This window comes from Nocardioides sp. NPDC006303, assembly GCF_040613175.1.
Lineage (GTDB): Bacteria > Actinomycetota > Actinomycetes > Propionibacteriales > Nocardioidaceae > Nocardioides.
Map to the genome: position 1 here is coordinate 55,752 of NZ_JBEXRR010000013.1, position 56,167 is coordinate 111,918.

Annotated in this window: 56 protein-coding genes (2 of these 56 only partly in view); 17 read left to right on the plus strand and 39 right to left on the minus strand. The window is 69.4% G+C overall.

Annotated elements, in window-relative coordinates; genetic code table 11:
* A protein-coding gene (locus ABZY89_RS12485) for an HIT family protein (protein WP_355227529.1) crosses the window boundary here: on the plus strand, positions 1-227 show its 3' portion. It extends 175 nt beyond the left edge of the window; only the last 227 of its 402 coding nucleotides appear in the window; its start codon lies beyond the left edge, outside the window; its stop codon occupies positions 225-227.
* A 5-nt stretch (positions 228-232) separates the two neighbouring features.
* The gene (locus ABZY89_RS12490) at positions 233-739 is read left to right on the plus strand and encodes a GNAT family N-acetyltransferase (RefSeq protein ID WP_355227531.1); all 507 of its coding nucleotides are present in this window, start codon (positions 233-235) and stop codon (positions 737-739) included.
* Here ABZY89_RS12490 and ABZY89_RS12495 read toward each other — a convergent pair.
* Positions 730-1,953, minus strand: coding sequence for a cytochrome P450 (locus ABZY89_RS12495; RefSeq protein ID WP_355227533.1), 1,224 nt, complete (start codon positions 1,951-1,953; stop codon positions 730-732). The two genes, ABZY89_RS12490 and ABZY89_RS12495, sit on opposite strands and share 10 nt — an antisense overlap.
* Positions 1,954-2,153: 200 nt before the next feature.
* Here ABZY89_RS12495 and ABZY89_RS12500 point away from each other — a divergent pair, with 200 nt between their 5' ends.
* From ABZY89_RS12500 to ABZY89_RS12515, 4 genes are read left to right on the plus strand one after another with little or no spacing between them, the layout of a single operon-like run.
* Positions 2,154-3,317, plus strand: coding sequence for a steroid 3-ketoacyl-CoA thiolase (locus ABZY89_RS12500; protein ID WP_355227534.1), 1,164 nt, complete (start codon positions 2,154-2,156; stop codon positions 3,315-3,317).
* 2 nt (positions 3,318-3,319) lie between these two features.
* The gene (locus ABZY89_RS12505) at positions 3,320-4,942 is read left to right on the plus strand and encodes a GMC family oxidoreductase N-terminal domain-containing protein (RefSeq protein WP_355227536.1); all 1,623 of its coding nucleotides are present in this window, start codon (positions 3,320-3,322) and stop codon (positions 4,940-4,942) included.
* A 34-nt stretch (positions 4,943-4,976) separates the two neighbouring features.
* Positions 4,977-6,560 carry a succinic semialdehyde dehydrogenase gene (locus tag ABZY89_RS12510; RefSeq protein WP_355227538.1) on the plus strand — a complete coding sequence of 528 codons (1,584 nt, stop codon included), beginning with the start codon at positions 4,977-4,979 and terminating at the stop codon, positions 6,558-6,560.
* Positions 6,557-7,813, plus strand: coding sequence for a hypothetical protein (locus tag ABZY89_RS12515; RefSeq protein ID WP_355227539.1), 1,257 nt, complete (start codon positions 6,557-6,559; stop codon positions 7,811-7,813). Before ABZY89_RS12510 ends, ABZY89_RS12515 begins: the two co-directional genes overlap by 4 nt.
* A 9-nt stretch (positions 7,814-7,822) precedes the next feature.
* Here the strand turns inward: ABZY89_RS12515 and ABZY89_RS12520 are convergent, their stop codons facing one another.
* The 12 genes from ABZY89_RS12520 to ABZY89_RS12575 form a co-directional block, all read right to left on the minus strand.
* On the minus strand, positions 7,823-8,248 hold the full coding sequence (locus ABZY89_RS12520) for a nitroreductase/quinone reductase family protein (protein ID WP_160023301.1): 426 nt from the start codon (positions 8,246-8,248) through the stop codon (positions 7,823-7,825).
* 64 nt (positions 8,249-8,312) lie between these two features.
* On the minus strand, positions 8,313-9,926 hold the full coding sequence (locus ABZY89_RS12525) for an FAD-dependent oxidoreductase (protein ID WP_355227541.1): 1,614 nt from the start codon (positions 9,924-9,926) through the stop codon (positions 8,313-8,315).
* Positions 9,923-10,336, minus strand: a complete 414-nt coding sequence (locus tag ABZY89_RS12530; RefSeq protein ID WP_355227543.1) for a carboxymuconolactone decarboxylase family protein — start codon at positions 10,334-10,336, stop codon at positions 9,923-9,925. The genes ABZY89_RS12525 and ABZY89_RS12530 overlap by 4 nt, the downstream gene beginning before the upstream one ends.
* A gap of 15 nt (positions 10,337-10,351) precedes the next feature.
* Positions 10,352-11,224: an NAD(P)-dependent oxidoreductase gene (locus ABZY89_RS12535; RefSeq protein WP_355227545.1), complete on the minus strand. Its 873-nt coding sequence runs from the start codon at positions 11,222-11,224 to the stop codon at positions 10,352-10,354.
* Positions 11,221-11,967, minus strand: a complete 747-nt coding sequence (locus ABZY89_RS12540; RefSeq protein ID WP_355227547.1) for an SDR family oxidoreductase — start codon at positions 11,965-11,967, stop codon at positions 11,221-11,223. The genes ABZY89_RS12535 and ABZY89_RS12540 overlap by 4 nt, the downstream gene beginning before the upstream one ends.
* A gap of 14 nt (positions 11,968-11,981) precedes the next feature.
* Positions 11,982-13,466 carry an aldehyde dehydrogenase gene (locus tag ABZY89_RS12545; RefSeq protein WP_355227549.1) on the minus strand — a complete coding sequence of 495 codons (1,485 nt, stop codon included), beginning with the start codon at positions 13,464-13,466 and terminating at the stop codon, positions 11,982-11,984.
* Complete coding sequence (locus tag ABZY89_RS12550) at positions 13,463-14,062, minus strand: hypothetical protein (RefSeq protein WP_355227551.1); 600 nt, start codon at positions 14,060-14,062, stop codon at positions 13,463-13,465. Before ABZY89_RS12550 ends, ABZY89_RS12545 begins: the two co-directional genes overlap by 4 nt.
* Positions 14,063-14,287 (minus strand): ferredoxin, encoded by a 225-nt coding sequence (locus ABZY89_RS12555; protein ID WP_355227553.1) that lies wholly within the window; start codon positions 14,285-14,287, stop codon positions 14,063-14,065.
* A complete protein-coding gene (locus ABZY89_RS12560) occupies positions 14,284-15,639 on the minus strand; it encodes a cytochrome P450 (RefSeq protein WP_355227555.1) in 1,356 nt (451 codons plus the stop codon). The genes ABZY89_RS12555 and ABZY89_RS12560 overlap by 4 nt, the downstream gene beginning before the upstream one ends.
* Entirely contained in the window at positions 15,636-16,415 is a 780-nt protein-coding gene (locus ABZY89_RS12565; protein ID WP_355227557.1) for an SDR family oxidoreductase, read from the minus strand. The genes ABZY89_RS12560 and ABZY89_RS12565 overlap by 4 nt, the downstream gene beginning before the upstream one ends.
* Entirely contained in the window at positions 16,415-17,647 is a 1,233-nt protein-coding gene (locus ABZY89_RS12570; protein WP_355227559.1) for a cytochrome P450, read from the minus strand. The genes ABZY89_RS12565 and ABZY89_RS12570 overlap by 1 nt, the downstream gene beginning before the upstream one ends.
* A gap of 1 nt (position 17,648) precedes the next feature.
* On the minus strand, positions 17,649-18,197 hold the full coding sequence (locus ABZY89_RS12575; RefSeq protein WP_355227561.1) for a helix-turn-helix domain-containing protein: 549 nt from the start codon (positions 18,195-18,197) through the stop codon (positions 17,649-17,651).
* A 71-nt stretch (positions 18,198-18,268) separates the two neighbouring features.
* On the opposite strand from ABZY89_RS12575, the gene ABZY89_RS12580 reads away from it, so the two are divergent.
* From ABZY89_RS12580 to ABZY89_RS12595, 4 genes are read left to right on the plus strand one after another with little or no spacing between them, the layout of a single operon-like run.
* A complete protein-coding gene (locus ABZY89_RS12580; protein ID WP_355227563.1) occupies positions 18,269-18,862 on the plus strand; it encodes a hypothetical protein in 594 nt (197 codons plus the stop codon).
* A complete protein-coding gene (locus ABZY89_RS12585) occupies positions 18,855-19,598 on the plus strand; it encodes a metallophosphoesterase (protein WP_355227565.1) in 744 nt (247 codons plus the stop codon). The genes ABZY89_RS12580 and ABZY89_RS12585 overlap by 8 nt, the downstream gene beginning before the upstream one ends.
* On the plus strand, positions 19,595-19,858 hold the full coding sequence (locus ABZY89_RS12590; RefSeq protein ID WP_355227566.1) for a BON domain-containing protein: 264 nt from the start codon (positions 19,595-19,597) through the stop codon (positions 19,856-19,858). Before ABZY89_RS12585 ends, ABZY89_RS12590 begins: the two co-directional genes overlap by 4 nt.
* A 6-nt stretch (positions 19,859-19,864) precedes the next feature.
* Entirely contained in the window at positions 19,865-20,068 is a 204-nt protein-coding gene (locus ABZY89_RS12595; protein WP_355227567.1) for a hypothetical protein, read from the plus strand.
* Between the two features lie 6 nt (positions 20,069-20,074).
* Here ABZY89_RS12595 and ABZY89_RS12600 read toward each other — a convergent pair whose 3' ends face one another.
* Positions 20,075-20,863 carry an enoyl-CoA hydratase-related protein gene (locus ABZY89_RS12600; RefSeq protein WP_355227569.1) on the minus strand — a complete coding sequence of 263 codons (789 nt, stop codon included), beginning with the start codon at positions 20,861-20,863 and terminating at the stop codon, positions 20,075-20,077.
* Positions 20,864-20,870: 7 nt separating this feature from the next.
* Positions 20,871-22,478 (minus strand): FAD-dependent oxidoreductase, encoded by a 1,608-nt coding sequence (locus ABZY89_RS12605; RefSeq protein ID WP_355227571.1) that lies wholly within the window; start codon positions 22,476-22,478, stop codon positions 20,871-20,873.
* Between the two features lie 62 nt (positions 22,479-22,540).
* Here ABZY89_RS12605 and ABZY89_RS12610 point away from each other — a divergent pair, with 62 nt between their 5' ends.
* A complete protein-coding gene (locus ABZY89_RS12610) occupies positions 22,541-23,380 on the plus strand; it encodes an LLM class F420-dependent oxidoreductase (RefSeq protein WP_355227572.1) in 840 nt (279 codons plus the stop codon).
* Here the strand turns inward: ABZY89_RS12610 and ABZY89_RS12615 are convergent, their stop codons facing one another.
* Positions 23,381-24,250 (minus strand): alpha/beta hydrolase, encoded by an 870-nt coding sequence (locus ABZY89_RS12615; protein ID WP_355227574.1) that lies wholly within the window; start codon positions 24,248-24,250, stop codon positions 23,381-23,383.
* 87 nt (positions 24,251-24,337) lie between these two features.
* Here ABZY89_RS12615 and ABZY89_RS12620 point away from each other — a divergent pair, with 87 nt between their 5' ends.
* Together ABZY89_RS12620 and ABZY89_RS12625 are read left to right on the plus strand one after the other, a co-directional pair.
* A complete protein-coding gene (locus ABZY89_RS12620) occupies positions 24,338-24,790 on the plus strand; it encodes a nuclear transport factor 2 family protein (RefSeq protein ID WP_355227576.1) in 453 nt (150 codons plus the stop codon).
* Positions 24,791-24,813: 23 nt separating this feature from the next.
* On the plus strand, positions 24,814-25,224 hold the full coding sequence (locus ABZY89_RS12625) for an RpiB/LacA/LacB family sugar-phosphate isomerase (protein WP_355227578.1): 411 nt from the start codon (positions 24,814-24,816) through the stop codon (positions 25,222-25,224).
* A 30-nt stretch (positions 25,225-25,254) separates the two neighbouring features.
* On the opposite strand, the gene ABZY89_RS12630 is transcribed toward ABZY89_RS12625, so the two are convergent.
* From ABZY89_RS12630 to hsaA, 7 genes are read right to left on the minus strand one after another with little or no spacing between them, the layout of a single operon-like run.
* Positions 25,255-25,947, minus strand: a complete 693-nt coding sequence (locus tag ABZY89_RS12630) for a cation transporter (protein WP_355227580.1) — start codon at positions 25,945-25,947, stop codon at positions 25,255-25,257.
* Positions 25,944-26,867 (minus strand): cation diffusion facilitator family transporter, encoded by a 924-nt coding sequence (locus ABZY89_RS12635; protein ID WP_355227582.1) that lies wholly within the window; start codon positions 26,865-26,867, stop codon positions 25,944-25,946. The genes ABZY89_RS12630 and ABZY89_RS12635 overlap by 4 nt, the downstream gene beginning before the upstream one ends.
* Positions 26,867-27,202 carry a metalloregulator ArsR/SmtB family transcription factor gene (locus tag ABZY89_RS12640; RefSeq protein ID WP_141804731.1) on the minus strand — a complete coding sequence of 112 codons (336 nt, stop codon included), beginning with the start codon at positions 27,200-27,202 and terminating at the stop codon, positions 26,867-26,869. Before ABZY89_RS12640 ends, ABZY89_RS12635 begins: the two co-directional genes overlap by 1 nt.
* A 57-nt stretch (positions 27,203-27,259) precedes the next feature.
* Entirely contained in the window at positions 27,260-27,841 is a 582-nt protein-coding gene (locus ABZY89_RS12645; RefSeq protein WP_350720171.1) for a flavin reductase family protein, read from the minus strand.
* Positions 27,842-27,871: 30 nt separating this feature from the next.
* Positions 27,872-28,771 (minus strand): iron-dependent extradiol dioxygenase HsaC, encoded by a 900-nt coding sequence (hsaC, locus tag ABZY89_RS12650; protein WP_355227584.1) that lies wholly within the window; start codon positions 28,769-28,771, stop codon positions 27,872-27,874.
* Entirely contained in the window at positions 28,768-29,670 is a 903-nt protein-coding gene (gene hsaD / locus ABZY89_RS12655; protein ID WP_355227585.1) for a 4,5:9,10-diseco-3-hydroxy-5,9,17-trioxoandrosta-1(10),2-diene-4-oate hydrolase, read from the minus strand. Before hsaD ends, hsaC begins: the two co-directional genes overlap by 4 nt.
* A gap of 1 nt (position 29,671) precedes the next feature.
* A complete protein-coding gene (gene hsaA, locus ABZY89_RS12660) occupies positions 29,672-30,865 on the minus strand; it encodes a 3-hydroxy-9,10-secoandrosta-1,3,5(10)-triene-9,17-dione monooxygenase oxygenase subunit (RefSeq protein ID WP_355227587.1) in 1,194 nt (397 codons plus the stop codon).
* 176 nt (positions 30,866-31,041) lie between these two features.
* Here hsaA and kstD point away from each other — a divergent pair, with 176 nt between their 5' ends.
* The 3 genes from kstD to ABZY89_RS12675 all read left to right on the plus strand — a co-directional run bounded on the left by kstD (position 31,042) and on the right by ABZY89_RS12675 (position 35,202).
* Positions 31,042-32,757 (plus strand): 3-oxosteroid 1-dehydrogenase, encoded by a 1,716-nt coding sequence (gene kstD / locus ABZY89_RS12665; protein WP_355227588.1) that lies wholly within the window; start codon positions 31,042-31,044, stop codon positions 32,755-32,757.
* Positions 32,757-33,641, plus strand: a complete 885-nt coding sequence (locus ABZY89_RS12670; protein ID WP_355227590.1) for a MaoC/PaaZ C-terminal domain-containing protein — start codon at positions 32,757-32,759, stop codon at positions 33,639-33,641. Before kstD ends, ABZY89_RS12670 begins: the two co-directional genes overlap by 1 nt.
* A 94-nt stretch (positions 33,642-33,735) precedes the next feature.
* Positions 33,736-35,202, plus strand: a complete 1,467-nt coding sequence (locus tag ABZY89_RS12675) for an FAD-binding protein (RefSeq protein WP_355227592.1) — start codon at positions 33,736-33,738, stop codon at positions 35,200-35,202.
* A gap of 487 nt (positions 35,203-35,689) precedes the next feature.
* Here the strand turns inward: ABZY89_RS12675 and pulA are convergent, their stop codons facing one another.
* The 8 genes from pulA to ABZY89_RS12715 all read right to left on the minus strand — a co-directional run bounded on the left by pulA (position 35,690) and on the right by ABZY89_RS12715 (position 49,598).
* Positions 35,690-40,981: a pullulanase-type alpha-1,6-glucosidase gene (gene pulA / locus ABZY89_RS12680; protein WP_355227594.1), complete on the minus strand. Its 5,292-nt coding sequence runs from the start codon at positions 40,979-40,981 to the stop codon at positions 35,690-35,692.
* 129 nt (positions 40,982-41,110) lie between these two features.
* On the minus strand, positions 41,111-42,514 hold the full coding sequence (locus ABZY89_RS12685) for an alpha-amylase family protein (protein WP_355227595.1): 1,404 nt from the start codon (positions 42,512-42,514) through the stop codon (positions 41,111-41,113).
* 140 nt (positions 42,515-42,654) lie between these two features.
* Positions 42,655-43,821, minus strand: coding sequence for a lipid-transfer protein (locus ABZY89_RS12690; protein ID WP_355227597.1), 1,167 nt, complete (start codon positions 43,819-43,821; stop codon positions 42,655-42,657).
* Positions 43,818-44,195, minus strand: a complete 378-nt coding sequence (locus tag ABZY89_RS12695; RefSeq protein ID WP_355227598.1) for a MaoC family dehydratase — start codon at positions 44,193-44,195, stop codon at positions 43,818-43,820. Before ABZY89_RS12695 ends, ABZY89_RS12690 begins: the two co-directional genes overlap by 4 nt.
* Positions 44,195-44,599 (minus strand): OB-fold domain-containing protein, encoded by a 405-nt coding sequence (locus ABZY89_RS12700; RefSeq protein WP_355227599.1) that lies wholly within the window; start codon positions 44,597-44,599, stop codon positions 44,195-44,197. Before ABZY89_RS12700 ends, ABZY89_RS12695 begins: the two co-directional genes overlap by 1 nt.
* Positions 44,596-45,123: a MaoC family dehydratase N-terminal domain-containing protein gene (locus ABZY89_RS12705; protein ID WP_355227600.1), complete on the minus strand. Its 528-nt coding sequence runs from the start codon at positions 45,121-45,123 to the stop codon at positions 44,596-44,598. Before ABZY89_RS12705 ends, ABZY89_RS12700 begins: the two co-directional genes overlap by 4 nt.
* A complete protein-coding gene (locus ABZY89_RS12710) occupies positions 45,120-47,300 on the minus strand; it encodes an acyl-CoA dehydrogenase (RefSeq protein WP_355227602.1) in 2,181 nt (726 codons plus the stop codon). Before ABZY89_RS12710 ends, ABZY89_RS12705 begins: the two co-directional genes overlap by 4 nt.
* A 171-nt stretch (positions 47,301-47,471) precedes the next feature.
* Positions 47,472-49,598, minus strand: a complete 2,127-nt coding sequence (locus ABZY89_RS12715) for an acyl-CoA dehydrogenase (protein ID WP_355227604.1) — start codon at positions 49,596-49,598, stop codon at positions 47,472-47,474.
* Positions 49,599-49,769: 171 nt separating this feature from the next.
* Between ABZY89_RS12715 and ABZY89_RS12720 the strand changes: the two genes are divergently transcribed.
* Entirely contained in the window at positions 49,770-50,405 is a 636-nt protein-coding gene (locus ABZY89_RS12720; RefSeq protein WP_355227606.1) for a TetR family transcriptional regulator, read from the plus strand.
* A 1-nt stretch (position 50,406) separates the two neighbouring features.
* Here the strand turns inward: ABZY89_RS12720 and ABZY89_RS12725 are convergent, their stop codons facing one another.
* The 8 genes from ABZY89_RS12725 to ABZY89_RS12760 form a co-directional block, all read right to left on the minus strand.
* On the minus strand, positions 50,407-51,150 hold the full coding sequence (locus tag ABZY89_RS12725; protein ID WP_355227608.1) for a hypothetical protein: 744 nt from the start codon (positions 51,148-51,150) through the stop codon (positions 50,407-50,409).
* Positions 51,151-51,223: 73 nt separating this feature from the next.
* Positions 51,224-52,327 (minus strand): hypothetical protein, encoded by a 1,104-nt coding sequence (locus ABZY89_RS12730; RefSeq protein ID WP_355227610.1) that lies wholly within the window; start codon positions 52,325-52,327, stop codon positions 51,224-51,226.
* A gap of 145 nt (positions 52,328-52,472) precedes the next feature.
* Positions 52,473-53,231: a glucose 1-dehydrogenase gene (locus ABZY89_RS12735; protein ID WP_355227612.1), complete on the minus strand. Its 759-nt coding sequence runs from the start codon at positions 53,229-53,231 to the stop codon at positions 52,473-52,475.
* Positions 53,231-54,109, minus strand: coding sequence for an SDR family oxidoreductase (locus ABZY89_RS12740; RefSeq protein WP_355227614.1), 879 nt, complete (start codon positions 54,107-54,109; stop codon positions 53,231-53,233). Before ABZY89_RS12740 ends, ABZY89_RS12735 begins: the two co-directional genes overlap by 1 nt.
* A 6-nt stretch (positions 54,110-54,115) precedes the next feature.
* Entirely contained in the window at positions 54,116-54,310 is a 195-nt protein-coding gene (locus tag ABZY89_RS12745; RefSeq protein WP_141804749.1) for a ferredoxin, read from the minus strand.
* Between the two features lie 32 nt (positions 54,311-54,342).
* Positions 54,343-54,819 carry a pyridoxamine 5'-phosphate oxidase family protein gene (locus ABZY89_RS12750; protein ID WP_355227615.1) on the minus strand — a complete coding sequence of 159 codons (477 nt, stop codon included), beginning with the start codon at positions 54,817-54,819 and terminating at the stop codon, positions 54,343-54,345.
* A gap of 112 nt (positions 54,820-54,931) precedes the next feature.
* The gene (locus tag ABZY89_RS12755; protein WP_355227617.1) at positions 54,932-55,795 is read right to left on the minus strand and encodes a hypothetical protein; all 864 of its coding nucleotides are present in this window, start codon (positions 55,793-55,795) and stop codon (positions 54,932-54,934) included.
* Positions 55,795-56,167, minus strand: the 3' portion of a protein-coding gene (locus tag ABZY89_RS12760; RefSeq protein WP_355227618.1) for a hypothetical protein. The gene runs 215 nt beyond the window's last position; the window shows 373 of its 588 coding nt (coding positions 216-588); its start codon lies beyond the right edge, outside the window; it ends in the stop codon at positions 55,795-55,797. The genes ABZY89_RS12755 and ABZY89_RS12760 overlap by 1 nt, the downstream gene beginning before the upstream one ends.

Genomic DNA, 56,167 nt, shown 5'->3' on the forward strand with positions numbered 1-56,167 from the left:
GCGAGAAGACCTATGTCATGCAGTTCTCCGAGACTGCCGGATACCACCACCTGCACGTTCACCTGGTCCCGCGGATGCCGGATCAGCCCGAGGACAGGAAGGGGCCGAAGGTCTTCGGCTACCTCGACGTCCCCGAGGACGAGCAGATCCCGGCGGCCGAGAGGGACCGCATCGGGCTCGCGATCCGCTCGACCCTCGCCAAGCAGCTCGCCGGTGAGCTCGGGTGAGGGAGATGGGCTACGCAGGACTGAGCAAGCTGCTCGTCGTCCCGGACGGGTTCGAGGCGCCGCGGGTGCTCACCCACGGCGACCTGACGGCGCGGCCGCTGTCGCGCGAGTGTCTGGCCGATGACGTACGCGCCATCAACGCCGACCGCGAACTCATCAACGCGACCCGGGGTGGCGGGTGGCCGGACGGGCTGACGTCGGAGGAGGACGACTACATCGACCTGGTCTGGCACGAGGGCGAGTGGAAGGAGAACAAGTCGTTCTCCTACGTCCTGGAGACGCCCACGCTGGGCTACGTCGGGTGTGCCTATCTCTATCCGCTGGGCGTCCGGCAGGCGCTGAGCGAGGAGCTGGCCGCGTACGACGTCGACGTCAGCTGGTGGGTGACCACCGAGGCGTACGAGCAGGGGCTCTACGAGGTGGTCCACGAAGCACTGAAGAAGTGGGTGCCGGCGCATTATCCGTTCCGCCGGCCCCACTTCTCCAATGTCAGGGTTCCTGGTCAGGCGTAGGTGACCGGAAGCTCCTTGATGCCATTGATCCACGCGTGACGCAGGCGGCGCGGTGCGCCGTTGGGCTTCAGGTCGGGCATCCGGTCGGCGATCACGTCGAACATGATCCGCACCTCCATCCGAGCCAGGTTGGCGCCGATGCAGTAGTGGGCGCCGTGACCACCGAAGGCGAGGTGGGGGTTGTGCTCGCGGGTGATGTCGAACGTGTCGGGGTCGTCGAAGACGTCCTCGTCGTGGTTGCCGGAGGCGTAGAAGATGCCGACGCGCTGGCCCTTCTTGACGAGCTGGCCACCGACTTCGACGTCGTTGAGCGCCGTACGCTGGAAGACGGTGACCGGGGTGGCCCAGCGGATCACCTCGTCGACCATCGTGTCGGGGCGCTCCTTCTTCCACAGCTCCCACTGGTCGGGGTTGTCGAAGAAGGCCTGCATGCCGTGGGAGATCGCGTTGCGGGTGGTCTCGTTGCCGGCGACCGCGAGCAGGATGACGAAGAAGCCGAACTCGTCATCGCCCAGCGCCCCGCCCTCCAGCTCGGCGTTGACGAGCTTGGAGATGATGTCGTCCTTGGGGTCCGCCTTGCGCTCGGCGGCCAGCGTCATCGCGTACGTCAGGATCTCGATGGAGGCGGCCTCGGGGTCGGCGTTGTACTCCGGGTCGTCGTAGGCGAGCATCTGGTTGGACCAGTCGAAGAGCTTGCGCCGGTCCTCCTGCGGGACTCCGAGGAGCTCGGCGATCGCCTGGAGCGGGAGCTCGGCGGCGACCTCGGCGACGAAGTCGCCCTCGCCCTTGGCCAGGGCGTCGTCGACGATGTTGTTGGCCCGCTCGACCAGACGGTCCTTGAGCGCGTTGATCGCCCGCGGGGTGAAGCCGCGGCTGATGATCTGGCGCAGCTTGGTGTGGTCGGGCGCATCGTGGTGGATCAGCATCGCGCGCTGCAGCTCGACCTGCTCGCGGGTCATGTCGGGCGCGAACCGGATGATCACGCCGTTCTCGTTGGTGCCGAAGTTCTCGTTGTCCTTGGAGACGGCGAGGATGTCCTCGTGCTTGCTCACCGCCCAGAACCCGGTGTCGAGGAAGCCCGCGCGTGCCTCCGGCGTCTGCTCGACCCACCACACCGGGGCGTTCTTGCGAAGCTCGAGAAACTCCTGGAGCGGGACCCGCTCCTCGTTGAGCACGGGATCAGTCGGATCGAAATCCACGGGGAGAGCGGTCACGGGTGTGCTCCTTCGAGGTCTTTTCTGTAACACGTTCTAGTTTATGTTCACACAGTGCCCAGCATCACACAAGGGTTGCGCCAAACGAGAACACGTTCTACTTTGGAACAATCGAGTGTAACCGGTGTCACGTCACCAGGCGTGACGGTGCGCGCCCGCGCACCAGCGACTTGTCGAAACCCCCCGAAGAGCGAGGTTCCATGGGCACGCCCGTCATCGTCGAAGCCGTCCGTACCCCCGTCGGCAAGCGCAAGGGCTGGCTCGCGGGTCTGCACCCGGGCGTCCTGCTCGGCGCCGCCCAGGTCGAGGTGCTCAAGCGCGCCGGAATCGACCCTGACCTGGTGGATCAGGTCATCGGCGGCTGCGTCTCGCAGGTGGGCGAGCAGTCCAACAACATGGTCCGCCGCGCCTGGCTCCATGCCGGGCTGCCGATCCACACCGGCTCCACGGTCATCGACGCGCAGTGCTCCTCTGCCCAGCAGGCCACCCACCTGATCAACGCGATGATCGCCTCCGACCAGATCAAGGTCGGCATCGCCTGCGGCATCGAGTCGATGTCACGCATCCCGCTGGGTGCCAACGTGCCCAAGGGCGCCGGCGATCCGCGTCCCGCAGACTGGGACATCGATCTGCCCAACCAGTTCGAGGGCGCCGACCGGATCGTGAAGAACCGCGGGTTCTCCCGCAACGAGGTCGACGAGTTCGGGCTGTGGTCACAGGTCAAGGCGCGCCAGGCGCGCGACGCCGGCCACTTCAAGAGCCAGATCTTCGCCGTCGAAGCCCCCATGCTCGACGACGAGGGCAAGCCCACCGACTCGGTACGCACCGTCACCGAGGACCAGGGCATCCGCGACACCTCGCTCGAGAAGCTGGCCGGGCTCAGCCCGGTGCTCGAGGGCGGCACCCACACCGCCGGCACCTCCTCGCAGATCTCCGACGGCGCCTCGGCGCTGCTGCTCATGGACTCCGCGGTCGCCGCCTCGCTCGGGCTGAAGGCTCGGGCGCGGATCGTCACCTCCAACCTGGTCGGATCCGACCCCTACTACCACCTCGACGGCCCCGTCCAGGCGACCGAGAAGGCGCTGAAGGACACCGGGATGACGATCGGCGACATCGACATCGCCGAGGTCAACGAGGCCTTCGCCGGCGTCGTCATGTCCTGGGCCAAGGTGCACCAGGTCCCCGAGGAGAAGATCAACGTCAACGGCGGCGCGATCGCGCTCGGCCACCCGGTCGGCTCCACCGGCACCCGCCTGCTCACCGCGGCGCTGCACGAGCTCGAGCGCCGCGACGCCAGCACCGCGCTGGTCTCGATGTGCGCCGGTGGCGCTCAGGCCACCGCGACGATCATCGAGAGGATCTGATCGTGCCCAAGTCCAAGATCACCGAGGCCGAGTACGTCGTCGTCGGCGCCGGCTCGGCCGGCTGTGCCGTCGCCGGCCGCCTGGCCGCGGCCGGCAAGTCGGTCATCCTGCTCGAGGCGGGGAAGAACGACAGGCGCAACTACCTGGTGACCAAGCCGGGCATGATCGGGCCTCTCCACGCCGAGCCGCGGCTGAAGAAGCTCGTCGACTGGGGCTACCACACGGTCCCCCAGCAGCACGCCCGCAACCGCGAGCTCCCCCAGCCGCGCGGCAAGGTGCTCGGCGGCTCCTCCTCCATCAACGGCCTGCTGTGGGTCCGCGGCAACCGGGCCAACTACGACGCCTGGGCTTCCGAGGGCAACACCGGCTGGGACGCGGACTCGGTCAACGAGGCGTACCGGCGGGTCGAGGACTACGAGGGCGGTGGCTCCGACTACCGCGGCACGGGCGGGCCGATCAAGGTCATGAAGCACCCGCGGCCGACCGAGGCGTCGCTCTCCTTCCAGCGCGCGGCCGCCGAGACCCTCGACGTGAAGGTGCTCGACGACTACAACGGCGCCGAGCAGGAGGGCGTCTCGACGTTCCAGCAGAGCGCGATCGACGGGCTGCGCTACTCCGCCTCGCGGGGCTACCTCCACGACCAGGAACTACCGAGCCTGACCACGCTCACCCAGGTGCACGTCTCGAAGATCGTGATCGAGAACGGCCGGGCCAAGGGCGTCGAGATCCTCACCAGGCAGGGTCCGCAGACGATCTCGGCGACCCAGGAGGTCATCGTCTCCGCGGGCGTCTTCGGCTCCGCGCAGCTGCTGATGCTCTCCGGAATCGGTCATTCCGCCCACCTGGCCGAGCACGGGATCCAGACCGTCCACGAGCTGCCGGTCGGCGACAACCTGCACGACCACATGTTCGTGCCGACCACCTGGGAGATGCCGACCGCGCTGCACCATGGCACCGCCGGCTACTTCGGGAAGGCGGTCCTCAAGGAGCAGACGGTCGGCAAGTCGATCCTCGGCCACACCGTCTTCGAGACGGTCGGCTTCGTACGCACCTCGCTGGCCACCGACGTACCCGACCTGCAGCTGCACGTCCTCCCCTGGGCCTATCCCTCGCCGAACCAGGACGCGCCGATCCGTCACGAGGTCGACCCGCGGGCGGCACTGACGGTGATGTCGTCGCTGATCTACCCGCGCTCGCGCGGGACCCTGCGGCTGCGCAGCGCGGACCCGACCGCCGAGCCGCTGATCGACTTCAACTACCTCGCCGAGCCCGACGACAAGCGCGTCCTGCTCGAGGGCGTGGAGATGATCCGCGAGATCATGGCCGCCCCGGCCTTCGGCGACCAGGTCAAGTCGGAGATCCACCCCGGCAAGGCGATCGACGCCGAGGCGATGAAGGACGAGGTCACCAACCGTGCGACCTCGATCTACCACGGTGTCGGCTCCTGCCGGATGGGAGTCGACGAGCGCGCCGTGGTGGACCCGCAGCTCCGCGTACGCGGCATCGACGGCCTCCGGGTCGCCGACGCCTCGATCATGCCGTCGATCATCGGCGGCAACACCAACGCTCCCGCGGTCATGATCGGTGACCGTTGCGCAGCCTTCATTCTCGACCGCACTCTGTAGAGCCGTCCTCGACAACCGCTGATCGGAAGCAGACATGAGCACTGACACCGCGAAGACAGCAGACGTACGCCGCCCCGACTGGATCACCGAGGAGCTGCTGGCCGAGCTGGTCTCCCGGGTCCCGTCCTCGACGGGTGCGTCCTGGAAGCTGACCGAGGTCTACACCGGTGAGGTGCTGGTGGCGCTGCCGCAGTCCTCACCGGCGGACGTGGAGCGGGCCGCTGAAGCCGGCCGGGCTGCTCAGCACGCGTGGGCGGCGACGCCGCTCCGGGAGCGGCTGGCCGTCTTCAAGCGCGCCCACGAGCTGATCCTGCGCAACCAGCACAAGATCGCCGACCTCATCCAGGCCGAGTCGGGCAAGGCCCGGCGGATCGCGTTCGAGGAGGTCTGCGACCCGCCGATGGTGATCTCGCACTACCTCAAGCGGGCCCCGAAGCTGCTCAAGGACAAGAAGCGTCCGGGCGTGATGCCAGTGCTGTCCAGCTCGATCGAGCGCCACCCGCCGCGTGGTCTGGTCGGGATCATCGCGCCGTGGAACTTCCCGTTCGCGACCGGCCTCTCCGATGCGATCCCGGCGCTCATGGCCGGCAACGCCGTGCTGCTCAAGCCCGACAACAAGACGGCGCTCTCGCCGCTGTTCGGGATCTCGCTGCTCGAGGAGGCGGGCCTGCCGAAAGGCCTGTTCCAGGTGGTCTGCGGCGAAGGCCCGGACGTGGGCCCGACGATGCTGGACAACGTCGACTACGCGATGTTCACCGGCTCGACCGCGACCGGCCGGGTGATCGGCGAGCAGGCGGGGCGCAACCTGATCGGCGCCTGCCTCGAGCTCGGCGGCAAGAACCCGATGATCGTCCTCGACGACGCCGACATCGACGAGACCGTCGGCGGCTCGATGTTCGCCGTCTTCGGCAACACCGGCCAGATCTGCATGCACATCGAGCGGATCTACATCCCGGATGCGATGTACGACGAGTTCCGCGACAAGTTCGTGGCCGCGGTCGAGGGGATGCGGATCGAGGCGGCGTACGCCTTCGGGCCCGACCTCGGTGCGCTGGTCTCCCCCGATCACCTGGCGCGGGTGCAGTCGCACGTCGAGGACGCGGTCGCCAAGGGCGCTACCGTGCTGACCGGCGGCAAGGCGCGCCCCGACATCGGGCCGACCTTCTTCGAGCCGACCATCCTGGAGGGCACCACGAAGGAGATGCTCCACGGGGTGACCGAGACCTTCGGGCCGGTCGTCTCGCTGCACCGCTACTCCACGCTCGAGGAGGCCATCGAGCTGGCCAACGACACCGACTACGGGCTCAACGCCTCGGTGTGGACCACGAACTTCAAGCGCGCCCAGGCGATCGCGGCGCGGATCGAGTCGGGCAACGTGAACATCAACGACGGCCTCGCCACCGCGTACGCCTCGAAGTCCACCCCCTCGGGCGGCATGAAGCAGTCCGGCGTCGGTGCCCGCCACGGTGACCAGGGGCTGCTGAAGTACACCGAGACCCAGAACGTCGCGACCCTGAAGAAGCAGGTCATGGGGCCACAGGGCAAGCAGACCTTCGACGACTACGCCAAGCAGATGCAGGCGTCGCTGCGCTGGATGCGGAAGCTCCACATCCGTTGACGCCCGTCTCCCACTATGCCGAGCTGACCCGGGAGGAGCTCGCCGAGGTCGTCCGCGAGCTCCTTCTGATCGGCCAGCTGATCGACCGCTCCGGGATGGCATGGTGCATCTCCGCGTTCGGGCGTGAGGAGATGCTCCGGATCGCGATCGTGGAGTGGGCCGCCGCCTCGCCGATCTACACCCGGCGGATGCAGACCGCGCTGGGCTACGCGCCGGCAGTTGCCGGGCAGGGTGACGTACCGACGATCTTCAAGGGCCTCCAGCTCGACATCGGCGCGCCGCCGCAGTTCATGGACTTCCGCTACACCGTCCACGACGACCGCCACGGGGAGTTCCACCTCGACCACTGCGGCGCGCTCATGGACGTCGAGCCGATGGGCGAGGAGTACGTCCGCGGGATGTGCCACGACATCGAGGACCCGACGTTCGACGCCACCGCCATCGCGACCCACCCCCGGGCCCAGGTGCGCCCGGTCCACCGGCCGCCGCGGGTGCCGGCCGGCCGGACGCCCCACTGCCGCTGGACCGTGACCATCGACGACACCCACCCCGAGGCGGTGGCGATCCCCGAGCTCGCCGTCAACGAGCTCTCCCGGGCAGCGCGGCTCGAGCTGGCACCGATCGATCCCTCCGAGGACGGCGCCGCCGACTACGCCGGGCCGCTGGTCTCCGACCTCGATCTGGCCGCCTTCTCCCACTCCGCACTGGTCCGCATCGCCGACGAGGTCTGCCTGCAGATGGCGCTGCTCGACCGTGGCTTCACCCTCGCGCTGGAGTCGCGGGTGACCTCGCCCGAGCAGCTCGTCGACATCCGCCGCAAGCAGCTGGTCGGGGTCGCCGGCATCGCCGGCTCACGTCTCGCCCGGGCGCTCTCCCTGCCGCCGGACGCCAAGGGCGCCCTGCGGCTGCTCGCGCTCCATCCGATGCTCAACCCCGCTGCGTACGTCTCGGTCGAGGTGGATACCGACGCGCTGATCGTCCGGCCCTCGGCCGCCGACGAGGATGGCGCCTGGGTCTCGCTGATCGGGCCGGAATGGTTCGTTCCGCTCCGGGTCGCGGTGCAGGCCCTCGACCCTCACCTCGACGTCGAGGTGGGGTCCGTTGGAGACACGGTCGAGGACGGCTGGCGGGTCGAGGTCGTACGCCGCACCGAACCCGCTCCCGAGGCCAACGAGGTCGCGGTGGTGAGGTTCAGCACCGGCGCGGACTTCGCCTTCGAGCCGCGCCGGTCGCTGCCGATCACCCCGGTCTAAGAACCCAGCTCAGCGGCGGTGCAGCGCTAGGACCGGGATGACCCGGTCGGTCTTCGCCTCGTACTCGCCGAACCCCGGGCTCATCGCCTTGAAGCGATCCCAGGCGGCGTCGCGCTCGGCGCCGGTCAGCTCGGTCACCTCGACCTCGACGACCCCCTCGTCGGGGGTCTCGATCTTGGTCTCCGGATGGGCCAGGAGGTTGTGGTACCACGCCGGGTTCTCGGGTGCGCCGGCCTTGGAGGCGGCGATCAGCCAGGTGTCGGGGTCCGGGTGGAGGTTGGCCACCGGCGAGACCCGCTCGGTGCCGGTCTTGGCGCCGGTGTGGTGCACGAGCACGAGCCCGCGTCCGAACGGCACCGAGGTCACGTTGCCGTCGTTCGAGCGGAACTCATCGATGATCGACTGGTTCCAGTCCTTGTAGTCGCTGCCTGACATGGAGTGCCTTTCCCCCGAGGAATCGGTTTTCACCCACTCTTGCAGACATCCCCAACGGGAGCGGTCAGACGCGAGCGAGGGCCGCGATCCGCACCTGCTCCTCCCGGTCGGTCACCTTCGCCCGCGGCCGGCCGACCTCCTTGCCGGACTCGCACTCATGGGTGTCGAGCGTGTTCCAACCGGTCTGGTCGACGACGATCACGCCGCGCTCGGCAAGGAGATCGTCGAGGGATTCTCCGGCGGGGTCGGCGAGCGAGCCGGCGGCGTAGTCGTCCAGGAGGGTGCGTACGGTCTCGGCGGCGCACGCCCGGTTGGTGCCGATCACCCCGCTGGGACCGCGCTTCGCCCAGCCGGCGGTGTAGGTGGCCTCGGCGCCGACCACCCGGCCGGCCTCGTGCAGGAAGCGGCCGGTGCCCGCCTCGTTCGGGACGCCGGCGACGCCCGCGGAGCGGTAGCCCGTGGCCCGGACCACCAGCCCTGCCTCGATCTCCTCGCCGCTGGCGAAGCGCACTCCGGTGACGGTCTCCGTGCCGAGGATCTCGGTGGGAGTCAGGCCGAAGCGGAGGACCAGCCGCTTCGCGGCGTCGGTACGCGGCCGGGCGGCCAGTTCGCGGAGCAGGTCGGCCTTCTGGAGCGCTCCGAAGGTGTGGGCGTTGCGTTCGGTCGTGTCCGCCTCGGTCGGCAGGGCGGACAGGTCCGCCTCGTCGACGACGACGTCGATGCCCGGGTCGTCGGCGAGTGCCCGCAGCTCGGGGCTGGTGAAGGCGGCGTGCTCGGCGCCGCGGCGGGCGGTGACGACGACCTCGCGGATGCCGCTCGCCGCCAGGGCCGAGAGCGCGACCGGAGCCAGATCGGAGGCCGTCAGGGCCTCCTCGTCGGCCAGCAGCAGCCTGGCCAGGTCGAGGGCGACGTTGCCGTTGCCGATGACGACCGCCCGCTCGTGCGCGAGCGGGAAGGTGAGCTCGGCTCGGTCGGGATGGCCGTTGTACCAGCCCACGAGCTCCGCCGCGGAGGTCGAGCCCGGCAGCTCCTCCCCCGGCAGGCCGAGGCTGCGGCCCTCGCCGGCGCCGGTGGTGTAGACGACCGCGTGGTGGGCGCCGAGGAGCTCCTCGTGGGTGACGTCGCGCCCGATCTCGACGTTGTAGCGCGTCCGAACCCGACGGTGGCGGGCCGTCTTCGCGAAGCCGGAGACGATCTCCTTGGTGTCCAGGTGGTCCGGCGCGACGCCGTAGCGGACCAGACCGTAAGGGGTCGCGAGCCGGTCGATGACCGTGATCTCGACGTCGCAGCGGCGGGTGGTGGCGAGCTCCTCGGCGACGTACCAACCCGCGGGGCCGGCCCCGACCACGGCCACCTCGAGCGGTCCGGTGCCGGTGATCTTGGGGCCCGGCGGCGGCAGCGGCGCGGGCTCCTCCTGCTCGCCGGTGAACTCGAAGAAGGCCGCGTTGATGTCGACGTAGGGCGCGAACGCGTCCGGGACCTCGTAGTCCGGGAAGATCGCGTTCACCGGGCAGGCGTCCTCGCAGGCTCCGCAGTCGATGCACTCGTCGGGGTGGACGTAGAGCATCTCGGCAGCGCCGAACCCCGGCTCGTCGGGCCCGGGGTGGATGCAGTCGACCGGGCAGACCTCCACGCAGGAGGCGTCGTTGCAGCACGACTGGGTGATGACGTACGTCATGAGCGCTGAGCCCTCCGTTTGGCCTTGCCGATCGCCTCCTCGACGACCGTGTTCATCCTGGCACCGTTCGGCCATCCCGCGTAGTGACTCAGGAACACCACGATCTCGCGCAGCTCGTCCTCGGAGAGCTCGCCGTTGGCGTACGCCGCGGGGATCTGGATTCCGAGGACGTCCGCGGCGCCCTGGCCGGCGAGCAGGCCGATCAGCAGGAGCCGGCGGTCGCGGGTGGTCAGGCCCGGGCGCTGCCAGATGTCCCCGAAGAGATGGTCGGCGGTGTAGCGGAAGAAGTCGCCCTCGCCGTCGGCCATGTCGAAGCCGTAGACCTCCTCCATCTTGCGCAGCCCCGTGGCGCGCTGCTCGGGGAGGTCGGCGAACTTGTCGGTGCCCTCACTCATGTGTCCTGTACTCATGTGCGTGTTCCTTGTTCAGTCCTTGGGGAGCCCGAGGCCGGGTGCCAACCGGTCGAGGGCGAGGCGGGCGAGCGGCACCTCGACGCCGAGCTCGTCGGCGAGCGCGATCGCGAAGCCGAGGTCCTTCTCCCCCAGCGCGACCACGTGGCCGAAGACGCTGTGCCAGAAGTCGGTCTCCTCGATCGGCGCGGTGGTGTCGCGGTGCATGATCGCGCCCGGGCCACCGGTGATCGCGTCGGTGTGGCGTACGACCTCGCCGAGCGCCACCAGGTCGAGCCCGGCCGCCTCGGCGAGGCGCTGGGCCTCGGTGGCGGCGGTGAAGGAGGCGAAGTGGAGCAGGTTGCGGGCCAGCTTGAACCTGGTCCCGGCGCCGACCGGGCCGGCATGGACCACCTTGGAGCCCATCGCCGCCAGGACCGGGCCGGCCGCTGCGTACGCCTCAGGACTGCCGCCCACCAGGATGGCCAGGGTGCCTTCGGCGGCTCCCATCGGGCCGCCGGACACGGGGGCGTCGAGCACGTTCACGCCGTGCGGCTCGGCGGTCGCGGCCAGCTCTGCCGGTGTCTCCGGGGCCACCGTGGAGTGCACCAGGACCGTCAGCGGGTCACGCCCCGACCGGTCGCCGACCGCGGTGAGCACCTCGGCGAGAACCTGGCGCACCTGGTCGTCGTCGCGCACCATCACGCTGAGCACGTCGACGGCCGAGGCCAGCTCGGCGACCGAGCCGGCCGCCTTCGCACCGGCGGCACCGAGCTCGGCGACGGGCTCCTCGGCGATGTCGTGCACCCACAGCTCGATCCCGTCCGTGCCGGCGAGCTGGAGCGCCATCGGCTTGCCGATGTTGCCGAGCCCGACGAACCCGGCGCGTGTCCTGGCCGCCGCGGTCACAGCCGGAACGTCCCGCCGCCGTCGACGGCGATGATCTGGCCGGAGATCCACGAGGAGTCCTCGGAGAGGAGGAACTTCGCGGTCCCGACCATGTCCTCGGTGGTGCCGAGGCGCTTGATCGCCATCTGCTTCGTCATCTCCTTGGCCGCGTCACCGGCCTGGGTGCGGGTCGCCTCGGTGTCGGTCGGCCCCGGCGCGATCGCGTTGACCCGGATGTTCATCCCGCCGAGCTCGTGGGCGAGCTGCTGGGTCAGGCCGTTGATGCCGACCTTTGCCAGCCCGTAGAAGCCGGAGTAGAGGTAGGCGGCGGTCGAGGACTGGTTGACGATCGCCCCGCCGCCCCGCTTCTGCATCGCCGGGTAGACGGCACGGGTCATCACCAGAGCCCCATTGAGGTTCACGCTCATGAACTTCTCGTAGTAGTCCCAGTCGACGGTGATCAGCAGGTCGAAGGCCATGTCGCCGTAGATCGCGGCGTTGTTGATCAGCCCGTCGATCCCGCCGTACGCCTCGGTCGTCTCGGCCACCAGCGCGGCCGCCGACGCGTGGTCGGAGACGTCGCAGCGTACGAACCTGGCGACGCCGCCGGCCGCCTCGATCTCCTTGGCGACCTGCTGCCCCTTCTCCTCGTTCAGGTCGGCGACGATGACAGCGGCACCCTCGGCGGCCAGTCCCTTCGCGTACGCCTCGCCGATGCCCTGCGCCGCCCCGGTGACGACGATGACCTTGTCCGTGAACCTCATGGTCTCTCCTGTGCTCATGCCGGCTCCGCGATCAGCTTGGTCTCGAGGTACTCCTCGAAGCCTTCGACGCCCATCTCCCGGCCGAGGCCGGACTGCTTGTAGCCGCCGAAGGGCGCATCGGGGCCGAACCACTGGCCGCCGTTGACGCCGATGGTGCCGGTGCGGATCCGGGCCGCTACCGACTTCGCGCGATCCAGCGAACCGGACTCCACGGAGCCGGAGAGGCCGTAGGGCGAGTCGTTGGCGATGCGTACGGCATCGTCGTCGCCGTCGTGCGGGATCACCGTGAGCACGGGGCCGAAGATCTCCTCGCGGGCGACGCGGGCGGAGTTGTCGAGGCCGGCGACGACGGTGGGCTGGATCCAGAAGCCGCCGGCCAGGTCGCCGTCCTGGACCGCGACGGCTCCACCCGTGGCGATGCGGCCGCCCTCCTCCTCGGCGAGCGCGAGGTAGCCGAGGATCCGGTCGCGCTGGACCGCGGAGATCACCGGGCCACAGATCGTGCCGGCATCGGCCGGGTCGCCCGCACCGAGGGAGGACATCGTCGCGGCGGCCGCCTCGACGGCCGCGTCGTAGGACTCACGAGGCACCAGCAGCCGGGTGGTCAGGGCACAGCCCTGACCTGCGTGTACGGCCACAGAGAAGGCAGCCATCGAGGCGGCCGAGGCGACGTCGGCATCGTCGAGGACGATCGCCGCGGACTTGCCGCCGAGCTCGAGGAAGACCTTCTTCAGGCTGGGTGCAGCAGCCGCCATGATCGCCCGGCCGGTGGCCGTCGACCCCGTGAAGGAGACCAGGTCGACCCGCGGGTCCTCGGCAAGCATCGCGGCCACCCGGTTGTCGCGCGGAGTGACGACGTTGAAGACGCCCGGCGGGAGATCGGTGTGCTCGGCCGCCAGCCGACCCAGCTCCGCGGCCAGCCACGGCGTGTCCGGGGCGGGCTTGAGGATCACCGTGTTGCCCGCTGCCAGCGCCGGGCCGATCTTGGCCAGGTTGATCTGGTTGGGGAAGTTCCACGGCGTGATCGCCGCGACGACACCGACGGCCTCGCGCCGCACCGTACGCCGCGAGGAGATGCCCATCGTGACCCCGACGCCGAGGTCCCGCTCCCACTCGAAGGACTCGGCCAGATCGATGGTCCACTGCAACGTCTCGACCGGGGTGTCGAACTGCGGCCCCGCGACCAGGAACGCGGGCGCTCCGACCTCGGCGGTCGTCAGCTCGCGCAGCGCCTCGGCGTTGTCGAGGATCGCCTGGTGGAGCTGGCGCAGGCACCGGATCCGCAGCGCCACGTCCGTCGACCAGTCGGTCTCGTCGAACGCCTTCCGCGCGGCCGCGATGGCGGCTTCCATGTCCTGGGCCGTCGAGTCGGGCGCGCGCCCGATCTCCTGACCAGTGGCCGGGTTGAGGATGGCGTACGTCTCGCCGGAGCTGGCCGCGCCGAGCTTGCCGTCGACGAGCTGCTGGGCGGGTGGGTTGGTCGGGGTTCGGGTCGTCACACGGGCTCCTGGGTCACGAAGTTCCCGGCCGCCACCGGTGGCGGCCAGACGGTCGAAGGCAGGTCGGCGAAGCGGTAGTGGCCCGGCTGCTCGATGCCGTTCAGCGACATCCGCTCCAGCAGCCCGGCGGTGGCCTTCTTGGCCTTGACGATGTCGAGGAAGGTGGTCGCGGTCGACCCGAGGTCGAACCAGTCCCGCTGCCAGGCGAACTCCAGCCCGTCGCCGTCGGGCCGCGGTGCGACCCCGCACCAGGAGCCGCCGATCCCCAGGATCTCGTACTCCTCGCCGGTCGCGTCGTCGACGATCCCGGCCCGCTGCCGCCAGAAGCCGATCACCATCGCGTTGACGTCATCGATGACCGTCGCCTGGTAGTCGTAGTGCCAGCCCTCGAGCCCGGCCATCTCGGTGCCGAGCGCCCACTCCCGGATCTGCTCGCGGCCCACGGCCATGAAGTGCTCGTCGGGCGTGTACATCCAGCCGTACGTCGCGTCCTCGGCATACACGTCGGCCAGCGGCGACCAGTTGCCGTCGGCCTCCGCCTTCCGGTTGAGGTCGAGCCAGTGGGCCCAGAACCCCTCGATCTCGGCGCGGTCCATTCAGTCCTCCGTATTGATTGTCTCGGGCTCCGCTTCGACCAAAATGAGAGCGAAAGCGGGGCAGTACTTCACGGCCGCACGCGCGGCGGGAAGCTGCTCCTCGGACGGTTCGGTGATGCGTACGACGACCTGGTAGCTGTCGTCGTCGAAGGCGAAGAGCTCCGGGGCCTCGGCGAGGCACTCCTGGTGCCCCTGACAGAGCCCCAGGTCAGCGGCGAGTCTCACGGCGACCGCCGCCGGTAGCGGACCCGGCAGGGCTGCTGGAGCTGGATCACCATCTTGGTGAAGTCGTCGGCGTACGACTCCAGCGGCTGCGCCGCCTCGAACGAGTAGTCGCGCAGGATGACCGAGAAGATCGCCTTCATCTGCATCATCGCGAACGCGTTGCCGACGCAGCGGTGCTTGCCGGCGCCGAACGGGATCCAGGTCCAGCGGTTCTGCATGTCCTCCTGGCGCGGGTCGATGTAGCGGCTCGGGTCGAAGGAGTCCGCCTTCGGGAAGTCGTCCTCGATCCGGTTGGAGACCCGTGGCGAGGCCGCGAGCAGGGTGCCGGCCGGGATGGTCTCGCCGAGCAGCTCGAAGTCCTCCTGCACCAGCCGCATCAGGATGATCAGCGGCGGATGCAGCCGCAGCGTCTCCTTCAGCGCCGCCTCGAGGACCGGGATGGAGCGCAGCGCCTGGAAGCTCACCTCCGAGCCATCCGCGTAGAGCTCGTCGAGCTCGCTGACGACGTCCGCCATCACCGACGGGTTCCGCAGCAGCTCGATCATCGCCCACGACGCGGTGCCCGAGGAGGTGTGGTGGCCGGCGAACATCATCGAGATGAAGACGCCGGTGATGGTGTCGGTGTCCATCTCGATCGAGATGAGCACGTCGAGCAGGTCGCGCTCCTCACGCGCCACCTTGCCCCGCGCGACCCGCTTGTCGATGATCGCCTGGACCAGCGCGACCAGGTTCTCCCGGGCGGCATCGCGCATCCGGAAGCTCTCGATGTCGGCGTAGGCGTCGACGTACGCGATCGCGTCCGTGCCGTGCTCCAGCTCGTGGTAGTGCTGCGCGAAGGAGGAGTCGAGCTCCTCGCGGAACGGCTTCCCGACCAGGCACGCCGAGGTGGTGTAGATGGTCAGCTCGGCGAAGAAGTCGAGCAGGTCGATCTCGCCCTCCTCGCCCCAGCCGGCGATCATCCGGCGGATCTCGGCCTCGATCGTCTGCGCGTGCCCGCGCATCATGTCGCCGCGCAGCGCCTGGTTCTTCAGCATCTGCTGCCGCTCCTCCGGCGAGGCGTCGAAGACGACGCCCTTGCCGAAGATCGGCGTCATGAACGGGTACGCAGCCGCCTGGTCGAGCACCTCGTCGGGCGCCCGGAAGAACGCCTCGTTGGCCTCGGCACCGGTGACCAGGACGACGTCCTTGTCGGCGAGCCGGAAGCGCCCGAGGTCGCCGCACTCCTCGCGGACGCGGGTGAACAGCGAGATCGGGTCGACCCGCATCTCGGGCAGATGTCCGGTGCCACGGATGATCTCGGGGACGCTCGGGTCCTGGTCGTCCAGGACGGTGGAGACGGTGGGGATCGTCATCGTGGCTCCTGCACAGGGGCTTCGGGGTTGACGTCGATAGTGCTGATGTGGACGCCGCGCTTGGCGGTCACGACCGACGTGATCGCGTCAGCCAGGGCCCGGGCCTTGAGGAAGTGCGGGTGGCGGGCAAGGCCCCACCTGACCCACTGCTCCAGCACGAACCCGCCGAGCTCGGCGGGCCACTCGTTGCCGATGTCGGAGTGGGTGGGACCGGGTCGCACGATGGAGGCCCGGACGCCGGTGCCCTCGAGCTCCATCTGGAGCGCGTTGACCATGCCTTCCAGGCCCCACTTGGAGGCTGCGTACGCTCCCATGAACGGCCGCGGCTTCACCGCCACGTCGGAGGAGAGGAAGACCAGGTCGCCGCGCTGCCGCTCGATCATCCCGGGACCGAAGGCGCGCAGGATCCGGTGGGCGCCGAGCAGGTTGATGTCGACCTGGCCGCCGAAGGTCTCGGTGGGGACGTCGACGGTCGCGCCCGGATGGGTGACCCCGGCGTTGCTGACCACGACCTCGATCTCGCCCAGATCGGCGACCGCCTTCGCGGCGAACTCGGCGACCGACTCGTCCGAGGTCACGTCGAGTGGGTGCGCGACCGCCTCTCCCCCGTCGGCCCGGATCGCGGCGGCGACCTCCTCGACCCGGTCGAGCCGCCGGGCGCCGAGCGCGACCGGGAAACCAGCCGTGGCCAGCGCCTTCGCGGTCTCCGCGCCGATCCCGGAGGAGGCGCCGGTGATCACCGCCGGACGTCGGTCGGGCTGTGCGTACCTGCTCATCAGCCGACCCTCCTGGTGAACGTGACGGGCAGCTCGGCGAACCCACGCACGCTGGTGGAGTGCACGCGGACAGCGCGGTCGGCGTGGACCTCGAAGCCAGACGTACGGCGCACCAGCTCCGCCAGCACGATGCGAGCCTCCAGCCGGGCGAGGTTGGCGCCGAGGCAGAAGTGGCGCCCGACGCCGAAACTCATGATCCTGCCGAGCTCGTCGGAGGGGCGATGGATGTCGAAGACGTCCGGGGCGGTGAAGACGCGCTCGTCGCGGTTGGCCGAGCCGAGAAGGACGAGCAGCTTCGACCCGGCGGGGACGACCTGGCCGTGGAGCTCGACGTCCTCGGCGACGTAGCGGGCCAGCATCTGGCTGGAGGTGTCGTGGCGCAGGGTCTCCTCGATCCATGCGCCCACCGGCGCGGTGTCGTCGGGATCGGCGAAGACCTCGGCGAGCTGGGACGGGTGGGCACCGAGGTGGAAGAGCGCGTTGCCGAGCAGCTTGGTGGTGGTCTCGTTGCCGGCCACGACCATCAGGAACAGGAACGCGATCACCTCGTGGTCGAGGAGCCGGTCGCCGTCCACCTCGGCCTCGATGAGTGCCGAGGTGAGGTCTTCGCTGGGCTGCTTGCGCCGCTGCGCGACCATCTCGGCGTAGTAGCCGATCAGCTCGAGCGCGGCCGTCATCCCGGCCTCCGGCACGTCGCGTACGCCGTCTTCCCTGTGCACGACCAGGTCGGCCAGGCGGCGCACCTCGTCGCGGTCGGCGACGGGGACGCCCATCATCTCCGAGATGACGTCCATCGGGAGCTTGCCGGCGAGCTCGGCGATCCAGTCCGCCTCGCCGGTCTCGGCGCAGGCCGCGACCAACGCGTCGAGGTAGTGGTCGGCGAGCGCCTGGATCTGCGGGGTGAGCTCGCGTACGCGGCGCGGCGTGAATCCGGCCGAGACCAGCTTGCGCAGCCGGGTCTGCTCCTTGCCGTCCAGGGCGAGGAAGGACATCACCCGATGGGCGTCGGCGTTCCAGGCGCTGGCGTCGAGCGAGACCCCCATCCGGTTGGAGAAGGTGACGTCGTTCTTCACCGCGGCATGCACGTCGGCATGCCGGGAGAGCGCCCAGAAGTCGTCCGAGGCGTTGTAGTAGAGCGGCGCCTCGTCCCGCAGCCGGGCATAGACCGGGTAGGGGTCCTTGTGGAAGTCGTAGTCGTAGGGGTCGAAGATCTCGGTGGTGGTGCTCGTCATCTCACTCCTCACCGACGATCACGGCGACGACCGGGGCGAGCCGGTCGGCCATCTCGTCGTAGGTCATCAGGCCCATGCCCGCCTGCAGCAGCGCCCCGGAGAAGGCGAGCAACAGGGCTTCTCGCTCCGCCTCGGACGCACCGTCGCCGAGCGCCGCCTCGAACCGGGCAGCGAACTCGGCTCCGATCCGCAGCCGCAGCCGCTCGACATCGGCATCGCTGCCCAGCAGCGCCGGCGTGACCGCCGCGGCGAGAGCGGGCTCCTCCGCGATCCGGGTCGTGAGGCTGCGTACGGCCGCCTGCACCCTCTCCACGCGGGACCCGGTCTCTTCGACCGCCGGCGTCTCGGCCAGGTGGCGCCAGAAGAGCTCGGCGAAGAGATGGTTCTTGGAGGCGAGGTAGGTGTAGGCCGTGGCCGGGGAGACCCCGGCCCGAGCAGCGACCGAACGGACGGTCAGTGCCTCGTACCCGACCTCCCGCAGCTCCGCCAGACCTGCCGCGAATACTCGCTCGACCGTCTCCGCCTGGCGGGTGCTGGTTGCGCTGGACACGTGTCCAGATTAGAACACGTTCTTGTTTCGGGCAAGGGGTGAGGGCGACCGAATCGGGGTACCGCACCAACATGTCGAGAACAGACGTGCTGGGCGAGGAGCTCCAGCGACAACGCGACGTCCTCAAGCTGGTCGGTGCGACCTTGAAGGCCGCCGAGATCCCGTTCGCACTCGCTGGCGGGTACGCGGTGTGGACCCGAGGCGGGCCGGAGAGCACCCACGACGTGGACTTCGTGCTCCCCCAGGAGTGCGTCGAGGATGCCGTGCGCGCACTGGTCCTGAACGGGATGGACGCGGTCGACGCCCCCGAGGACTGGCTGGTGAAGGTCGGTCGCGACACCGTGGTCGTCGACCTGATCCACCGGCTCCCGACCGGGCCTGTCGACGACGACCTGCTGGGACGGTGCACCGACCTGCCGGTCGACTCCGTCACCATGCCCGTCATGTCCGCGACGGACCTGCTCATCTCGCGCATGCTGGCCCTGAGCGAGCATGCCTGCGACCTCTCGCCGATTCTCGGCTCCGCCCGAGCCCTGCGCGAGCAGATCGACTGGCGACTGGTGCGGCAGGAGGCGAAGCGGAGCCCCTTCGCGCAGACCGCGATCGGACTGCTGGACGCGCTCGCCATCATGGAAGGAAGCAGTATTGGAGGCGATGATGCCTGACCCGATTCGTGTGGCAGCAGTGGGTGACGTACATCTGGCCGACGACCTGCGCGGCCGCTACGCGCCGCTGCTCACGGACATCTCCGAGGAGGCCGACGCGCTGCTGGTCGCCGGAGACCTCACCCAGCACGGGACGCTCGAGGAGGCGGAGGCGTTCGCCGACGAGTTCGACGCCGCCGACGTACCGGTCCTCGTCGTGCTCGGCAACCACGACTACCACTCCGGCGCCGAGCGCGACATCGTCCACCTGCTGGAGGACCGCGGGGTGACCGTCCTCGAGGGCACCTCGACCACCCTGGAGACCGATGCCGGGCGCCTCGGCGTCGCCGGCATCAAGGGCTTCTGCCTCGGCTTCGTCGGCCGGTGCGCAGCGGACTTCGGCGAACCCGAGATGAAGGCCTTCACCGGGCACGGCATCGAGACCGCCAGCCTGCTGCGCCAGGCCCTCGACGATCTCGCGGCCGAGGAGCCGGACGTCACCGTCGCGCTCTCCCACTTCGCTCCCGTCGACGACACGCTGATCGGCGAGCCGAAGGAGATCTGGCCGTTCCTCGGCAACTACCGGCTCGGCGAGGCGATCGACGAGACGGGTGTGGACCTGGCGATCCACGGCCACGCCCACGCCGGGCGCGAGAAGGGCCTCACCCCGGTCGGGGTCCCCGTACGCAACGTCGCCCAACCCGTCATCCAGGCAGCGTTCCGTGTCTACGACGTCGTCCCCAGGAGGTCGGCATGAACGAGCAGCTGGCGCGAGATCTCGAGCGCGAGATCGCGACCGACCCGCGCACGAACGAGCTGGGCATCCGGATCCAGGTGCGCGGCGACCACCTCGTCGTCTCCGGCGAGGTGGCCTCCCAGGAGCGCCGGGCCACGGTCCTCGAGATCATCAGGGAGCACGACACCGGGCTCGACATCGTCGACTACATCGTGCTCAGCGCCGAGCCCGGGCCGGGCGGACCCGAGCACGAGCAGATAGACCCACCACGAAGGAGCTGATCATCGATGAACAGCACCATCGTCGCGGTCGTGATCGGGATGATCCTGTTCTGGAGCGTCCTGACCCTCATCGCCGCGCTCCTCGACCGGCGCCGTAGCCACCAGATCGAGGACGACCTGACCGAGACGGAGCGCAAGTACCATCTCGACGGCAGCGACCGGTACGGGAGCTTCGACCAGCGACCCCACGGAGCCCACCGAGCCCGTTGAGTCCGCTCAGACGCCAGGCGGAAGCCTGGTGAAGTCGGGCTCTCGCCCCTCGGCGAAGGCGACGAGCGCCTCGATGTTGGCCGGCCCGCCGAGCAGCTCGGCGAACTTCGCGTTCTCGACCTCCCGGGCGGCCTCGATGCCAGGGCGCAGCGACGCGGTCATCGTCTCCTTGACCGCGACCAGGCTGCTGATCGGCCTCGCGGCGAGTGTGGCGGCGTGGCCCCAGGCGACCTCGAGGAGCTCCTCGGGCTCGGTGACCCGCCAGACGAGCCCCATCTCGTGAGCCTCCTCGGCACTGAACCACTCCCCCGACATCAGCATCCAGGCGGCGTTCTGGCGTCCGATCAGCCGCGGGAACAGGAAGCTGGAGGCCGCCTCCGGCGCGACTCCGAGGGTGGTGAACGGTGTCTTGAACTTCGCCTTCGTCGAGGCGAGGACCAGGTCCGCAAAGCCCAGGAGCGTCACGCCGATGCCGAGGCCCAGCCCGTTGACGGCGACGACCAGCGGTTTGGAGAACGCGGCGAGGGAGTCGACGAGGCCGATGAACCCGTGGGCGGCGCTCTCGTCGCCGCCCGAGGCGGTCTCCTTCATCTCGATGAGGTCAGTGCCCGCCGAGAAGGCCCGGCCGGTCCCGGTCAGCAGCACGACAGCCACCTCCGGGTCCTCGTCGGCCTCGCGCAGCGCCTCGGCGAGGGCTACGTAGAGCGCCTGACTGAACGCGTTGAGCTGGTCGGGACGGTTGAGGGTGAGCGTACGGACGCGGTCGCGGTCCTGGCTCAGCAGCAGGTCGGACATGTGTCTCCTATCGGCCGAGAATCAGGTCGGCGGCGCGCTCGCCGATCATGATGGAGGGCGCGTTGGTGTTGCCGCCGGTGATCGAGGGCATCACGCTCGCGTCGGCGACGCGCAGGCCGTCGATGCCCAGCACCTGCAGCGACGGGTCGACCACGGCACGCTCGTCCGACCCCATCCGGCAGGTGCCGACGCCGTGGTAGACGCTGTGCACGATGTTGGGCAGCAGCTCACGGGTCGCCTCATCGGTGGCGTACGACGGACCGGGCGAGATCTCGCCCTGATTGTCCCCGAGACCGACCATCATCTCGCGCACCTTCGCGATCCCGTCGAGGAGCACCTCGGTGTCCTTGCCGGACTTCAGGTAGGCCGGGTCGAGCAGCGGGTGCGCGAGCGGGTCGGCGCTGGCCAGGCGTACGGTGCCGCGGCTCTCGGGGTAGATCAGCGTGGGCAGGATGCACAGGCCGGGCTTGCTCGTCGGCGGCCGGATGGCCTTGTCACCGTCCTGGTTCGGGAACGGGTAGACCCAGTAGAGGACGTGCAGCTGCAGGTCCGGGACCCGATCGGCCAGGGCGCTGCGTACGAACCCGAAAGCCTCGAACTGCGAGCCGGCCGCCCAGCCCTTGCGGGTGAGCCGCGACTTCGCGAAGCCGGCGGCGAAGTATGCGGGCGTGGGCCGCCGCAACGCGGAGTCCATCCTGAACGAGACCGGCACGAAGAGGTGATCGTGGAAGTTCTCGCCGACCGGGAGGTCGGCATGGACCTGGATGCCGTGGTCGCGGAGGTGGTCGGAATGACCGATTCCGGAGAGCATCAGCAGGTGCGGAGAGCCGTAGACGCCGGCCGCCACGATGACCTCGCGGGTCGCCCGGATGGTCTGCTTGTCGCCGTCGGCACCGACGACCTCGACGCCGGTGGCGCGCGAGCCCTCGATCCGTACGCGGGTGACCTGGGCCTTGGTCAGGATCAGCAGGTTGTCGAGCGGCTGCTCGCGCAGGTAGGCCTTCGAGGCCGAGTAGCGGCGTCCCTCGGAGGCGCTGAGCTGGACGACGCCGACACCCTCCTGCTCCTTGCCGTTGTAGTCGTCGAGGGCGCTGACCCCGAGCCGCTTGGGCGCCTCGTCAAGCCAGGTCTGCGTCGCCGGGGTGAGGTCCTTCTGGTAGCGCACCTTGACCGGCCCGCCCTGGCCGCGGAACTCGTCGCGGCCGCCCTCGAAGTCCTCCATCCGCTTGAACGCCGGGAGCACGTCGTCGTAGGACCATCCGGTCGCGCCGTCAGCCGCCCAGTCGTCGAAGTTCTGACGGTTGCCGCGCACCCAGAGCATGCCGTTGATCGAGGACGAGCCGCCCAGCACCTTGCCGCGGGTCATCGGGACGACCCGGTCGAGGGCGGCACTCTGCGGGACCGACTTGTAGCCCCAGTCGACCAGCTTCTTCAGCTGTGGCGTGGAGAGCATCGCGGCGACCGCGCCGGGGAGCTCGAGCAGGTTCTTGATCCCGAAGGCGGTGTCCTTGGTGCCCGCCTCGATCACGATCACGCTGGCACCGCTCTCGGCCAGCCTGCGGGCGGTGGCGCAGCCCGCACTCCCGGCGCCTACGACGATGTAGTCGGCTTCCATGTTCACTTCTCTCTCCCGGTGATCCCTTCCGCAAAGACTAGAACACGTTCTACTGTTGTGTCATGCGCCACGGCATCGTCCTGTTCACCTCGGACCGCGGCATCGCGCCCGCCGAGCTCGCCTCCGCCGCCGAGGAGCGCGGCTTCGACACGTTCTACGTGCCTGAGCACACCCACATCCCGGTGCGCCGCGACGCTCTGCACCCCACCGGCGGCACCGAGCTCCCCGACGACCGCTACCTGCGTACGCTCGACCCTTGGGTCACGCTCGGGACCTGTGCCGCGGTGACCTCGCGAATCGGGCTCTCCACGGCCGTCGCGCTGCCGGTCGAGTCCGACCCGATCACGCTCGCCAAGACGATCGCGACCCTCGACCACCTCTCCGGCGGCCGGGTCTCGCTCGGGGTCGGGTTCGGCTGGAACACCGACGAGCTCGCCGACCACGGCATCCCGGGCGACCGCAAGCGCACCGCGCTGAAGGAGTATCTGGAGGCGATGCGGGCGCTGTGGACCGAGGAGGAGGCGGCCTATGCGGGCGAGTTCGTCTCCTTCGGCCCGTCGTGGGCCTACCCGAAGCCACCGCAGGGCCGGATCCCGACGATCGTCGGCGCCGGCGGTGGCCCCAAGACGCTGCGCTGGATCGCCCGCAACGCGGAGGGCTGGATGTCGACCCCGACCGAGGCCGGCATCGGCGACAAGGTGAAGACGCTGCAGGACGAGTGGGAGTCGGCCGGCCGCGAGGGCAAGCCCGAGGTCCGTGTCCTCGTCGCGAAGCGGCCGACGCCCGACGATCTGACCGAGTGGTCGGTGGCCGACGAGCTGATCTGGGGCGTCCCCGACACCGAGCCGGCCGGTGTGCTCACCTACCTCGACAAGCTCGCGGGCAGGCTCGGCCTCGGCTGATCAGCCCAGCCGCTCGCTCAGGAAGCCGACGATCCGCGCCAGGCCGCCTCGCGAGGCCGGCGAGAGGCCCGGCAAGGTGAGATAGGCATGGGTCGCCAGCCGCGGGCAGTGAACGGCGACCTCCACCCCAGCCGTACGCAGCGCGTCGGCGTAGCGCTCGGCATGCGAGCGCATCGGGTCGAACCGCGCGGTGAGCAGCAGAGCGGGCGGCAGACCCGCATGAGACCGCGCTCGCAGCGGCGAGACCGACCACTCCTCGGCGAGCGACCCGTCCTTCCCCAGATAGTGATCCACGATCCCACTCAGCCCCGGGCCACGCAGGCCGACGAGATCGACGAGCGGATAGATCAGCACCTGGCCGCGGATCCGGGACTCACCCTCGTCCCGGGCGCGCAGCGCCAGAACCGCGGCCAGCGTGCCGCCGGCACTGTCGCCCAGCACGGCGATCCTCGTCGGATCGGCGCCCATCTCGTCGGCGTTCGCGACGACCCACGTCAGCACGCTCCAGCAGTCCTCGACCGCAGCCGGATAGGGATGCTCCGGCGCGAGCCGATAGGCCGGCGCGACCACGATCGCCCCGGTGCGGGCTGCGATCCGGCCGGCCATCCAGCGCGACTGCTCAGGCGATCCCCAGCACCAGCCGCCGCCATGGAAGGCCAGCACGATCGGCCGCGCCGGGGCCTGGGCTCGCGGGATGTGGACCCGGAGCCGGATCTCGCCGACCCATGCCTCGCGCACCACCACGCCCGGGTCGTCCGCTCCGAACACCCAGGTCAGGCTGCGGTTCGCCAACAGCGCCGCGCGCCGCTGGCGCAGCTCGACCATCCCGTCCACACCGCGATCCTGCACCTCGGCGGCGGTCTTCGTCATGACGTACGGCCGACCGGCGACCGAACGTCACCGCACAGGTCACGTTGACACCACTCGAATTAGAACACGTTCTACTATGATCGGCTCATGAGTGACATCAGCGAGATAGAGCAGCTCAAGTACCGCTACGTACGCCTCCTCGACACCAAGCAGTGGGACGAGTTCGGCACCTGCTTCAGCGACGACGCCACCGCCGACTACGCCGGGCTCTCGTTCACCTCGCCCACCGAGCTGGTCGACTACATGCGGACCAACCTGCCCGCGGAGATCATCACGATGCACCACCTCCACCACCCGGAGATCGACGTCGACGGCGAGTCAGCCACCGGCCGCTGGTATCTCTACGACAAGGTCTTCGCCCCCGCCTACGAGTTCGCCCTCGAGGGCGCCGCCTTCTACGAGGACCGCTACGTCCGTACGCCGCAGGGCTGGCGCATCGCCCACACCGGCTACCAGCGCACCTGGGAGCTCACCACCAGCCTCAAGGACCAGCCCAGCGCGAAATTCACCGGACCCGGCGGACCGGCCACGCACGCCTGAGAAACGACGGTAGGTTCGGCACCATGCGGATCGCCTTCGGAGCCGACGACGAGAACGAGACGACCAGAGCCGTGCTCGCCGAGCTGCGGGAACGCGGCGACGTCGAGATCGTCGAGACCGACTCCTGGCCCGACCTCGGCGCCGGCATCGGCCGGGCGGTCGTCGAGGACCGCGCCGACGTCGGCGTGGTGATGTGCTGGACCGGGACCGGCACGGCGATCGCCGCCAACAAGGTCCCCGGCGTACGCGCCGCTCTCGCCTGGGAGCCCTGGATCGCCCGCAACGCGCGCCTGTGGAACGACGCCAACGTCCTGGCGATGAGCCTCAAGCGTCTCGCCCCCGACGTCGCGGTCGAGGTCACCCGAGCATTCCTCGACGAGACCGATCCCGACCCCGAGGAAGCGGCCGCGATCAAGCGCCTCGACGAGCTGTGAGGCCACCCCGGGCGCCCCACGACCGCCCGGTCAGCAGCAGGCGCAGCCCTTGTCGCAGCCATCATGGCTGGTGAGGGCCCCGGCCGGAGTGCAGCAGACCTCACCGCGCCAGGCGTTGAACCCCTCCCCCACGGCCAGCGCGGCGATGACGAGCGCGGCAGCCGAGTCGGCCCACCACCAGCCCCAGGCACTGTTGGCGAGCAGACCGATGAGCAGCGCCGCGGACATGTACGTGCACAGCAGCGTCTGCTTGGAGTCGGCCACAGCGGAGTGGGAGCCGAGCTCGTTGCCGGTGCGGCGCTGGATCCAGGAGGCGGCAGGCATGACGAGCAGGCTCAACGCCGCGATGCCGATGCCGAGGCCGGAATGATCGGCGGCGTGCCCCGCGATCAGGCTGGTGACGGCATCAAAGGTGACGAAAGCAGCGAGCCCGAAGAACGAGAACGCGATGATCCGCAGCGCGACCTTCTCGCGGGCCTCGGGATCGCGGCCGGCGAACTGCCAGGCGACCGCGAGAGCGGACGAGACCTCGATGACCGAGTCGAGACCGAAGCCGAGCAGCGCCGCGGAGCCGGCGATCGCTCCGGCCGCGACCGCCACCACGGCCTCGATCACGTTGTAGACGATGGTGAAGGCGACCAGGAGCCGGACCCGTCGCACCAGGACGGCCCTCCGGGACGGATCGGGTCGGCCGATGACATGGATCGGGAGGCCCGAGCTCACCAGTTCACCTCATGGCACTGTCGGGTGGGGGCTGTCTCGGTCTGCAGGGTGGCGTGCTCGATCCGGTGCCGGCTGGCGAGCGCGGTCTGGGCATCGGTCAGGACAGCTTGGGCATCGCTGCCTGCATCCAGGACGAGATGAGCGGTAGCGACGTGCATCCCGGAGGTCAACGTCCACACATGCAGGTCATGGACGCCGTCCACGCCCGGGACCGCTTCGAGGTCGGCGACGACCTGGTCGACCTCCATTCCCTCGGGGACGTGCTGGCCGAGGACCGCCAGGACCTGACGGCCCAGCGCGATGGCACGTACGGCGACGAAGACCCCGATCGCGACGGCGACGGCCGTGTCCCAAAGCGGCTGCCCGGTGGCGGCGACGAGGAGTCCGGCCACGATCACACCGACGCTGCCGGCGGCGTCGGCGACCACCTCGAAGTAGGCGCCCTTGAGGTTGAGCGACTCGCTCGCCCCCGCGCGCAGGAGCAGCATCGAGACCAGGTTGATGGCCAGGCCGATCGCACCGACCACGAGCATCGCCCCGGTCCGGACCTCGGATCCCTCCCCGATGCGGCCGATCGCCTCGAGCACGACGTAGACCGCGACCCCGAGCATCACCAGGACGGTCAGGCCGGAGGCGAAGACCTCGACCCGGTAGGAGCCGTAGGTGCGGCGACCGGTGGTGTCGGCGCGGGTGGCGATCCGGGTCGCGATCAGCGCGGCGCCGAGTGCGACGACGTCCGCGGTCATGTGGCCGGCGTCCGAGATCAGCGCCAGGGACCCCGACCACAGCCCGGCGACGAGCTCGACGACCAGGAACGCCGCCACCATGGCGAAGGTGACGGCCAGCCGCCATCGGTGCCTGCCGCCGGCGTGACCCACAGCGGCGCCGTGCCCGTGTCCGTGTCCGTGTCCGTGTCCCATCAGCAGCAGCCCTGCTCGGCGGAGTCGCGGCAGGCCTCCGGATCGGTGACCAGGATCAGGTCGTGCAGGTCAGCCAGCGCGTGCGCGAGGCGGCCGTCGGCGAGCTCGTAACGCGTACGCCTGCCCTCGGGGACTGCGACGACCAGCCCGCAGCCGCGCAGGCAGGCCAGGTGGTTCGACATCGACTGGCGCGTCACGCCCAGGGACTCGGACAGCTCGGCCGGGTAGGCCGGGCCTTCGCGCAGCTGCATCAGGACCCGGGCCCGGGTGGCGTCGGAGAGGGCATGCCCGAACCGGGCGAGCGCATCCAGAGAGGAGGTGGTGGCGGTGACCATGCCGCGACAGTACAGCGAAACATGTATTCAGCAAAAGCTGAACCATGAGAGGACTGTTCAGTCCAGCTCCCGGTAGTTGCTGCGGAAGAAGAGCAGCGGCTCGGTGGCGGCGCCCTCCTCGAGGTCCAGGACGCGGCCGACGACGAGATAGTGGTCGCCCTCCTCGTGGACCGAGTGGACCGCGCAGTCGAGATAGCCGACGGCCCCGTCGAGATGCGGGTCGCCGTGGTGGGCCGACGGGGTCCAGGAGATGTCGGCGTACTTGTCCGCGGCACGTGAGGCGAACTGGTTCGAGACGGCCTCCTGGCCGGCGGCGAGGATGTTGACCGAGAAGTGCCCGGCGCGACGGATCCGGGCCCAGGCCCGCGAGGACTTGGTCGGCGCGAAGAGGATCAGCGGCGGCCGCAGCGACACCGAGGAGAACGACTGGCAGGTCATCCCGACCGGTCCCTCGGCGGTCTGCGCTGCGATCACGGTGACCCCGGAGGCGAACCGGCCCAGCACCGTACGGAACCGGGCGTCCGCCTCGGCGTCGGCAGGGGTCTCCGGTGGAGAAGGTGGCGCTTCGAAGTCGAAGCGACCGTGGAAGGACTCGATCAGCTCCGGATGCGGCCAGCTCTCGGCGGCATCGGGAGACATCCCATCAGGCACCTCTATACGCATACCCGATCACTGGCCTACGCCGAAGTCGTGACCCCAGTACGAGACGGCCGTGGACTCCCGGGCGACCCACTTCTGGTCGTCGACCTGCAGTCCCTCGGTGCCGAACTCGATGTCGAAACCACCCGGCGACTTCACGTAGAAGGAGACCATCTCGTCGTTCATGTGCCGCCCGAGCGTCGCCGAGAGCTTCGCGCCGTACTTCTTCACCCGCTCCAGCGCCCGGCCGACGTCGTCGAGCTTGTCGACCTCGAGCATGATGTGGACGCACTTGGAGTCGTTGGGGAACGGCAGGAATGCCAGCGAGTGGTGACGCGGGTTGATCCCGAGGAACCGCAGCCAGATCTTCGTGCCGGGCTCCTTGCCGGCGAACTCCCCCGGCATGCTCATCGAGTCGCGCAGCCGGAACCCGAGCGTGTCGCGATAGAACTCCAGCGCCTCGACGTCGTCGGAGACCGGGATCACCACGTGGCCCATCCCCTGCTCGCCGGTCACGAAGGTGTGGCCGTAGGGCGAGACCGCTGGGCGTCGCTCGTAGGTGATGCCGTGGAAGAGCTCGAAGACGTTGTCGAAGGGGTCACGGAAGCGCAGCATCTCCTGCACCCGGCGCTCGGCGAGCTCCTCAGGGGTGCCCTCCTCGACCTCGACCCCGGACTTCTCCAAGTGCTCGCGGGCCTGCGCCAGCGCGGTGTGGTCGGCGACCTCCCAGCCGACGCAGCTGAGCTGGTCCACCTCGCCCGGCTCGATCACAAGCCGGGCCGAGACCTCGTCGATGCGGTAGTAGAGATTTTCGGGGTTCGGGCCCTTCGCCTCGATCAGGCCGAGGACCTTGCCGGCGAACGTACGCCACGCCTCCAGGTCGGTGCTGGTGACGCGTACGTAGCCCATGGACTTCAGGTCGATCGTCATGACTTCTCCTTGGGAGTACGTTCGCGGTGCCGCTTCAAGAAGGAGACCGCCACCTCGCGGAACTCGTCGGCCGCTTCGATCTGTGCCCAGTGCCCACAACGCGGGAAGACATGCAGCTGTGCCTTGGGGATCAGCTTCAGCGCGGGGAACGCGCCGTCGAGCGGGTTGACCCGGTCCTCGCGTCCCCAGGTGAGCAGCGTGTGGTGGCGCAGCCGGTGCGCCTCGCGCCACAGCATGCCGTCCTCGGCGGTCTCGGGGTTGTAGAACGACCACCCCATCGACGCCATCGCCTCGCGCGCTCCGGGCGCGGTCGCGTCCGCGAACCGCTCCTCGACCAGCTCGTCGGTGACCAGCTTCTGGTTGACGACCATGGTCGAGATGAACGCCTTGAGCGCCTCCCGGGTCGGGTCGCCGGAGAAGTCCATCAGGCGCTGTACGCCCTCGGTGGGATCGGCATGGAAGAGGTTGAGCGAGAGCCCGCCCGGCCCCATCAGCACCAGCCGCCCCACCCGGTCCGGGTAGGTGAGCGCGATCCGCATCGCGGTCCCGCCGCCGAGCGAGTTGCCCAGCAAATGCACCTTCGTCAGGCCCAGCTCGTCGAGGAGCGCGATCACCGCATCGCCGGCGAAGCGGTAGTAGTTGCCCACCACCTCCGGCTTGTCGGAGGCGCCGAAGCCCGGCTGGTCGACCAGGATCGTGCGGAAGTCGGCCGCGAAGCCCTCCAGCGCGGTGCCGAAGTTGGACCACGACGAGGCCCCGGGACCCCCGCCGTGAAGCATCACCAGCGGCAGCCGGTCGTCCCCACCTGAACCCAGGTCGTAGTAGCGCAGCGAGATCTCGCCCGCCGCCTCGGTCTTGATCCGGACGTCGTGGGCGACGTCATCCTTCACGAGCGCCATCTCAGTACATCCCCGGGTCGACCTTGTGCCCGAACTCGGAGGCGCCGTACATCTGCAGCGCCCGCTCGGGGTCGTTGGCGGCGTGGACGCGGCCCGCGTGGGCGTCGCGCCAGGCGCGCTGGAGCGGGGTCCCATTGGCCAGCGCCCGGCCGCCGGAGGCCTCGAAGAGCAGGTCGATCGCGTCGATCGCGCGCTGGGTGCCGAGAACCTGGTCGCGGCGGATCCGCAGCCGCTGGGTGATCGGGATCTTCTCGCCGCGGGCGACGTACGCCTGCTGCTCGCGGATGTTGCCCATCAGCAGCGCCCAAGCGGCGTCGATGTCGGAGGAGGCGGTCGCCACGCGGACGGCGGCGAAGGGGTCCAGGGACGCCTTCTCACCGTAGGAGGCGCGGACCCGGTTCTGCTGCATGGTCACGTGCTCCTCATAGGCGCCGCGGGCCATGCCGATGATCGGCGTGGTGATCGTGGTGGTGAACAGCGAGTGGAACTGCAGCTTGTAGAGGTCACCGGTGTTGACCGCCTGCCCAGGTCCCTTGCAGCGCCCGGTCTCGGCCATCGAGAGCGTGAAGGTCTCCGGGATGAAGACGTCCTCGACCACGATGTCGTTGGAGCCGGTGCCGGCCAGGCCGACGACGTTCCAGACGTCGACGATCTCGTAGCGCTCGCGCGGCACCAGGAACGTACGGAAGTCGACCACCTGGCCCTCGTCGTTGAAGACGAGGCCGCCGAGCAGCACCCAGGTGGCATGTGCGCAGCCGGAGGAGAACGACCAGCGACCGGAGAGCGTGAAGCCGCCCTCGGTGATCGCAGCCTTGCCCACCGGGGCGTAGGAGGAGGAGACCCGGGTGTCGGGGTCCTCGCCCCAGACCGCCTGCTGGGCCTCGTCGGCGAAGAGCGCGATCTGCCAGGGGTGGACGCCCAGGACGCTGGAGACCCAGCCCGTCGATCCGCACGCCGAGGCGATGTCGCGCACACAGGTGTAGAAGTCGACCGGGTCCGCCTCGAGACCGCCGAACCGGGCCGGCTGCAGCAGCTTGAAGAAGCCGACCTCCTCCAGCTCCTTGACGCTCGACTCGGGCACGACCCGGAGACGCTCGGTCTCCTCGGCCCGCTCCCTTAGCGTGGGCAGCAGGTCCTGCACCCCGTCCTTGACGGTCTGTGCGTCCTTGTGGGGGCGCTGTGTCGGTTCGCTCACCGCTCTGCCTTCCTGCATGGTGTCCCAATGACCTCGGACGGCGCGGTTCGTGCGCTGCCGATGGATCAATACTAGAACACGTTTCAGTTTTGTCGAGTCCCTGGGCGTGTTTCGTGCACTGTCGTCTATGGTAGAACGTGTTTCAGTTCTGGGACAGTCGAAGCTGAGGGAGCACCATGGGAGAGACCGACGAGACGTACGACGTCGTGGTCGTGGGCGCCGGAGGCGCCGGGATGACTGCCGCGCTCGCGGCCGCCCGCCGCCACGGGCTCGAGACCGTCGTCATCGAGAAGAGCGCCTACTTCGGCGGGTCGACGTCCCGCTCGGGCGGCGGGGTCTGGATCCCGCGCAACCACGCCCTCGAGGCAGCCCACCAGAAGGACTCCCCCGAGGACGCCAGCCTCTACCTCGAGTCGATCGTCGGCGACGTCGTGCCCAGCGACCGGCGCGAGACGTTCCTGGGTCGCGGCCCGGAGGTGCTCTCCTTCGTCTGCGAGAAGACGCCGGTGCGGTTCAACTGGGTTCCCGACTACGCCGACTACCACCCCGAGGCCCCCGGGGGCCGCGGCGCAGGTCGCTCCGTCGAGCCAGCCCCGCTCGACGCCCGAATGATCGGCGAGGAACTCTCGCGGCTGCATCCGCCCTATACGAAGTCGCCGGCCAACATGGTCGTCACCCAGGCCGACTTCCGCAAGATCAGCCTCGGCATGCGCACGATCCGGGGCCCGATCACGATGGTCAAGATCGCGGTCGCGCGGATCCTCGCCGGACTGCTCGGAAAGAAGATGTACGCCATGGGCGCGGCGCTCGCGATCGGACTGCGCAAGGGGCTCCTGGATGCCGGCGTCGAGGTCCGCTACGAGACCGAGCTGGTCGGCCTGGTCACCGAGGGCGGCCGGGTCGTCGGCGTCGAGGTGCGCCACGGCGAGTCAGGGCCGACCACGGTGATCCGGGCACGGCGCGGCGTGATCCTCGGCTCCGGCGGCTTCGAGCGCAACCTGGAGATGCGGGAGAAGTACCTGCCGGCGCCGACCTCGGTCGAATGGACCACCGGCGCCTTCTCCAACACCGGCGGCGGGATCCTGGCCGGGATCGCGGCCGGTGCGGACACCGACCTGATGGACGAGTCCTGGTGGGGTCCGACGATCCCGTTCCCCGGGCGGCCGTGGTTCGCGCTCGCCGAGCGCAACCTGCCGGGGTCGATCATCGTCAACGGCGCCGGCAAGCGGTTCATGAACGAGGCGCTCCCCTATGTCGAGGCCGTCCACGAGATCTACAAGGGGCAGGAGACGGGCATCTCGCACGTCCCGGCCTGGCTGGTCTTCGACCAGCGCTACCGCAACCGCTACATCTTCGCCGGCCTCGGGCCGGGCCAGCCGTTCCCGGGCCGCTGGCTCAAGAGTGGCGTCGTCGTGAAGGCCTCGTCGGTGGAGGCGCTGGCCGAGAAGATCGAGGTGCCCGTCGACGGCCTGCGCGAGACCCTGGCCCGTTTCAACGGCTTCGCCGAGTCCGGCGTCGACGAGGACTTCCACCGCGGCGAGTCGACCTACGACAAGTACTACTCCGATCCCACCGTCAAGCCGAACTGCTCGCTCAACGTCATCGACCAGGCGCCGTTCTACGCCGTCAAGATGGCTCCGGGCGACCTCGGCACCAAGGGCGGCCTGGTCACCGACCGCCGCGCCCGCGTCCTGCGCCCCGACGGCTCCGTGATCGAGGGTCTGTACGCCGCCGGCAACGTCTCGTCCGCCGTCATGGGCCGCACCTACGCCGGCCCCGGCGCCACCATCGGCCCCGCCCTGGTCTTCGGCTATCTGGCCGCCGAGGACTGCGCCGTCTCGCCCGTGAAGCCCCAGAACTCCCAGAACCCTCAGGACAAGGAGCACAGCTGATGCCCATCGACCCGACCAAGGCCATCGGCGCGGAGCTGCCGTCCCAGTCGTTCTCGTGGAGCTCGTCCGACGTGCTGCTCTATCACCTCGGCATCGGCGCCGGCTCGCGTCCCGGCGACGCGACCGACCCGGCAGCCCTGCGCTACACGCTCGACTCCGACGCCCTGACGGTGCTGCCGTCCTTCGGCGTCGTGGCGCCGACCTTCCACGTCACCGAGCCGCCCTCGCTCGACCTGCCGGGCTGCGACATCGACCTGGCCTCGGTGCTCCACGGCTCCCAGGAGATCCGCGTCGACGGCCCGATCCCCACCTCGGGAGAGGCCGTCGTCTCGACCCGGATCGCCGAGGTCTGGGACAAGGGCAAGGCGGCCGTCATCGTCCAGGAGGGTGTCGCCACGACCCCGACCGGAGATCCGCTATGGACGGTCAGGAGCTCGATCTTCGTACGCGGCGAGGGTGGCTTCGGAGGCGAGCGCGGGCCGTCGACGTCGCTGCCGGTTCCGGACCGCGCGCCGGATGCTGTGGGTGCGTACGACGTCACCGAGCAGCAGGCGCTGCTCTACCGGCTCTGCGGCGACCGCAACCCGCTGCACGCCGACCCCGCCTTCGCCGCGAAGGCCGGCTTCCCCAAGCCGATCCTGCACGGGCTCTGCTCCTACGGCATCGTGCTGCGCGAGGCGACCGCCCTGCTCCTGGACGGGGATGCCACCCGGGTCGCCGGGTTCGGCGCCCGGTTCGCCGGGATCGTCTTCCCCGGCGAGACGATCTCGATCGAGGCCTGGGACGAAGAGCTGAAGATCCTGGTCAGGGCCACGATCTCCTCCGACGATCCTGCCCGCGATGGTGCGCCCGTGCTCGCCGACTGCTACCTGGAGGTGCGATGAGCCGCGCGAGCTGTAACACGCTGTTCGTTGGACTACTCGCCCTATTAGAACGACCGGATAGTCCTACGAACGACGTGTTACACGGGGGGACGGCATGAGCGGAACGGCACTGCCCGACGTACTCTCCCCTGCCGACGTCGAGGAGCGCTTCGGCGGCTGGTCGGAGGAGACCGACGTGATCGTGGTCGGCTTCGGCGTGGCCGGCGGGGCCGCGGCGCTGGAGGCGGCCCGGGCGGGCGCCCGCACGATCCTCCTGGAGCGCGCCGCCGAGCCCGGTGGCACCTCCGCGATGGCCGGTGGCCACTTCTACCTCGGCGGCGGCACCGCGGTGCAGAAGGCGACGGGGATCGAGGACTCGGCCGAGGAGATGTTCAACTATATCCGCGCCGTCTCCAAGGAGCCCGAGGACGACAAGATCCAGGCCTACTGCGACGACTCGGTAGAGCACTTCGACTGGCTCGAGGCGCTCGGCTTCGAGTTCGAGCGCACGTTCTGGCCCGGCAAGGCCGTCATCCAGCCCGGCACGGAGGGGCTGATGTACACCGGCAACGAGAAGGTCCACCCCTTCCGCGACCTCGCCGTCCCGGCGCCGCGCGGCCACAAGGTGCCGGTCCCGGGCGACACCGGCGGCGCCAAGCTGGTCGTCGACCGGATGGCCGACCGGCTGGCCGAGACGTCGGCGGTGATCCGCTACGAGACCGGTGCCACCAACCTGGTGATCGAGGACGGCCGCGTCGTCGGTCTGGCCTGGCGCCGGTTCGAGGAGCGTGGCGCGATCCGCGCCAAGGCGGTGATCCTCGCCGCCGGCGGCTTCGTCGGCAACGCCGACATGGTCGCCGAGCACACACCCCGGCTCGGCGAGAAGCTCTTCCCGCTGGCCTCCACCTACGACGACGGCCTCGGGCTGCGCCTGGGCGCCTCGGCGGGTGGCCGCTGGCGGTTCATGGACGAGCCGTTCCAGACCGCGCCGTTCTACCCGCCCTCGATCCTGCTCACCGGGATCATCGTCAACAAGCACGGCAAGCGGTTCGTGGCCGAGGACTCCTACCACGCGCGTACGGCCGCCTTCGTCATGGAGCAGCCGGACTCGGCCGCGTTCCTGATCGTCGACTCGGCGCACATCGAGCACCCGAAGATGCCGCTGTGCCCGTTCATCGACGGCTGGGAGACGGTCGAGGAGATGGCGGCCGGCCTGGGCGTACCCTTCGACACCCTGAACGCGACGCTGACCTCCTACAACGCAAATGCCGCCGACGGCGAGGACCCGGAGCTCCACAAGGCGCCGGAGTGGACCGAGCCGCAGGACACCGGCCCGTGGGGCGCGTACGACCTCTCGCTCGGCAAGGCGATGTACGCCGGGTTCACGATGGGCGGTCTGGCGACCACCGTCGAAGGAGAGGTACGCCGCGAGGACGGCTCCGCGATCGCGGGCCTGTACGCCGCAGGTGCTTGCGCGGCCAACCTCGCCCAGGATGCCAAGGGCTACGCGTCCGGCATGCAGCTCGGCGACGGCTCCTACTTCGGCCGGCGCGCCGGCCGACATGCCGCCGGGCTGGACTGACCCGCACGGGTGACGGGCCTCACAACCTCGGCGCGCCCGGCGAGACCGATCGCCGGCCGACCCAAGGTTCCGGGTAGTCTTTACCGAGGCGCATCAAGCGAACTGTTGCCATATCACATATCTCTCCGGAGGTGAATGGCTTCGGTAAAATTTGGGACTTTGTACCCTACGCGCATCGCGCGCCTGGCTGGTTATGTATACGCGACGCCACGGGCATCGCCGGTGTTGGCTCTCCCGACGCGTCCGCAGGCCATCGTTCCCCACTCGACGCCTGTCGCCGAACTAGCCGAAAGGAATCCCCATGTTCGACTTCCGGAGCCCGGCCGGCCTCATGGTCATCGCCGCCCTGGTTGTCATCACGCTCGTGGTGGTCGGCGCAATCGCCGGCAACAGCCCTTCCTGATCCTGACGCCGAGCTTCCTGACCAGGAAGCCGCAGGCCCCGGCTCGATGAGCCGGGGCCGCGTACGTTTCTCGACCAATCCGGATCAGCGGGTGAAGACAGCCACCGTCCGGGCGGGCACCGTGAAGGTGCCCGAGCCCGCCTCGAACGAGGACGACTTCACGACCTCGTCCGAGCCGTCGGCCTGAGTCGGGTGCAGGCGGTAGCCGGCGCCCTCGGCGGCCTTCACCGTCTGCTGCTGCGTCGTCGTGGTCGCGTTGAAGACGACCACGAGGTCACCGAGGCGCATGGTGATCACACCCGGCTTCTCGTCCTTCCCCGAAAGCGGGAACCCGAGCTCCTCCTGGACCTCGCCGGTGGTGGACAGGTGGAAGGCCGACTCATCCGTACGGATCCTCAGCAGGTCCTGGTAGGCGGCCGAGGCACCGTCGATCTCCGAGCAGCCCGGCGCCGGGGTCGAGGCCAACAGCGGCTTGGCGAAGGGCCACTTGTCCTTGTTGTCCGCCGCCGGCGGCAGACCGCGACCGAAGCCGTTGCCGGCGTCGCAGTCCCAGTGGATGGCGTTGAACCAGTCGCCGGAGTCGTAGGAGTTGCGGTCCAGCGACTTCGAGCGGAGCAGGTCGGTGCCGGCCTGGGAGAGCGCCGGTCCCTGTGAGAGCGCGGCTGTGGCCATGGCGAGCACCTGCATCCGCGAGCGGTCCGCGGTGCTGGTCGAGGCGGGCAACTTGAACGTCAGCGCGTCGTAGAGCGACTCGTTGTCGTGAGCGTCGGCGTAGGCGAGCGCGTCTCCGGGCTCGTCGGCGTAGCCGGCCGGCGAGCCGTTGTAGTCGACCTGCGAGCCCTTCACCTGGTTGCCCGCGGTGTCGGTGAACGAGTAGTCGGCGAGGTTGCCGGAGAGCCCGACCTTGATCAGGTCCTGGTAGTGCATCAGCCGCGCCCGCTGCTGCGCCTCGGTGCCGTTGGCGGTCGAGGTGTTGGGGTCGGTGTAGAGACCGCTCGCGAAGCCCTGGACGCCCGGGTCGGCGTCGAACGGGCCGCCGCCGCGTACGGCATCTCTGGCGCGGTCGCTGAACGTGGCGATGCCGGTGCCCGCCATGTTCTTCTGGGTGGCCTGCACGAAGCGGGCGTCGTCGGCGACCTCACCGAAGTTCCAGCCCTCGCCGTAGAGGATGATCCTCTTCCCGTCGACGCCGTGCTTCTCGAGCGTGAGGGTGTCGAGGGCCTTGCGGACGGCCAGGATGTTGGCCTTGGGGTGGTGTCCCATCAGGTCGAAGCGGAAGCCGTCGACCTTGTACTCCTTGGCCCAGGTGAGGATCGAGTCGACGACAAGCTTGCCCATCATCGCGTTCTCGGGCGCGGTGTTGGAGCAGCAGGTGGAGTTGGCGACGGAGCCGTCGGCGAGGAGCCGCTGGTAGTAGCCGGGCACGATCTTGTCGAGCACGGACGTCTTCGCCTGGCCGCTGCTGGTGGTGTGGTTGTAGACCACGTCCATGACGACGCGCAGTCCGTCCTCGTTGAGCGACTTCACCATCTGCCGGAACTCGACCGTCCGCTCGGTGCCGTCCGGATCGGTGGCGTAGGAGCCCTCCGGAACCGTGTAGTGGTAGGGGTCGTAGCCCCAGTTGTACGCATCCTTCGCGGCCGCCGCGGCGACGCACTCCTGCTGCTCCTCGCTGTCGGCCGCGTAGGACGCGAGGTCGCAGTCGGGCGTGGTCTGGTCGCTCTTCCGCTCCGGGATCGTGGCGATGTCGAAGGCCGGCAGCAGATGGACGTACGACGTGCCGGCTCCGGCCAGCTTGCGCAGGTGCTTCACCCCGTCGCTCTCCTCGTCGGCGAAGGCGAGGTAGCCACCCGGGTATTCGCTGGTCTCGTCCTCGACCGAGAAGTCGCGGATGTGGAGCTCCTGGATCTGGGCGTCCTTCATCGCCACGGCCTTCGGCTTCTTCAGTGTCGACCAGCCCTTGGGGGCGAGCGCCCTGTCGCCGAGGTCGACGACGAGGCTGCGCTCGGAGTCGGCGGTGAGCGCGACCGAGTAGGGGTCGGTCACCTTGTTCGTGACCAGCTTCTGCACGCCCGGGGCCCACACGGTCACGGCGTAGCGGTACTCCTTGCCGCGCCAAGCCGTGGCGGAGCCGGTCGCCGACCAGACGCCGCTGGCGTCGTCACGGCGCATCGCAACCCTCTTGGCGCCGAGCTCGAGCGAGACCTCGTGGGCGGTCGGCGCCCAGACCGACAGGGTGACCTTCCCGCCCTTGAACACCGGTCCGAGCGACGCCTTCTCCGCCTTCGCGGCGTAGAGGTCGTCGAGGATGCCCTGCGTCTGGACACCGGTTCCCGTGACCAGGGCACCGTTGCCGATGCGCTGGGTGAGCACGACTTGGCCGGAGAGCGCCTCCCGGATCCGGTCGCGGTCGCGGGGGTCGACGGTGAAGGCGGCGTACTCCTTCAGGTGCGGGAACCGCGCCTTCTGCTCCTCGCTCAGCGTCGAGGCCTGCAGCCGTAGCCAGCGGCCCTCGCTGCTGAGAGCGCCATCCTCGACGGTGATGCCGCCGTCGCGGTCGTAGACCAGCTGCGTGGACAGCGCCGAGCCGCTCGCCATCTCCTTCGGCAGCACCACGGTCTCCCGGTCGATCCACTGCGCCTGCGCCTTGGTCAGGTCGAGCTCGGGCGCCGAGCCGACCGACGGCAGCAGGTAGCCGGTGTCGCCGGAGTTGAGCCACACCTCGTGGCCGTACGTGGTCAGGTCGAGCGAGCGGTCGTTCGGGATGTCCTTCTCGTCGCCCTTGTGGACGATGTAGTTGAGCGAGGTGGCGCGGTCGACCAGCGGCACCTCGAAGGTGACGCCGTAGGCGTCCTCACCGGTCGGCTGCAACGGCTTGGACCACTCGGTCGGGCTGGCGGCGCCGGTCCAGGTGTGCAGGCCCCAGCCGTCGTAGTCGCCGTCGGCGCGGTGCAGGTGGATGACCGCCTTGGACGTGTCGGGCGCCGGGTAGACGCCGTCGGGCCTGGTGGTCTGCTGGCCCTCGTTGCCGGCCTCGACCCAGACCTCGCCGGTCTCGGCGAGGTCGATCGTCCGCTCACCGCCGTCGGCGGTGCCGTCCTTCTCGACCGTGTACGTCACCGAGGACGCGCCCTCTGGAAGCTTCACCCAGGCGAAGGCGCCGTAGGCGTCGCGGCCACTGAACCCACTGTTCTGGTCGCCGACCCGGAGGGTCCAGCCGGTGTAGTCGCCGTCGGCCCGCCGGTAGTGCACGACCGCGTAGTCGCGGTCGACGGCGCTCGGGTTCTCGGCCTCGGGTGCCTGTCCGGCCGTGGTCTCGGCCAGGTCGCTCGCGGTGCGTCCGTCGCGGTCGACGACCACCGCCTTGTAGCGCAGCGCGGTGCCGGCGGCGACGGTCTCGGGGACGTACTGGGTGATCCTGTAGGGAGCGTGGTCGACCGAGCCGAGGGTGCGCCACTTGCCGTTGCCGACCTGGCCGGCGAAGACCACGCGGGCACCGGCGGTCTCCCCCGGGTCGGCGGAGAGGGTGACCGTGCCGGTGGCGCCGGAGTCCGGGGCGGTCAGCGACAAGGTGGGCTTCGCGGTGGCCTCCGGAAGCTTCGCGTCGGCGCGTAGGACGACAGAGGAGAGCGCCGGGACGGTCACCTCGATCTTGCCGTCGGCCGCGGTCTCGGCAGCGTCGCCGCCGTAGATCGTCTCGAAGGCGGCCGACTCCACGGGCAGTGTGACGGTCTTCGCCTCGGCGGCGTTGTTGACCGCGACCACGTACTCCCGGTCCTCTCCGGTGCGCGAGAACGCGTAGACGGAGTCCTTGGCATGGAGCTCGTGCTGGGTGCCGTCGGTCAGCGCCGGGTGGTCCTCACGGAGCTTCGCCAGCGTGGCGATCGCGGTGTAGACCGGGTGGGTGGTGTCGTACGCGTCGTCGGCATGCGTGCGGTCGGTGCCGATCTGGTCGTCGTCGAGGTAGTCGGCGACCTTCGAGCCGAACAGCGTCTGGCGGGCGTCCTTGTCACCGCCGGCGCCGGTGAAGCCCTGCTCGTCGCCGTAGTAGACGACGGGGTTTCCGCGGGAGAGGAACATCAGTTCGTTGGCCAGCCGGGCGCGCTGGACGAGCTCGGCGTCGGTCGCGCCGGGGTGGTCGGCCGCGAGGAAGGTGCCGATCCGGCCCATGTCGTGGTTGCCGAGGAAGGTCACCTGCTCGTAGGCGTTGGCCTTGTCCGTGGCGTACTTGTAGTCGTCGGCGAAGACCTTGGCGAGCCGGTCGGCCGGAGCGCCCAACGAGGCGTAGGCGCGGGCCGCGTCCTGGAATGGGAAGTCCAGGGTGGCGTCGAGACGGCCGCGGGTGACGTACGGAGAGGTGACGTCGCTGTCGGCGGAGTAGACCTCGCCGAACATGAAGAAGTCCTCGCGACCCTGCTTGGCGGCGTACGCGTCCAGGGCGGTCGCCCACTCGGTCCAGAAGTCCAGGCCGACGTGCTTGACGGTGTCGATGCGGAAGCCGTCGATGTCGAAGTCGCGGACCCACCTCTGGTAGATCTTCGTCATCCCCTCGACGACCTCGGGACGCTCGGTCCACAGGTCGTCCAGGCCGCTGAAGTCGCCGTACGTGGTCGACTCGCCCTCCCAGGTGGAGTCGCCGCGGTTGTGGTAGAGCGTCGGGTCGTTGAGCCAGGACGGCACCATCTCGCCGGTGTTGGCCGGGGTGTAGGGGAACGAGTCGTCGTCCACCTTCGCGCTGTCCGAGGACGAGTCGGCGTCGTCGAACGGACGGCCTTCGGTGTCGAGGTACGGGAAGGCGCCCTTGGGGCGGTAGCCGTACTTCTTCTCGGCGTAGTCGACGGTGTCGGCGGTGTGGTTGGTGATGACGTCGAAGAAGACCTTCATGCCCTTCGCGTGGGCCGCGTCGACGAGGGTCTCGAGGTCCTCGTTGGTGCCGAAGTGGGGGTCGACCTGGGTGAAGTCGGTGATCCAGTAGCCGTGGTAGCCGGCCGAGGCGTTCGCGCCCTCTCCCTGGACGGGCTTGTTCTTGAAGATCGGCGCCATCCAGATCGCGGTGGTGCCGAGGCCCTTGATGTAGTCGAGCCGGTCGGTGAGGCCCTGGAGGTCGCCGCCCTGGTAGAAGCCCTTGTCGCCTCTGTCGAACCCGGTCTCCATACGGCTGCCGGTCAGGCCGCCCTTGTCGTTGCCGGTCTCGCCGTTGGCGAACCGGTCGGGCAGCACGAAGTAGAACTGCTCCTTCGTCGCCTCGTGACGGGCCGGCTCGGCGGCCAGCTTGGCGTCCGACGGCGGCTTCGGGGCGGCCGCGGTCGCCGACTCCGACGTGGCCGTCTGCAGCACCGTGGCGAGCAGTGCGGTCGCGAGCACGGTCGCTGCCATGCGGGGCGCGCCGTGTGCGCCACTTCTTCGATTCACCTTTGAGGGCCTCTCTGGATTGTGCGGGGGCATGCGGTGGAGACCGACCGACCGGCGCCCATGGGGGTCGGCGCCGGACGGTCGGACGCGGGATCAGCTGCAGGTCGTCGCGCCGACGTGCAGCGCGAGGGCGGTGTTGGCGCCGAGGGTGGCGGTGAACTGACCGGAGCCGTTCACGGCGACGCTCTTGCCGCTCTGTACGTCGCAGTAGGTGCCCGCTGCCAGCGACGTCTGGAAGGTGCGGGTCAGCGACGAGGACTCGTGGTTGATCGCCACGTACGCCTTGCTGCCTCGCCCGAAGGCGATGGCGTCGGCGCCGTTGTCCCACCAGTTGGTGACGGCCTGGCCGCGGGCGGTGTTGCGGAAGGCGACCATCTTCTTGATCTCGGGCCAGGCGTGCTGGCACTTCCAGCCGTCCTGCCAGCAGGCGTTGACGGTGCCGGCGTTGGGCGGGCCCGCGTCCTTGTCGCTCCACTCGTAGCCGGAGTGGATGTCGGGCGAGCCGTAGGGCCAGGCCAGCATGAAGACGTTCGCCAGGGTGTAGTTGGCGCCGTCCTTGTAGTTGAGCGTGTCGCCGCCGCGCTCGGTGTCGTGGTTGTCGACGAAGACGGCCGAGCTGCCCGAGGACATGTAGCCCCAGCCCTCGCCGTAGTTCTTCAGATAGGCGAGGTTCTCGTTGTTGAAGACCCGCTTCAGGTCGCGGGCGTAGCGGAACTCCTGGACGTCGCCGTTGCCGAGATACTCGCTGGGCGAGACGGCCTCCCCCGCGCCGAAGATGGCCTCCTGCTTCCAGTAGACGTTCGGGTTGCTGAGGCGGGACTTGATGTTGGCGAGGTCGGAGGCGGACATGTGCTTGGCGGCGTCGATCCGGAACCCGTCGACGCCGAGCGAGAGCAGGTCGTTGAGGTAGCCGGCGATCTTGCCGCGTACGTAGTCCTCGCCGGTGTCGAGATCGGCGAGACCGACCAGCTCGCACTCCTGGACGTTGGTGCGGTCCTGGTAGTTGCTGATGGTGGCCGTGCAGTTGTCGAGGTCGTAGCTCGAGTAGAGACCGGGGTAGTCGTACTTGCTGTAGGACGAGCCGCCGGTGCCGGTGCCGGAACCCGCGGACATGTGGTTGATGACGGCGTCGGCGACGACCTTCACACCGGCGGCGTGGCAGGTGTCGATCATGTTCTTGAAGGCGGTGCGGTCACCCAAGCGGCCCGCGATCCGGTAGCTGACGGGCTGGTAGGACGTCCACCACTGCGAGCCCTGGATGTGCTCCTGGGGTGGGGAGACCTGGACGTAGCCGTAGCCGGCCGGGCCCAGGGTGCTGGTGCATTCGCGGGCCACCGAGGCGAAGTTCCATTCGAACATCACCGCGGTGACGTCCTTGTCTCCCGGTGGCGCGGCCTGTGCCGGGGCCGAGACCGGGATCGTGAGCGCGGCGACAGCGCCCGCCGAGAGGGCAAGTGCGGCAGCCATGGACTTTCTCGTGATGAACGGTTTAGCCATGGTTCCTCCTAGGTCGAAGGCTGAATCTTGCTGCAAGATCTTGCAGAGAGACCGTAGGGTGATCGACGTCACACGTCAACCCATCAGTCCCTGCCGCTGCAAGAGCTTGCGCAAAATTTCAGCGCCTTGCGTCGACCCGGTCAGGAGGAGGTGAGCACCAGTCCGCTCGTGGGTACGCCCGTGCCCGCGGTCACGAGCACATGCGCGGCGCCCGCGACCTGGTTCACGGAGGTGCCGCGTACTTGGCGTACGCCCTCGGCGATGCCGTTCATGCCGTGCAGGTACGCCTCGCCGAGCTGGCCGCCGTGGGTGTTGACGGGCAGTCGTCCGCCGAGCTCGATGGCCCCGTCACGTACGAAGTCCTTGGCCTCTCCCCTGCCGCAGAAGCCGAGCTCCTCGAGCTGCATGAGTACGTAGGGGGTGAAGTGGTCGTAGAGCACGGCGGTGTCGATGTCGGCCGCGGCGAGACCGGACTGGCGCCACAGATCCTTGGCGACCACGCCCATCTCGGGGATGCCGATCTCGTCGCGGTAGTAGGAGGTCATCACGTACTGGTCGGCGGCGCTGCCCTGTGCGGCCGCGGCGATGGCGACCGGCGGATTCGGCAGGTCGCGGGCCCGCTCGGGGCTGGTGACGACGATCGCGACGGCGCCGTCGGACTCCTGGCAGCAGTCGAGCAGGTGGAGCGGGTCCGCGATCATCCGGGAGGCCTGGTGGTCCTCGAGGGTGATCGGCTTCTGGTAGAAGAACGCGGCCGGGTTGGTCGCGGCGTGGCGCCGGTCGGCGACGGCCACGGCACCGAAGTCCGCGCTGGTCACGCCGTAGTCGTGCATGTAGCGGCGCGCCTGCATGGCGACCGTCGCCGCAGGGGTCGAGAGACCGAGCGGGTAGGTCCAGGCGTTGTCGATGCCGTTGGTGTTGACCTGCTGCGCGGCCCACGGCTGCACCTGCCCGAACCGCTGCCCCGAGCGCTCGTTGAAGCCACGGTAGGCGACCACCACATCGGCGACGCCCGTCGCGACCGCCATCGCGGCCTGCTGGATGGTCGCGCAAGCCGCGCCGCCGCCGTAGTTGATCCGCGAGAAGAACCTCAGGTCGCCGAGCCCGAGCTCGCGGGCCAGCGCGATCTCGGCACTGGTGTCCATCGTGAACGTGGTCAGTCCGTCGACGTCTGCCGGGGCGAGTCCAGCGTCGTTCAGGGCGGCTCTGGTCGCCTCGACGGAGAGCTGGAGCTCGGATCGCCCCGACTCCTTGGAGAACTCGGTCGCGCCGATACCGACGATCGCTGCCTTTCCACTGAGCGTCATGCCGCGACCTTCACCGTTCCGGTCACGTGCGCGCCGAGCGAGACCGCGCCGGTGACGGTGATCGTGGCGATCCCGTCGGTGACATCGGTGACCTCGCCGGAGAACGACAGCGTGTCGTAGGGGTAGGCCGGGGCCCCCAACCGGATCGAGATGCCCTTGATCTGAACGTCGGTGCCGGCCCAGTCGGTGACGTACCGCTCGCACAGCGCCGTCGAGGTCAGGATGTTCATGAAGATGTCCTTCGAGCCGGCCGCTTGGGCACGGTCGCGGTCGTGGTGCACGTCTTGGAAGTCCCGCGTCGCGATCGCCGTCGAGACGACCAGCGTCGGCGTGATCGGGAGCTCCCAGACCGGGATCTCGTCTCCAGTCTTCATCAGGGCCTCCTCCAGATCGGGAGCGTCAGCTCCTCATCGATGACGTTCCAGTCGACGACCAGGCGCTCGCCGATCTTCAGGCCGTCCTCACCCTCGGGCGGCACGCCGGTCACCTCGGCCACCATGCGTACGCCCTCGGGCAGATCCAGCAGAGCCACCACCAGCGGGAGCTCCTTGCCGGGCAGCTTCGGCGCGTGGACGACGGTGAACGAGTAGACGGTGCCCTCGCCCCGCGCGACGACATGTCCGCGGTCGTACGCCTCGCAGCTCAGGCATGCCGGGCCCGGCGGGTGCCGCAGGGTGCCACAGGCGTTGCAGCTCTGGATGCGGAGCTCCTGCTTGGCGGTTCCTTCGAAGAAGTACGCATTGTCCCGGCCGATCACCGGGCGCACCGGGCCGCTCACTTCTTGTCCTCGCCTACGGCTCGCGGGATGAACTTGAGGACGCGGAACAGCATGGTCGCTACCCGCTCGTCTTCTACATACCAGGTGCTCCTGGAGGTCACGAAGTAGCCGACACCCATCCCGGTGCTCTTCGGACCGACGACGGAGTCGAGCGCCGTGGTGATGCGGACCTGCTCTCCGACGCGGAGGTAGCGGTCGTAGCTCTGTTCGGAGTTGGTGCCGAGGACGCCGTTGAAGCCGGCGCCGGTGAGGACGTTCATGATCGCGTGCAGAGGGTCGCGCTCGGGGCGTTTGACGCTCTGGCCGTACATCGTCCACACCTGCGCCATCGAGGGCGGCGCCTCCCCCTGGTGGAAGCGCTCGGACTCCAGACCCATCGCCTCGAGCCAGTTGCTGATCGTGGGCTGGTTGACCACGTCGCGGGCGTCGCGCTCGGCGGCCTCGCCCCACGACTTGACCTCCTCGGCGGCGGCCATGATCTTCTCGTGGACGGCCTCGTCCACCAGCGTCTGCTTCTCGCTCATCGCGGCACCCTCGGCATCCCGAGACCGAACATCGCGATCAGCTCGCGCTGGACCTCCTGGACGCCGCCGCCGAAGGTGAGCACGAGGTTCCGCTTCGCCTGGGCGTCGAGATAGTCGAGCAGGCTCTTCGTGGCCGGATCCCCGGGATCGCCATGGCGATGCACGAGTGCGATCAGGTCGGCGAGCAGGTGCTGGACCTGATCGGCCGCGAAGACCTTCGACGAGGACGCGTCGGCGACCTCGATGTCCCCGGCCTCCGCAGCCTTGGCGACCTCCCAGTTGAGCAGCTCGTTGACCCGGAAGACGGCGGTGGTCTTCCCGATCAGCGCGCGTACGTCCGGGCTGTCGGCGATGCCCTGGGACTGTGCCCAGCGGAAGACGCGGTCGCGCAGACCCTCGATCCGGCCGGCCGGGCCGAGCATGACGCGCTCGTGGTTGAGCTGGGTCGTGATCAGCTTCCAGCCCTTGTTCTCCTCCCCCACCAGCATGTCGGCCGGGACGCGGACGTCGTTGAAGTACGTCGCGTTGACGTGGTGGGAGCCGTCGGCGGTGATGATCGGGGTCCAGGAGAAGCCCGGGTCGGTGGTATCGACGATGAGGATCGAGATGCCCTTGTGCTTGGGGGCGTCCGGGTCGGTGCGTACGGCCAGCCAGATGTAGTCGGCGGCGTGGCCGCCGGTGGTCCACAGCTTCTGGCCGTTGACGACGTAGTGGTCGCCGTCCTGCTTGGCCGTGGTGCGGAGCGAGGCCAGGTCGGTGCCCGCCTCGGGCTCGGAGTAGCCGATCGCGAAGTGCACCTCGCCGGCGAGGATCCGGTTGAGGAACATCTCCTTCTGCTTGTCGGTGCCGTAGCGGATCAGCGTCGGGCCGACCGTCTGCAGGGTCACCGCCGGCAGGTGCACGTCGGCGTACTGCGCCTCGTTGGCGAAGATCGTCTGCTCGACCTCACCGAGGCCGTGGCCGCCGTACTCCTTGGGCCAGCCGACTCCCATCCAGCCGTCGTCGCCGAGCTGCTTGATGAGCTTCTGGTAGGTCGGGCCGTGTCGGTCCCACGATCCCTCGGGACCGGGGTCGCCCGGCTCACCCTCGTGCGAGAGGCCCACGAAGTAGGCCCTGACCTCGGACTTCAGGCTGCGCTGCGCCTCGGTGAGCTCGAGGTTCTTGGCCTCCGCGCTCTCGACCGGGACGTCGGCTGCCGAGGTGTTGAGCTGGTGGGCGATGTCGGTGCCCCAGGTCGTGAACGCGAGCAGCGGGTAGGTCACATCGACACCCATACCGCCGTGGAGATGGTGGCAGGTGCGGAAGGCGTACGGCGCGACCTGGCTGGCCCAGTAGGCGGCGACCTTCAGGTCGACCGCGGCCGCTCGCCCGTCCGCGATCGCGGCCACCGCGTTGTCGGCGGCGAGGTCGAGCGTGCGCGAGGTGACGTAGACGTCGGCCAGCTGCAGCGCGACCGCCTGGAACTCCGCGAGGGCGCGGCCGAACTGCTGCCGGTTCTTCACATAATCGGCGGTCAGATCCCGGGCACCGGAGAGCACGCCCGCGGCGCTCACTGCCAGCCCGGCGGTCGCGAGACCGGCCAGAGCCTCGAAGGCCCCTGGGCCCAGCGGCTCTGCCGGCGCGTCCTCGAGCACGACGGTGTGTTGTGGCACCTCGCCCGACGCGCTCGCCGGAGCCAGTGTGACGCCCGGGCCGCTCGGGTCGACGAGCACCACGACCGGTTCCCCGGTCTCGGCAGCGGTCGCGGTGACCAGGAGGCGCGAGCTCTCGGCGGCGTACGTCACCCCGGTCTTGCGACCGCTGACGGTGCCGTCCCGAAAGCTGGCCCGCGGTGGCTCCGGGCGTCCCGGCTCGAGCCACGCCGGGGTCAGCAGCGTCTCGCCGCTCGACACCCCGGGCAGGATCGAGCCCTGCTGCTCCGGCGTCCCGTGACCCGCCAGCGTCAGCGCGCCGACGGCGAGGGTCTCCCAGACCGGCACCCGCGCCGCATGGCGCCCGGCCTCCCGCAGCAGCACCGCGACCTCTGCCAGCCCGAACCCCTCGCCCCCGTGGGTCTCGGGAACCGGCAGCGAGGTGAGCCCCGCGCTCGCCCAAGCCGCCCAGTCCCCGCGGTCCGACTCCCGAGCGAGCACCGCCCGAGCAACATCCCGCACAGCGTCCATAGCAGAATCGACCATGCCCAGAACTGTAACGCGTTCTAGTTTCCAGAGCCACGCCGAGCCGTCACTTTCTGACGCCGAGAAGTCAGAAAACGACGCCGAGAGGTCAGTTTCTGGCGTGACACGCCTCAAAACTGACGTGTCGACGTCGAAAACTGACCTCTCGGCGTCAAGAAGTGACTTCTCGGGCTATCTGGGTAGGCCGAGGATTTGCTCGGCGGCTACGTTGCGGAGCACTTGGGTGGTGCCGCCGGCGATCGAGAGGCAGCGGGTGAGCTGGGACTGGTGCAGGTCCTCGCGGACCTGCGGGTCGTCGGTGAGCGCCAGTGGGCCGAGGAGGTCGACGACGAGCTCGGAGGCGTCCTGACGGTTGCGTACGGTCAAGAGCTTGGCCACCGAGGACTCCGCACCCGGTCCGCGCCCGGCGAGCGCCTTGAGCGTGGAGCGGACGCCGAGCAGCGCGCAGACCGTGGAGAGCGCGACGGCATGGCCGACCCGGGCGAGATCAGCCTCACCGCGATCGCCGGCGAGCGCCACCGCGCGCTCGACACTGCCGCCGAGGTTGGTCGAGGCCATCGCGACCCGCTCGTTGGCCAGCGTCGTACGGGCCAGGCGCCAGCCGCCGTCGACCTCGCCGACGACGAGCTCGTCGGGCACGAAGACGCCGTCGAGGAACACCTCGTTGAAGAGGGCGTCGCCGGTCAGCTCGCGCAACGGCCGGACGTCGATCCCCTCGCTGCGCATGTCCACCAGGAAGTAGGTGATGCCCTTGTGCTTGGGTACATCGGGGTTGGTACGCGCCAGGCAGATCGCCCAGTCGGCGTCGGCCGCGAGCGAGGTCCACACCTTCTGGCCGGTCAGCCGCCAGCCGCCCTCGACTCGCTCGGCGCGGGTCGCCAGAGAGGCCAGGTCGGAGCCGGCGCCGGGCTCGCTGAAGAGCTGGCACCAGACGATCCGGCCGCGCAGCGACGCCTCGACGAACTGCTCGCGCTGGGCGTCGGTGCCGTGCTTCAGGATGGTCGGCACGGCCCACCCGGCGATCTTGATGTCGGGCCGCGACACCCCGGCGGCAGCGAGCTCCTCGTCGATGACGAGCTGCTCGACGGGTCCGGCACCGAGCCCGTACGGAGCGGGCCAGTGCGGTGCGAGAAGCGCCGCGTCGACGAGCGCATCCCGGCGCCCCGCCTCTGGTAGAGCCGCAATCGCGGCAACGGCTTCCTGGACTCGGGGACGGATCGCGTCGTCCTTGCCGTCGAGGTCGACACGGACCGAGCGACGGATGCCGGCCACGGCGTGCTTCGCCAGCGCGACCGCGTGGGCGTCACCGCCGCCGAGGAGGCTTCGCAGGGCGACCGCACGGCGCAGATAGAGGTGGGCGTCGTGCTCGAAGGTGAAGCCGATGCCGCCGAGGACCTGGATGCAGTCCTGGGCCGCCCGGACCGCTCCGTCGAGCGCGGTGACGCCGGCGACCTCGGCCGCGAAGGCCCACTGGTCCACGTCGCCACCCTCGGCCGACGCGGCAGCGTCCCAAGCGCTAGCGGCCACCGCCTCGGCGGTCTCCAGCATCTGGGCGCACAGGTGCTTGATCGCCTGGAACGACCCGATCGGCGCCCCGAACTGCTCGCGCACCTTCGCGTACTCGACGGCGGTCGTCAGGCACCACTGCGCGATCCCGGCGGCCTCCGCGGCAGCGAGCGTGAGGGCCGTACGCCGCACCGCCTCGCCGCGCAGGCCCGGGACCTCGACCGCCTCACTGACATCGACGTCGACCCACACCTCGGCGATTCGCCTGGTCAGATCGGGACCCACCTGGGAACGTACGTCCGCCTGCTCGGCCGCCAGGAAGAACCAGTGTTCCTCGCCGTCTGAGCCGCGGGCCCCGAGCAGCAGCTGCGCCGCCCCGCCACCGTCGTAGACGACAGGAACCGTTCCCCGGAGCCTGTCGCCGAGCTCGAGTATCGGGTCGAGCGCGATCCCGCAGCCGCCGGCGGTGACGGCACCGACCACGTCGCCGAGCCCGGTGGCTCCCGCATGGAAGGCGGCGAGCGCGCTGCCGAGCAGCGGGCCCGGCAGCAGTTCATGAGCACAGGCCTCGAGCGCGACGGCCGCATCCAGCAGCGTCCCGCCACCACCGTTCGGCTCGGGCGCCGCGATGCCGGCGACGCCGTACTCCTCGACACCCCGCCACACCTCGTCGAAGTCCGCGGGGGCGGTGCCCTCTGCGGCTCGGGCGATCGCGATGCCACCCAGCCCCTTGGCCCAGTCGCGCAGGCTCTCGCTGAGGGCTTGGTGTTCGTCGGTGATGCCGATCGGCACAGGGACCTCCTACTATTTCCGTCTGGTTCCGCGGCCTTCAGGAATAGAGACTGATGTAGAACGTGTTACAAGTCTAGACTCACGAAGGAACGTGTTTCACTCTCGGTCGCCGTTGCGGTTAGCCTGAGAGCCACAGATCGAGATCCGGTCATAGTCCTAGGGGGACAACCAGTGACGTCCGTCAGCACGGAGCCACGCGACACCGATGGCCCGACTCCGGCCACCGCACCCACCGGCGGTTCCGCGGCCCAGCGAGAGCGCCGCAGGCGCATCCTCGACGCCACGATCAGCCTCGCCGCCGAGGGCGGCTTCGACGCCGTGCAGATGCGCGCCGTCGCCGAGCAGGCCGAGGTCGCGCTCGGCACCCTCTACCGCTACTTCCCCTCGAAGATCCACCTGCTGGTCTCCGCGCTGGCGCGTGAGTTCACGAAGGACGTCGACCGCTCCGCCATCCGGGCGACGCCGGGCGACACCGCGCACGAGCGGATCATGTACGTCCTCAACCGACGCACCCGCGCCCTGCAGAAGCAGCCCAAGCTCACCGAAGCCCTCGTCCGCGCCTTCATGTTCGCCGACCAGTCGGTGACCGGCGAGATCCACGAGGTCGGCACCAGCCTGACCACCGTCATCGCCCGCGCCATGCACGGCACCCCCGACCACGGCGAGGTCACCGAGGAGGAGGCCGCCATCATCCGGATCATCTCCGACGTATGGCTCTCCGCCCTCATCTCCTGGGTCACGGGTCGCATGGACGAGAAGGACGTCGAGAAGTCGATCGACGTAGCCGTACGCCTCCTGCTGCGCTGACCTATCGGCAGTCGGCCGGTGTTTCGATGGCGGACACTTCCTCGGGTGTCATCGCGCGGCTGCATTCGATGGCCCAGGTCAAGTCGTAGGGCTGATCCTCGCTGAAGCCCGTGATCGCGAACGGGCGATCTCCGGGCGCCTTGATCGTCATCGTCTCGCGCTTGCCGTGGTCGACGTAGTCGGCCTCGAACACCCATTGGCACGTCGGCCCGGCACTGGTCGCCTGGATGGAGATGACCACCGTCTCGCCCTTGGCCAGCGTGACCGTCCCACCGTCGAAGTACGCCGTGCCGTCCTCGGGCGAGGTCAACTTGGGCGCCTCCGCATCGATGGCAGTCTCCATCTCGATCTTCGTACCCTCCCCCTGCGGTAGGTCCTCGACGAGCGTTCCCGTCTTGAGCCGCTCCGTACACGCCCCGATCCGTTCGGGGCGGAGGTCGGTGATCACCACGGGGTCGCTGTGGCGCCCGACGAGGGTCACCTCCCAGGTGATGTAGCCAGCGGCATACCAGTCGTGGCTCGCTTCCCAGTCGGGATCGTTGACTGAGCCAAAGGCAGCCTCCCGGCCGCTGAAGGCCACATCCGACTCCGAGGGCGGGATCAGCACTCGGCCGCTCAATTGCTTACGGCGTACGTCCACCACCTTGATGCCGCTGCCCGGCTCGCTCCAGCCGTCGGGCAAGAGGCCGGCGAACAGACTCTGCAGTCCCGAGCTGAAGGTCGCGCCCAGCGCCACCAGGATCACCCCGACAACCCAGGTGGCCGGCTTCCTCACCAGCGAAGCCAGCCGCCCCTGCCGGAGTTCGTCGGTCTCGGTCTCACGAGACCTCTTCTTCGACATCAGTCCGTGCTCCTCTCGAGAGTCGTAGGGCGAGCAACACGGCGATGCCGGTCATCCAGCCGAAGCAGGCCCCGAACCGAATGCCCTGGGCAGCGGTGTCGAGTGCCCAGTAGTGGCTCGCCAGCGCGAAGTCGTCCTGCGGCACGAGTGCGCCTTCGAGCAGGCCGACGATCCCGGCGAGCACAGTCACTACGGCCCAGAGCTGCACCACGACGCAGAGCCCACCCGGCCTGCCGCTGCGCTGCCAGCCCGCCAGGACGAGCGCAACCACCAGCCACACCAGCGCGACGAGGACGAGCGACGTCAACGTACGCGGCAACCAGACCGACGTGTCGAAGCTGCCACTGAGCGAATGAGGGTTGTGCGGCGCCGACAAACTGGCGTGGGCGAACCAGACCAGGCGCACCCAGGCCTGGCGCGGGTCGATGTCCGCCCCGAACGGGTCGGCGTCCGGGCCGTAGTCCCAGACGAATCCGCCGACGAGTGCCAGCACGAGTGCCGGCAGCGCACCCCAGGTCGCGACCTGCGCCGCCCGTGGCCAGCCGCGCTCCGTCGCGGTGGCGGGGTCATCGGTTTCCCGTTCACTGTGCAGGGCGAGGGCGGCGAACCGAGCGAACGCCGCCGCCGCGTACGCCGCATACCCACCGAACACTCCCACGACCAGACCGAGCCAGATCCCGTCGTCGGGCACCGCCCAGATGACCGTCGGCAAGGACTCGAGCCCACCACGGATCCCCAGGACCGTCTGGACCACCACGAAGAGGTTCGTCAGGCCTCCGGCCAGAACGCTCGCGCACAGCACCCGGCCGGCCACCGCGTAGACGCCGTCCGAGGCGGTCCGCAGGCTCGCGTAGACCAGCGCGACGAGCAGGACGACGAACACCACCGTCGGCCAACCGGACGTGGGTGCTACGGGATAGCCCTCGTTCATCACCGCCGATCCCCACAAGAAGGAGAACCCGTCCACCATCCGGCCGAGCACGTCCCCGAACCAGGCATGTCCCCGTGCGCTCCACAGAGCCGAGATGTCGCCGACGTAGACCGGGATCGCGAGGACCACGCTGTAGAGGAACGCGAACACACCCAGCACCACAACGGTGGCGAACGCACTGCGTCGTCGAGACAAGTTCTGATGGCCTTCGGTTCGTCCCCGCTGACTGAAACCTTCCCGCGGAAGTATGCCGGAGACGAGCCTCTCGCGTGGCCGACTCACCCACGCCGAGGGATCAGCCGCCGAAGGCGTGAGTTGCGGTCGCGCCGCCGTCGATGGCGATCTCGGCGCCGGTGACGAAACCCGACTCGTCAGAGGCCAGATAGACGTAGAGGGGCGCAATGTCCTCCGGGTGACCGACGCGCTTGAGCGCCACCTTGGCGGCGCCGAACTCCATCGCGGCGTCATCGGCACCGACGCCGCGGGTCATCCCAGTGTCGATCATGCCGGGGTGTACGGAGTTGACCCGGATGCCCGAAGGCCCGAGCTCGAGCGCCGCCGCCTTGGTCATGCCGCGGATGGCGAACTTGGTCGAGGTGTAGCCGGCCACGAACGCCATCCCGGCCAGGCCCTCGATCGAGGAGGCGTTGATGATCGAGCCGCCGCCGTTCTCCTTCATCGTCGAGATGACCGAGCGCATCCCGAGGAAGCAGCCGAGGGTGTTGACCCGCCACAGCAGCTCGAACTCCTCGACCGGCTGGGTCAGGATCTCACCGAAGCGCAGGATGCCGGCGTTGTTGGCGAGGACGTTGACCGGTCCGTACGTCTCGGCGGTCTCGGCCACGAGCGCCGTCCAGGACTCCTCCGAGCTCACATCGTGGTGCACGAAGAGCGCGGACTCCCCCAGCTCCTCGGCGAGCAGCTTACCGGGCTCGTCGGCCACGTCGGCGATCACCACTTTGGCGCCCTCGGACACGAAGGCGCGCGCGATCGCGGCTCCCTGCCCCTGGGCACCACCGGTGACGATCGCGGTCTTTCCGTCGAGACGTGCCATCACTGCTCCTTGAGCTTCAGCTGCATGATCGAGTCGGCCGAGAACCCGGCCGCGGGGTCGCGGTCGGCGAACCAGCCGCCGACCTGCTTGTCGAGCGAGTCCTGGTCCCAGGCGGCGTTGTCGAAGCGCTCGGCCACCGTGGGCGGCGCGAGGACGGCGATCATCCCGCCGTAGACGACGAAGACCTGTCCGGTGATCGCGGAAGCGGCCGGCGAGGCGAGGTAGGTGACCAGCGGTGCGACGTGCTCGGGCCCGTACGAGTCACCCGAGAGCACGCCCTCGGTCATCGCGGTCGCGGCCCGCGGGCAGATCGCGTTGGCGCGTACGCCGGAACGGCCCATCGAGCGCGCCGTCGACATCGTCAGCGCGGTGATCCCGGCCTTCGCGGCACCATAGTTGGCCTGCCCCGGAGGCCCGGACAGGAACGCCTCCGAGGAGGTGTTCACCACGGCGGCGTCCACCGGTGCGCCCGTCGACTTCGCGACCGAGCGCCAGTGGGCCGAGGCGTTGCGGGTCAGCAGGAAGTGGCCGCGGAGGTGCACGCGTACGACGAGGTCGAACTCCTCGTCGGACATGTTGAAGAGCATCTTGTCGCGGGTGATGCCCGCGTTGTTGACCACGATGTCGAGCCCGCCGAGGCCGTCGACGGCGGCAGCCATCATCGCGTCGGCGGTGGCACGCTCGCTCACGTCGCCGGCCGCGATCACCGCCTCGCCACCGAACCCGCGGATCTCCTCGGCGGCCTCGTCGGCGGCGCCGGGCAGGTCGTTGAGCACGATCCGGGCACCGGCACGGGCCAGGGCGACCGCCTCTGCGCGCCCTAGACCAGCCCCGGCTCCGGTGACGATCGCGATCTTTCCATCCAGGTCGATGCTCACGTGGTGCTACTCCTCGATCCTCAGGGCCGCCTTGGGGCAGCCGGCCACGGCCTGCTCGATGCGGCCGCGGTTCTCGTCGGTCACGGTCGGGTCCTCGATCTGCAGGTAGTCGTCGTCATCGATCTCGAACACGTCGGGAGCGAACGCCTCGCACATCCCGTTGGACTCGCACAGGTCGAAGTCCGCGATCACCTTTGCCATGTCCGTCTCCTCTGTCTTCGCCGTGATTGAACTCAGCCTTGGCCGGGCAGCGCGCCCAGCTTGCGGTGGTCCCAGCTTGCGACCTTGTCGGGCTCGATGACGATGCCGACGCGCTTGTGCGCCTGCTTCGAGACCAGGTCCTCGCCGAGCTCGCCCAGGTCGGCTCCACCGGCCATCCGGGTCATCACCCGCGACCCGATGCCCTTGATCTCGTCGTAGTCCTCGACGAGTCTCACCTTCCCGGTGATGCTCACCCCACGCAGCTCGAAGTAGTCCACGCCGTCCTCGACCAGGCAGGTGACCCGCGGGTCACGCCTCAGGTTGCGGACCTTCTGCGAGGACCCGTAGGTCCAGAAGACGATCCTGCCCTCGTCGAGCACGTAGAACAGCGTGGTCAGGTGCGGTGCGCCGTCGGGACCGACGGTCGCGACCTGCACCTTCATCTGCGAGCCGAGGAAGTCCTCGATCTCGGCGTCGGTCAGCTGTACGGACTGGCGGGAGCCGGCCATGTGCCCTCCTCGAGCAGTGAAACTAGAACACGTTCTACCATATCAGGGTGGAGCGGTCCCTTGGCGGGACCTCATGGTGAGACTAGGCCCTCCGCCTCGGGCTCCGCTTCGACTAGGAGGCGGCCTTCATCTCGGAGATCAGCCAGCCACCGTCGTCCTTGACCAGCGTCAGCACCTCCCAGGTCGGGCTGACCACGGTGTTCTTCGTCTTCGGCGCGGTCGCGCTCTGGTTGACGAAGAGCAGCACCTTCGCTGACTCCTCGGTCGCCGAGATGATGGAGGCGGCACAGTCCTCGTCGACGCAGGCCTTGCCCTCCTCGGCGGCCTTCGCGCCCTCCTCGGAGAGCGGCGCCACCTCGGCGTCGACCTTGATGCCGAGGTCGGCCTGCTCCTTGCGCTTGTCCTCGCCGGGCAGCGTCTTCTCGTAGTCCTTCTGCATCGCCGGCGTCATCAGCTTCTTCGCTGCCGCGATGTCCTTCTCCGCGCTGGCGGCCTGGTAGGACATCACCGTCTGCGCCAGGTCGACCGAGTGCTCCATGATCGCTGCCCGGGACCCGGCCGCGGTCAGCTCCCCGTTCGGCGCCACGTCGTCGTTCGAAGCCATGTCGACGGCCAGCCACAGCAGACCGCCGGCCACCAGGACGAGTACGCCGAGAACCGCCGTCAGCGCCCGGCTCCCGTCACCCAGCCAGCGCTCCGCGAACCCGGCACGTCCCTCGGAATCACCCTCACCCTCAACCTCAGCTTGAGGCTCGATCTCGGTCTCGTCGACCTCGGCCTCCGCCGCCGAAGCCTCGCTCTCCTCCGGAGCAGCGACCTCGTCGCGTACGTCCTGGTCCTTCTGCTCCTCAGCCGGAGGCAGCAGGTCGGACCCGCAGTAACGGCACTTGATCGCGGCCGCCTTGATCGTCTCCGCGCAGAAGGGGCACTCCTTCTGGCCGGTCGAGACCGATCCGTTCGCTCGTACGCCTGTCATCAGTTGACTCCTGCCAGGTCGGACATGCGCCATCCGTCCTTCGTCTTGGCCAGCGACACCTTGAAGCGGTACTTCGAGCACCGCGCACCGTCGTAGGGGCAGGTGTCGCTCTTCTTCAGCTCAGCGGTCTGGCTGCTGGTGACGACCGAGTCCACGGCGACCAGCACGACCGCCTTCTTCGACCCGATCGCGCGGATGCCGACCTGCTTGACCTTGCCCTTGGAGATGGTCTGGGCGGGGATCGCGGCCTGGCGGATCTGCTCGGCGATGGCCGTGTACTCCTTGCCGAAGGTGCCGGTGGAGATCTCCTTGACGGCCTGGATCCGCGGGTCCATGTCGCGGTAGTCGACATCGAGGAAGGCGATCACGCCG

Bases quoted from the DNA above. Each gene is read 5' to 3' on its own strand.
- ABZY89_RS12490 (WP_355227531.1), top strand. From the start codon at position 233: ATGGGCTACGCAGGACTGAGCAAGCTGCTCGTCGTCCCGGACGGGTTC.
- ABZY89_RS12500 (WP_355227534.1), top strand. From the start codon at position 2,154: ATGGGCACGCCCGTCATCGTCGAAGCCGTCCGTACCCCCGTCGGCAAG.
- ABZY89_RS12510 (WP_355227538.1), top strand. From the start codon at position 4,977: ATGAGCACTGACACCGCGAAGACAGCAGACGTACGCCGCCCCGACTGG.
- ABZY89_RS12520 (WP_160023301.1), bottom strand. From the start codon at position 8,248: ATGTCAGGCAGCGACTACAAGGACTGGAACCAGTCGATCATCGATGAG.
- ABZY89_RS12525 (WP_355227541.1), bottom strand. From the start codon at position 9,926: ATGACGTACGTCATCACCCAGTCGTGCTGCAACGACGCCTCCTGCGTG.
- ABZY89_RS12530 (WP_355227543.1), bottom strand. From the start codon at position 10,336: ATGAGTACAGGACACATGAGTGAGGGCACCGACAAGTTCGCCGACCTC.
- ABZY89_RS12540 (WP_355227547.1), bottom strand. From the start codon at position 11,967: ATGAGGTTCACGGACAAGGTCATCGTCGTCACCGGGGCGGCGCAGGGC.
- ABZY89_RS12550 (WP_355227551.1), bottom strand. From the start codon at position 14,062: ATGGACCGCGCCGAGATCGAGGGGTTCTGGGCCCACTGGCTCGACCTC.
- ABZY89_RS12560 (WP_355227555.1), bottom strand. From the start codon at position 15,639: ATGACGATCCCCACCGTCTCCACCGTCCTGGACGACCAGGACCCGAGC.
- ABZY89_RS12565 (WP_355227557.1), bottom strand. From the start codon at position 16,415: ATGAGCAGGTACGCACAGCCCGACCGACGTCCGGCGGTGATCACCGGC.
- ABZY89_RS12570 (WP_355227559.1), bottom strand. From the start codon at position 17,647: ATGACGAGCACCACCACCGAGATCTTCGACCCCTACGACTACGACTTC.
- ABZY89_RS12580 (WP_355227563.1), top strand. From the start codon at position 18,269: ATGTCGAGAACAGACGTGCTGGGCGAGGAGCTCCAGCGACAACGCGAC.
- ABZY89_RS12585 (WP_355227565.1), top strand. From the start codon at position 18,855: ATGCCTGACCCGATTCGTGTGGCAGCAGTGGGTGACGTACATCTGGCC.
- ABZY89_RS12590 (WP_355227566.1), top strand. From the start codon at position 19,595: ATGAACGAGCAGCTGGCGCGAGATCTCGAGCGCGAGATCGCGACCGAC.
- ABZY89_RS12595 (WP_355227567.1), top strand. From the start codon at position 19,865: ATGAACAGCACCATCGTCGCGGTCGTGATCGGGATGATCCTGTTCTGG.
- ABZY89_RS12600 (WP_355227569.1), bottom strand. From the start codon at position 20,863: ATGTCCGACCTGCTGCTGAGCCAGGACCGCGACCGCGTCCGTACGCTC.
- ABZY89_RS12605 (WP_355227571.1), bottom strand. From the start codon at position 22,478: ATGGAAGCCGACTACATCGTCGTAGGCGCCGGGAGTGCGGGCTGCGCC.
- ABZY89_RS12610 (WP_355227572.1), top strand. From the start codon at position 22,541: ATGCGCCACGGCATCGTCCTGTTCACCTCGGACCGCGGCATCGCGCCC.
- ABZY89_RS12615 (WP_355227574.1), bottom strand. From the start codon at position 24,250: ATGACGAAGACCGCCGCCGAGGTGCAGGATCGCGGTGTGGACGGGATG.
- ABZY89_RS12620 (WP_355227576.1), top strand. From the start codon at position 24,338: ATGAGTGACATCAGCGAGATAGAGCAGCTCAAGTACCGCTACGTACGC.
- ABZY89_RS12625 (WP_355227578.1), top strand. From the start codon at position 24,814: ATGCGGATCGCCTTCGGAGCCGACGACGAGAACGAGACGACCAGAGCC.
- ABZY89_RS12635 (WP_355227582.1), bottom strand. From the start codon at position 26,867: ATGGGACACGGACACGGACACGGACACGGGCACGGCGCCGCTGTGGGT.
- ABZY89_RS12640 (WP_141804731.1), bottom strand. From the start codon at position 27,202: ATGGTCACCGCCACCACCTCCTCTCTGGATGCGCTCGCCCGGTTCGGG.
- ABZY89_RS12645 (WP_350720171.1), bottom strand. From the start codon at position 27,841: ATGTCTCCCGATGCCGCCGAGAGCTGGCCGCATCCGGAGCTGATCGAG.
- hsaC (WP_355227584.1), bottom strand. From the start codon at position 28,771: ATGACGATCGACCTGAAGTCCATGGGCTACGTACGCGTCACCAGCACC.
- hsaD (WP_355227585.1), bottom strand. From the start codon at position 29,670: ATGGCGCTCGTGAAGGATGACGTCGCCCACGACGTCCGGATCAAGACC.
- kstD (WP_355227588.1), top strand. From the start codon at position 31,042: ATGGGAGAGACCGACGAGACGTACGACGTCGTGGTCGTGGGCGCCGGA.
- ABZY89_RS12670 (WP_355227590.1), top strand. From the start codon at position 32,757: ATGCCCATCGACCCGACCAAGGCCATCGGCGCGGAGCTGCCGTCCCAG.
- ABZY89_RS12675 (WP_355227592.1), top strand. From the start codon at position 33,736: ATGAGCGGAACGGCACTGCCCGACGTACTCTCCCCTGCCGACGTCGAG.
- pulA (WP_355227594.1), bottom strand. From the start codon at position 40,981: ATGGCAGCGACCGTGCTCGCGACCGCACTGCTCGCCACGGTGCTGCAG.
- ABZY89_RS12685 (WP_355227595.1), bottom strand. From the start codon at position 42,514: ATGGCTAAACCGTTCATCACGAGAAAGTCCATGGCTGCCGCACTTGCC.
- ABZY89_RS12690 (WP_355227597.1), bottom strand. From the start codon at position 43,821: ATGACGCTCAGTGGAAAGGCAGCGATCGTCGGTATCGGCGCGACCGAG.
- ABZY89_RS12695 (WP_355227598.1), bottom strand. From the start codon at position 44,195: ATGAAGACTGGAGACGAGATCCCGGTCTGGGAGCTCCCGATCACGCCG.
- ABZY89_RS12705 (WP_355227600.1), bottom strand. From the start codon at position 45,123: ATGAGCGAGAAGCAGACGCTGGTGGACGAGGCCGTCCACGAGAAGATC.
- ABZY89_RS12710 (WP_355227602.1), bottom strand. From the start codon at position 47,300: ATGGTCGATTCTGCTATGGACGCTGTGCGGGATGTTGCTCGGGCGGTG.
- ABZY89_RS12735 (WP_355227612.1), bottom strand. From the start codon at position 53,231: ATGGCACGTCTCGACGGAAAGACCGCGATCGTCACCGGTGGTGCCCAG.
- ABZY89_RS12745 (WP_141804749.1), bottom strand. From the start codon at position 54,310: ATGGCAAAGGTGATCGCGGACTTCGACCTGTGCGAGTCCAACGGGATG.
- ABZY89_RS12750 (WP_355227615.1), bottom strand. From the start codon at position 54,819: ATGGCCGGCTCCCGCCAGTCCGTACAGCTGACCGACGCCGAGATCGAG.
- ABZY89_RS12755 (WP_355227617.1), bottom strand. From the start codon at position 55,795: ATGACAGGCGTACGAGCGAACGGATCGGTCTCGACCGGCCAGAAGGAG.